Annotated in this window: 52 protein-coding genes (2 of these 52 only partly in view); 18 read left to right on the top strand and 34 right to left on the bottom strand. The window is 72.8% G+C overall.

The window, feature by feature from the left end:
- On the bottom strand, nt 1-185 hold the 5' portion of the coding sequence (locus P5P86_RS13665; protein ID WP_280607994.1) for a GNAT family N-acetyltransferase. 907 nt of this gene lie to the left of the window's left edge; only the first 185 of its 1,092 coding nucleotides appear in the window; the start codon lies at nt 183-185; its stop codon lies beyond the left edge, outside the window.
- 214 nt (nt 186-399) lie between these two features.
- On the opposite strand from P5P86_RS13665, the gene P5P86_RS13660 reads away from it, so the two are divergent.
- The 4 genes from P5P86_RS13660 to P5P86_RS13645 are packed head-to-tail and all read left to right on the top strand — an operon-like array spanning nt 400 to nt 4,539.
- The gene (locus P5P86_RS13660) at nt 400-1,035 is read left to right on the top strand and encodes an RNA polymerase sigma factor (protein WP_280607993.1); all 636 of its coding nucleotides are present in this window, start codon (nt 400-402) and stop codon (nt 1,033-1,035) included.
- Nucleotides 1,035-1,640 carry a hypothetical protein gene (locus tag P5P86_RS13655; protein WP_280607992.1) on the top strand — a complete coding sequence of 202 codons (606 nt, stop codon included), beginning with the start codon at nt 1,035-1,037 and terminating at the stop codon, nt 1,638-1,640. Before P5P86_RS13660 ends, P5P86_RS13655 begins: the two co-directional genes overlap by 1 nt.
- Nucleotides 1,641-1,687: 47 nt before the next feature.
- Nucleotides 1,688-4,321: a CHAT domain-containing protein gene (locus P5P86_RS13650; RefSeq protein WP_280607991.1), complete on the top strand. Its 2,634-nt coding sequence runs from the start codon at nt 1,688-1,690 to the stop codon at nt 4,319-4,321.
- Complete coding sequence (locus tag P5P86_RS13645; RefSeq protein ID WP_280607990.1) at nt 4,321-4,539, top strand: hypothetical protein; 219 nt, start codon at nt 4,321-4,323, stop codon at nt 4,537-4,539. The genes P5P86_RS13650 and P5P86_RS13645 overlap by 1 nt, the downstream gene beginning before the upstream one ends.
- Nucleotides 4,540-4,558: 19 nt before the next feature.
- On the opposite strand, the gene P5P86_RS13640 is transcribed toward P5P86_RS13645, so the two are convergent.
- From P5P86_RS13640 to P5P86_RS13595, 10 genes are read right to left on the bottom strand one after another with little or no spacing between them, the layout of a single operon-like run.
- The gene (locus tag P5P86_RS13640; protein WP_280607989.1) at nt 4,559-5,074 is read right to left on the bottom strand and encodes an ATP synthase subunit B family protein; all 516 of its coding nucleotides are present in this window, start codon (nt 5,072-5,074) and stop codon (nt 4,559-4,561) included.
- Nucleotides 5,074-6,393: a Wzz/FepE/Etk N-terminal domain-containing protein gene (locus P5P86_RS13635; RefSeq protein ID WP_280607988.1), complete on the bottom strand. Its 1,320-nt coding sequence runs from the start codon at nt 6,391-6,393 to the stop codon at nt 5,074-5,076. The genes P5P86_RS13640 and P5P86_RS13635 overlap by 1 nt, the downstream gene beginning before the upstream one ends.
- A 16-nt stretch (nt 6,394-6,409) precedes the next feature.
- Nucleotides 6,410-7,204, bottom strand: coding sequence for a hypothetical protein (locus P5P86_RS13630; protein WP_280607987.1), 795 nt, complete (start codon nt 7,202-7,204; stop codon nt 6,410-6,412).
- A complete protein-coding gene (locus tag P5P86_RS13625; protein ID WP_280607986.1) occupies nt 7,201-8,349 on the bottom strand; it encodes a glycosyltransferase in 1,149 nt (382 codons plus the stop codon). Before P5P86_RS13625 ends, P5P86_RS13630 begins: the two co-directional genes overlap by 4 nt.
- Nucleotides 8,346-9,533: a glycosyltransferase family 4 protein gene (locus P5P86_RS13620; protein ID WP_280607985.1), complete on the bottom strand. Its 1,188-nt coding sequence runs from the start codon at nt 9,531-9,533 to the stop codon at nt 8,346-8,348. Before P5P86_RS13620 ends, P5P86_RS13625 begins: the two co-directional genes overlap by 4 nt.
- A 1-nt stretch (nt 9,534) precedes the next feature.
- A complete protein-coding gene (locus tag P5P86_RS13615) occupies nt 9,535-10,947 on the bottom strand; it encodes an O-antigen ligase family protein (RefSeq protein ID WP_280607984.1) in 1,413 nt (470 codons plus the stop codon).
- On the bottom strand, nt 10,944-11,759 hold the full coding sequence (locus P5P86_RS13610; RefSeq protein ID WP_280607983.1) for a polysaccharide deacetylase family protein: 816 nt from the start codon (nt 11,757-11,759) through the stop codon (nt 10,944-10,946). Before P5P86_RS13610 ends, P5P86_RS13615 begins: the two co-directional genes overlap by 4 nt.
- Nucleotides 11,756-14,626 carry an oligosaccharide flippase family protein gene (locus P5P86_RS13605; protein WP_280607982.1) on the bottom strand — a complete coding sequence of 957 codons (2,871 nt, stop codon included), beginning with the start codon at nt 14,624-14,626 and terminating at the stop codon, nt 11,756-11,758. Before P5P86_RS13605 ends, P5P86_RS13610 begins: the two co-directional genes overlap by 4 nt.
- Nucleotides 14,623-15,774 (bottom strand): glycosyltransferase, encoded by a 1,152-nt coding sequence (locus P5P86_RS13600; protein ID WP_280607981.1) that lies wholly within the window; start codon nt 15,772-15,774, stop codon nt 14,623-14,625. Before P5P86_RS13600 ends, P5P86_RS13605 begins: the two co-directional genes overlap by 4 nt.
- On the bottom strand, nt 15,771-17,138 hold the full coding sequence (locus tag P5P86_RS13595; RefSeq protein WP_280607980.1) for a hypothetical protein: 1,368 nt from the start codon (nt 17,136-17,138) through the stop codon (nt 15,771-15,773). Before P5P86_RS13595 ends, P5P86_RS13600 begins: the two co-directional genes overlap by 4 nt.
- Before the next feature lie 112 nt (nt 17,139-17,250).
- Between P5P86_RS13595 and galE the strand changes: the two genes are divergently transcribed.
- Both galE and P5P86_RS13585 read left to right on the top strand, forming a co-directional pair.
- Nucleotides 17,251-18,279, top strand: a complete 1,029-nt coding sequence (gene galE, locus P5P86_RS13590; RefSeq protein WP_280607979.1) for a UDP-glucose 4-epimerase GalE — start codon at nt 17,251-17,253, stop codon at nt 18,277-18,279.
- A gap of 120 nt (nt 18,280-18,399) precedes the next feature.
- Nucleotides 18,400-19,284 (top strand): alpha/beta fold hydrolase, encoded by an 885-nt coding sequence (locus P5P86_RS13585; RefSeq protein ID WP_280607978.1) that lies wholly within the window; start codon nt 18,400-18,402, stop codon nt 19,282-19,284.
- A 34-nt stretch (nt 19,285-19,318) separates the two neighbouring features.
- Here the strand turns inward: P5P86_RS13585 and P5P86_RS13580 are convergent, their stop codons facing one another.
- Nucleotides 19,319-20,077 carry an SDR family oxidoreductase gene (locus tag P5P86_RS13580; RefSeq protein ID WP_280607977.1) on the bottom strand — a complete coding sequence of 253 codons (759 nt, stop codon included), beginning with the start codon at nt 20,075-20,077 and terminating at the stop codon, nt 19,319-19,321.
- Nucleotides 20,078-20,177: 100 nt separating this feature from the next.
- On the opposite strand from P5P86_RS13580, the gene P5P86_RS13575 reads away from it, so the two are divergent.
- On the top strand, nt 20,178-21,026 hold the full coding sequence (locus P5P86_RS13575) for an MmyB family transcriptional regulator (RefSeq protein WP_280607976.1): 849 nt from the start codon (nt 20,178-20,180) through the stop codon (nt 21,024-21,026).
- Nucleotides 21,027-21,111: 85 nt separating this feature from the next.
- On the opposite strand, the gene P5P86_RS13570 is transcribed toward P5P86_RS13575, so the two are convergent.
- On the bottom strand, nt 21,112-22,827 hold the full coding sequence (locus tag P5P86_RS13570) for a cation:proton antiporter (protein ID WP_280607975.1): 1,716 nt from the start codon (nt 22,825-22,827) through the stop codon (nt 21,112-21,114).
- Between the two features lie 31 nt (nt 22,828-22,858).
- Nucleotides 22,859-23,779, bottom strand: coding sequence for a LysR family transcriptional regulator (locus P5P86_RS13565; RefSeq protein WP_280607974.1), 921 nt, complete (start codon nt 23,777-23,779; stop codon nt 22,859-22,861).
- A 71-nt stretch (nt 23,780-23,850) separates the two neighbouring features.
- Here P5P86_RS13565 and P5P86_RS13560 point away from each other — a divergent pair, with 71 nt between their 5' ends.
- Nucleotides 23,851-25,059 (top strand): MFS transporter, encoded by a 1,209-nt coding sequence (locus tag P5P86_RS13560; protein WP_280607973.1) that lies wholly within the window; start codon nt 23,851-23,853, stop codon nt 25,057-25,059.
- A 55-nt stretch (nt 25,060-25,114) separates the two neighbouring features.
- Here the strand turns inward: P5P86_RS13560 and P5P86_RS13555 are convergent, their stop codons facing one another.
- From P5P86_RS13555 to P5P86_RS13530, 6 genes are all read right to left on the bottom strand, one after another.
- Nucleotides 25,115-25,591 carry a pyridoxamine 5'-phosphate oxidase family protein gene (locus tag P5P86_RS13555; protein ID WP_280607972.1) on the bottom strand — a complete coding sequence of 159 codons (477 nt, stop codon included), beginning with the start codon at nt 25,589-25,591 and terminating at the stop codon, nt 25,115-25,117.
- Nucleotides 25,592-25,651: 60 nt separating this feature from the next.
- Nucleotides 25,652-26,635, bottom strand: coding sequence for an L-histidine N(alpha)-methyltransferase (egtD, locus tag P5P86_RS13550; RefSeq protein WP_280607971.1), 984 nt, complete (start codon nt 26,633-26,635; stop codon nt 25,652-25,654).
- Nucleotides 26,632-27,162, bottom strand: a complete 531-nt coding sequence (locus P5P86_RS13545) for a hypothetical protein (RefSeq protein WP_280607970.1) — start codon at nt 27,160-27,162, stop codon at nt 26,632-26,634. Before P5P86_RS13545 ends, egtD begins: the two co-directional genes overlap by 4 nt.
- Nucleotides 27,159-28,478, bottom strand: coding sequence for an ergothioneine biosynthesis protein EgtB (gene egtB, locus P5P86_RS13540; RefSeq protein WP_280607969.1), 1,320 nt, complete (start codon nt 28,476-28,478; stop codon nt 27,159-27,161). Before egtB ends, P5P86_RS13545 begins: the two co-directional genes overlap by 4 nt.
- 52 nt (nt 28,479-28,530) lie before the next feature.
- Nucleotides 28,531-30,003: a lytic transglycosylase domain-containing protein gene (locus P5P86_RS13535; RefSeq protein WP_280607968.1), complete on the bottom strand. Its 1,473-nt coding sequence runs from the start codon at nt 30,001-30,003 to the stop codon at nt 28,531-28,533.
- Between the two features lie 219 nt (nt 30,004-30,222).
- A complete protein-coding gene (locus P5P86_RS13530; protein WP_280607967.1) occupies nt 30,223-33,255 on the bottom strand; it encodes an EAL domain-containing protein in 3,033 nt (1,010 codons plus the stop codon).
- 190 nt (nt 33,256-33,445) lie between these two features.
- On the opposite strand from P5P86_RS13530, the gene P5P86_RS13525 reads away from it, so the two are divergent.
- Nucleotides 33,446-34,054 carry a methyltransferase domain-containing protein gene (locus P5P86_RS13525; protein ID WP_280607966.1) on the top strand — a complete coding sequence of 203 codons (609 nt, stop codon included), beginning with the start codon at nt 33,446-33,448 and terminating at the stop codon, nt 34,052-34,054.
- A 68-nt stretch (nt 34,055-34,122) separates the two neighbouring features.
- On the opposite strand, the gene P5P86_RS13520 is transcribed toward P5P86_RS13525, so the two are convergent.
- Nucleotides 34,123-34,575, bottom strand: a complete 453-nt coding sequence (locus P5P86_RS13520; RefSeq protein ID WP_280607965.1) for a carboxymuconolactone decarboxylase family protein — start codon at nt 34,573-34,575, stop codon at nt 34,123-34,125.
- A gap of 137 nt (nt 34,576-34,712) precedes the next feature.
- On the opposite strand from P5P86_RS13520, the gene sigJ reads away from it, so the two are divergent.
- Both sigJ and P5P86_RS13510 read left to right on the top strand, forming a co-directional pair.
- Nucleotides 34,713-35,588, top strand: a complete 876-nt coding sequence (gene sigJ / locus P5P86_RS13515; protein ID WP_280607964.1) for an RNA polymerase sigma factor SigJ — start codon at nt 34,713-34,715, stop codon at nt 35,586-35,588.
- Nucleotides 35,589-35,652: 64 nt separating this feature from the next.
- A complete protein-coding gene (locus P5P86_RS13510; RefSeq protein ID WP_280607963.1) occupies nt 35,653-36,195 on the top strand; it encodes a sugar O-acetyltransferase in 543 nt (180 codons plus the stop codon).
- A 6-nt stretch (nt 36,196-36,201) separates the two neighbouring features.
- Here P5P86_RS13510 and P5P86_RS13505 read toward each other — a convergent pair whose 3' ends face one another.
- Both P5P86_RS13505 and P5P86_RS13500 read right to left on the bottom strand, forming a co-directional pair.
- Nucleotides 36,202-37,308 (bottom strand): sensor histidine kinase, encoded by a 1,107-nt coding sequence (locus P5P86_RS13505; protein ID WP_280607962.1) that lies wholly within the window; start codon nt 37,306-37,308, stop codon nt 36,202-36,204.
- Nucleotides 37,301-37,978, bottom strand: a complete 678-nt coding sequence (locus tag P5P86_RS13500; protein ID WP_280607961.1) for a response regulator transcription factor — start codon at nt 37,976-37,978, stop codon at nt 37,301-37,303. Before P5P86_RS13500 ends, P5P86_RS13505 begins: the two co-directional genes overlap by 8 nt.
- An 87-nt stretch (nt 37,979-38,065) precedes the next feature.
- Here P5P86_RS13500 and P5P86_RS13495 point away from each other — a divergent pair, with 87 nt between their 5' ends.
- Nucleotides 38,066-38,779, top strand: coding sequence for a M15 family metallopeptidase (locus tag P5P86_RS13495; protein ID WP_280607960.1), 714 nt, complete (start codon nt 38,066-38,068; stop codon nt 38,777-38,779).
- Entirely contained in the window at nt 38,776-39,432 is a 657-nt protein-coding gene (locus P5P86_RS13490) for a VanZ family protein (RefSeq protein ID WP_280607959.1), read from the top strand. The genes P5P86_RS13495 and P5P86_RS13490 overlap by 4 nt, the downstream gene beginning before the upstream one ends.
- Before the next feature lie 28 nt (nt 39,433-39,460).
- Here P5P86_RS13490 and icmF read toward each other — a convergent pair whose 3' ends face one another.
- The gene (icmF, locus tag P5P86_RS13485) at nt 39,461-42,736 is read right to left on the bottom strand and encodes a fused isobutyryl-CoA mutase/GTPase IcmF (protein ID WP_280607958.1); all 3,276 of its coding nucleotides are present in this window, start codon (nt 42,734-42,736) and stop codon (nt 39,461-39,463) included.
- Nucleotides 42,737-42,863: 127 nt separating this feature from the next.
- Here icmF and P5P86_RS13480 point away from each other — a divergent pair, with 127 nt between their 5' ends.
- Nucleotides 42,864-43,088 carry a hypothetical protein gene (locus tag P5P86_RS13480; RefSeq protein WP_280607957.1) on the top strand — a complete coding sequence of 75 codons (225 nt, stop codon included), beginning with the start codon at nt 42,864-42,866 and terminating at the stop codon, nt 43,086-43,088.
- 45 nt (nt 43,089-43,133) lie between these two features.
- Here P5P86_RS13480 and P5P86_RS13475 read toward each other — a convergent pair whose 3' ends face one another.
- The 3 genes from P5P86_RS13475 to P5P86_RS13465 all read right to left on the bottom strand — a co-directional run bounded on the left by P5P86_RS13475 (nt 43,134) and on the right by P5P86_RS13465 (nt 46,227).
- A complete protein-coding gene (locus P5P86_RS13475; protein WP_280607956.1) occupies nt 43,134-44,867 on the bottom strand; it encodes a DEAD/DEAH box helicase in 1,734 nt (577 codons plus the stop codon).
- A 334-nt stretch (nt 44,868-45,201) separates the two neighbouring features.
- Nucleotides 45,202-45,558, bottom strand: a complete 357-nt coding sequence (locus P5P86_RS13470; RefSeq protein WP_280607955.1) for a VOC family protein — start codon at nt 45,556-45,558, stop codon at nt 45,202-45,204.
- Nucleotides 45,559-45,600: 42 nt separating this feature from the next.
- A complete protein-coding gene (locus P5P86_RS13465) occupies nt 45,601-46,227 on the bottom strand; it encodes a TetR/AcrR family transcriptional regulator (RefSeq protein WP_280607954.1) in 627 nt (208 codons plus the stop codon).
- A 45-nt stretch (nt 46,228-46,272) separates the two neighbouring features.
- Between P5P86_RS13465 and P5P86_RS13460 the strand changes: the two genes are divergently transcribed.
- Nucleotides 46,273-46,764 (top strand): FBP domain-containing protein, encoded by a 492-nt coding sequence (locus P5P86_RS13460; RefSeq protein ID WP_280607953.1) that lies wholly within the window; start codon nt 46,273-46,275, stop codon nt 46,762-46,764.
- 55 nt (nt 46,765-46,819) lie between these two features.
- Here the strand turns inward: P5P86_RS13460 and P5P86_RS13455 are convergent, their stop codons facing one another.
- Nucleotides 46,820-47,371, bottom strand: coding sequence for a hypothetical protein (locus P5P86_RS13455; protein WP_280607952.1), 552 nt, complete (start codon nt 47,369-47,371; stop codon nt 46,820-46,822).
- A gap of 205 nt (nt 47,372-47,576) precedes the next feature.
- Entirely contained in the window at nt 47,577-48,998 is a 1,422-nt protein-coding gene (glnA, locus tag P5P86_RS13450) for a type I glutamate--ammonia ligase (RefSeq protein ID WP_280607951.1), read from the bottom strand.
- 188 nt (nt 48,999-49,186) lie between these two features.
- Between glnA and P5P86_RS13445 the strand changes: the two genes are divergently transcribed.
- Both P5P86_RS13445 and P5P86_RS13440 read left to right on the top strand, forming a co-directional pair.
- Complete coding sequence (locus tag P5P86_RS13445; protein WP_280607950.1) at nt 49,187-49,636, top strand: RDD family protein; 450 nt, start codon at nt 49,187-49,189, stop codon at nt 49,634-49,636.
- Nucleotides 49,637-49,728: 92 nt separating this feature from the next.
- Entirely contained in the window at nt 49,729-50,586 is an 858-nt protein-coding gene (locus tag P5P86_RS13440) for an SCO4651 family lipoprotein (protein WP_280607949.1), read from the top strand.
- 77 nt (nt 50,587-50,663) lie between these two features.
- Here P5P86_RS13440 and P5P86_RS13435 read toward each other — a convergent pair whose 3' ends face one another.
- On the bottom strand, nt 50,664-51,371 hold the full coding sequence (locus tag P5P86_RS13435) for a DUF4191 domain-containing protein (protein ID WP_280607948.1): 708 nt from the start codon (nt 51,369-51,371) through the stop codon (nt 50,664-50,666).
- 44 nt (nt 51,372-51,415) lie between these two features.
- Nucleotides 51,416-52,360, bottom strand: a complete 945-nt coding sequence (gene lipA / locus P5P86_RS13430; protein WP_280607947.1) for a lipoyl synthase — start codon at nt 52,358-52,360, stop codon at nt 51,416-51,418.
- Between the two features lie 60 nt (nt 52,361-52,420).
- Here lipA and P5P86_RS13425 point away from each other — a divergent pair, with 60 nt between their 5' ends.
- A complete protein-coding gene (locus P5P86_RS13425) occupies nt 52,421-53,020 on the top strand; it encodes a cytidine/deoxycytidylate deaminase family protein (protein ID WP_280607946.1) in 600 nt (199 codons plus the stop codon).
- A gap of 39 nt (nt 53,021-53,059) precedes the next feature.
- Here the strand turns inward: P5P86_RS13425 and lipB are convergent, their stop codons facing one another.
- The 3 genes from lipB to sucB form a co-directional block, all read right to left on the bottom strand.
- Complete coding sequence (gene lipB / locus P5P86_RS13420; RefSeq protein ID WP_280607945.1) at nt 53,060-53,815, bottom strand: lipoyl(octanoyl) transferase LipB; 756 nt, start codon at nt 53,813-53,815, stop codon at nt 53,060-53,062.
- Nucleotides 53,812-54,690: an alpha/beta hydrolase gene (locus P5P86_RS13415; RefSeq protein WP_280607944.1), complete on the bottom strand. Its 879-nt coding sequence runs from the start codon at nt 54,688-54,690 to the stop codon at nt 53,812-53,814. The genes lipB and P5P86_RS13415 overlap by 4 nt, the downstream gene beginning before the upstream one ends.
- Nucleotides 54,691-54,810: 120 nt before the next feature.
- Nucleotides 54,811-55,926, bottom strand: partial view of a 2-oxoglutarate dehydrogenase, E2 component, dihydrolipoamide succinyltransferase gene (gene sucB / locus P5P86_RS13410; RefSeq protein ID WP_280607943.1) — the 3' portion only. Its footprint extends 729 nt past the window's final position; the window shows 1,116 of its 1,845 coding nt (coding positions 730-1,845); its start codon lies beyond the right edge, outside the window; the stop codon is at nt 54,811-54,813.

Raw genomic sequence — 55,926 nt, 5'->3', positions numbered from 1 at the left:
CCGAGGAGGACCTCGCCGCGCAGGAGGAGGACGTACGCCGGGCGGGCGTCGGACGCGCGTGAGACCGCGTCGAGCCACCAGCTCCGCAGGAACGGCGAGCCCGTGGCAGCAGCGAGCGCATCCCACTGCGCACGGAGCCCACCGACGTCGGCGACCAGCCGGAGGTCGAGCCCGACGTCTCTCACGGCGCGCAGACTACACAGGGCGGCCAAATTGAGCAGGGCTTTACTCGGAATTGCAAGCATCTGCAGGGGTTTCGGCATAAATCTTCGTTTTTTGCGTAACCTGTTCGTCTTCCTCGCGTTGAGGTTTCCACCTGACACTCTCGGGTCGTGCTCGGGTCACATGCGTCACCCCTCCAGACACTGACACCCCGCCACCCATGGGAGCAGGACACACATGACCGCGGCATACGACCGTGCCGAGGCGGTCGAACCCGACCTCGGTTCGACCGTCGGCATACCCGACAACGTTCGTCCCCTGCGACCGATCCGACCGATCGTCGCTCCGCCCACGGACGCCGAGCTGCTGCGCCGCTGCCGCCACCAGGATCCGGAGGCGTGGCAGCTGCTCGTGGAGCGCTACGAGCGGCTGATCTTCTCGGTCGCCCTTCGCAACGGCCTCAGCCGCGAGGACGCTGCGGACATCACCCAGACGACCTTCGTCGCGCTGATCGACAGCCTCGACCGGGTCCGTGACGAGGAGCGGCTGGCGTCCTGGCTGATGACCGTCGCCCGCCGGCAGGCGTGGCGGCTGCGGAACACCTCCCGCCGTGCGATGCCGCTGGAGTCGGCTCCCGAGCTGGCCGAGGACCCGCTCTCGGACTGGGACACCCTGGTCACGCTGCACGACTCGCTGAGCACGCTCGGCGGCACCTGCCGCGAGCTGCTGCTGGCGCTCTACTTCGATCCCGAGGAGCCGAGCTACGTCGACATCGCCCAGCGTTTCGGCCGGGCGGTGGGTGGGATCGGCCCGCTGCGCGGGCGCTGCCTGGCACGGCTGCGCGAGCTCATGGCCGAGAGCGAGGCCATCTGATGGCCGCCCGGACACCGCGCTTCGCCGAGCTGGTGGACTGGGTCGAAGGCCGGCTGAGCGCCACCCGCGCCGCCGAGATCGAGGCCCAGGCCGCCCACGACCCGGAGACGGCCGAGGCGGCCGCCTGGATCGGTTCCTTCCACGACGCCGCCCGGGTGATGCCGCTGGAGACCCCGCCGGAGCCGGCCCGCGCCGCGCTGCGGGCACTCGTCGCCGAGCGCACGGCACCCTGGCGGCCGACGGCGTACTCGGTCGGCGCGCTGGCGTTGAACGGAGCGGCCGCCACCGCGCGGGGCACTCGCTCGACCGACCTCGACGCCGGGGTTGCCTCGATCCTGGACCTCGTCTTCGAGACCGAGCTGGGTGCCGTGCGGCTCACCGTCCTGCCGGGCCCGGACGGGAACCTCGTGCGGGTGACCACCGAGCGGCCGTTGCCGGCCGATCCCTCGACACGCCTGGTCCTGACCGACGGTGAGCGGGTCCGGGCGACCGGGACGCCGGTGGCGGCGACGGAGCTGGAGGCCCGCGACGTCAGGGGGGACGTCGATGCTGTCTGGCTGGTCCACGGGGAAGGCCGGATAAGGCTGGACCTGCCGCAGCGGTGAGGACGAGGGACGGGGCGGGAGCGATACCGGGGAGCAGGGCGACATCCGTGGGAGGAACCGAGAGGGAGACGGCTCGCAGAGCCATCTCCGATGCTGAGGCGCTGGTCGGGAGCGACCCGAAGCAGGCGCTGAGACTGCTGGACCGTGCCGTCGGGGCGCCGGTCCGGCGGCTCGATCCGACGTTGAGCGCGCGGGCGAGCTATCTGCGCGCGCAGCTTCTGTGCGAGCGCGGTCGCTTCGGGGCCGCCCTCGACGCGGTCCATGCGGCGCGCCGGGACTGGCTCTCCGCGGGGCGGCGCCTGGACGCGCTGAGCACGGACATCGGCAAAGCCACCGTGCTGCACGAGCTCGGCGACTACCGCCAGGCCGTCAACGTGAGCGTCGGGCTGCTCGAGCAGATCGCGTCGTTCAACGCCGAGCCGGGCCAGATGGCCACGATCGCCTCGATGACAGCGCGGACCCACAACAACCTGGGGAACTCGTGGAGCCGGATGGGCGACCACGATCGGGCCCTACGCCACTACGACGTCGCGGCGAACCTGTTCCAGGGTCTGGGTGAGCCGGTGCAGCAGGCCTCGGCCGACGCCAACCGCGGACTGGCCTACCTCCGCCTCGGGATGGGCCACCGTGCGCTCGACGAGCTGACCCGTGCGGAGCAGATGCTGGTCGCCGAGGGGAGGCGGCTGGCGGCGGCGAAGTGCCGCATCGACATCGCCGAGACCCACCTGCACCTCGACCAGGTGGAGGACGCGGTCGCGATCCTGATCGACCTGCGCGACACCCTCGAGGCCCTGGACGCGAAGCCCGAGCTCGGCCGACTCGGCCTGACCCTGGCCAACGCCTACCTGCGCGGGCACCTCCCGCACGACGCACGCCGCGAGGCGCAGGCCGCCGCGGACATCTTCGCCGACCTCCCGGCCACGGGGGAGTACGGCCGTGCCACCTACGTCTCCGCCCTGGCCTCGATGGTCCTCGAGGAGGATGACGCGGCCGACCGTGACCTCACCGTCGCCGCCCGCCTCTTCGCCGACTGTGGCGACACCGGCTTCCAGGCCCGAGTGGACCTGGCGCGGGCCCAGCTCGCGGAGCGGCGCGGCGACGCCGAGGGCGCCCGGACGCTGGCCGCGAGCGCCGTGGAGCAGCTCGAGGGCGGCCGCGACATGGTCCCGGCGACGCTCGCTCGGCTGCTCCTCGCCCAGGCCTGCCCGGTGGACGAGGCCGAGCAACACCTGAACGTGGCTGCCGAGAAGATCGCGATGCTCGGTCTGCTCGCGCTCGTACCCTCCCTCGAGTTGGCACGGGCCCGGCACGAGCGCCGTACCGGTGAGAGCGAGCGGGCCGTCGAGCGGCTCCGGCTCGCGCTGGCGCGGACCGCCGAGCCGGCGCCCGTGCTCGGCGAGGTCGACCTACGGATGGCGGTGCAGGGGGCCCGCACCGAGATCTACGACGAGCTCGTCGACCTGTTGCTGGCCGACGGGTCGCCGCGCCGGATCGCCGAGGCGTGGCAGTGGTCGGCCGTCGCCCGTGCCCGGACGCTGGCCCAGTTCATCGCCCAGGCCGTGCGTGCGGCAGGGCCCGGCGGCGACGTCGCCCTCGGTGCGGCCGCGCCGGACACGACCCCGGCCTGGACCCGCGACCTGCCGGCCGGGTGCGGCTCGCTGCCGGCGATCCCGGAGGGTCCGGTGCTGCACTACCACGTCCTCGGGACCGACGTCGTCGCCTTCGTGGTCCGTGAGGGCGAGGTCCACGCCCGCCGACTTCCCGGGGCCCGCGCGACCTCCCTCTCGCTGGTGGCCGAGTGGCAGGCCACCTGCGCCGAGATGAGCAGCGCCGCCCGCGACCGTGTGCCCTCGGGGTCCGCCGCCTTCGACCGGGCCCGGCTCGTCCTCGCGGACCTGCACCGCCTCCTCGTGGCCCCGGTCGACGACCTGCTGGACGACCTGTACGGCGAGCCGCTGCTCGTGGTGCCGCACCGCCACTTGTCCTCGGTGCCGTTCGAGGCGCTGCAGGACCGTGGCGAGCCGTTCTCCGCACGGCACTCCCTGGTGTTCGCGCCGGGACTGATGCCGGACCTGGATGAAGCGGTGCCGGATCCGGTGCCGGGAACCACCCTGGTGCTGGCGGTGCCGGACGCGAAGGCGCCGCAGATCGAGCGCGAGGCAGCGGTGGTCGGCGAGCATCGGCCGCACGCCGACCTGTACCTGGGGGAGAAGGCGGTCGCCGACGTGCTCCTGGGCCGCGCGCCCGGCAACGAGATCGTGCACCTCGCGTGCCACGGCCGGTACTGGTGCGCGAACCCCTTCTACTCCGCGCTCGAGCTGGCCGACCGCTCCGTGACAGCGGCCGAGATCATCCCGGCGAACCTCGCCGGCTCGCTGGTCGTGCTCAGCGCCTGTGCGGCCGGGCAGAGCTCGGACGGCGCCGAGTCGACCGGCCTCGGCTGGGCGTTCCTGGCCGCGGGGGCGCGTGGCGTGGTCGCCAGCTCGTGGGCCGTCGAGGACGACGTCGCCGTCGACCTCATGGCCGCCTTCTACCGCCACCTGGCCACCGGGGCGACACCGCGCGACGCGCTCGACGCCGGCCGCGCGGAGGTCCGCCGTACGCATCCTCACCCCTATTACTGGGGCTCGTTCCGCATCACCTGCTCGCCTGCAACAGCCCTTTCGGAAGGACTCTCCTGATGACCAACCGCATCTGTGTCGCGCTGGCCGCGGCCGCGATCGCCACTGCCGGGACCGTGGGTGTCACCCTCGGCGGTGTCGCCGCGACCGTCGCGGCCGCCGGCTCCGTCGACGACACCGTGACCCAGGTGGTCGCCTCGGAGGTCGCCGGCACGACGCTGGTCTCCTCGGAGACGGCGTCGGGGTCCACGGTGATGATGGAGCACGGCAGCTGGTGACCCCGGCCTGCTGACGCCGTCAGGGGTCGAGCCGGTCATCGGGCGGCTCGATCTGCGCGTCGTCGTCCGCGTAGCCGAACGGGTCGTCGTCGCGACAGCCGCTCGTGCGACCGGTGACGCCACGGCGCTCCACCCGGACCAGCTCGTGCAACGCCGCGTGCACCCGCTCGGACTCGTCCAGCCGGGTGTCGAGCACCTCCAGCGCGAGCGCTCGCAGCTCGTCGGCCCGCTGCTGCGCCTCGGCGACGATGGCGCGCGCCTCCTCGCGGGCCGAGGCCAGCCGGACCGCGGAGAGCCGGGCGACGGTGGTGCGCAGCCGCTGGGCCTCGCGTGCGACCAGCAGCAGCAGCTCGGCGGCAGCGGTGCTGTCGAGCTCGTCGGCGTGCTGCAGCCGCTGGAGCAGAGCGTCGATCGTCGCGTGCGGGAAGCTCGGCGGCCAGCTGCCGTCGGAGCCGGGGCGGTCGGGCTCCGACCGGCCGGGACCCTTGTCGTCGTCGTTCGTCGGACATGCGTCAGCCGTCGGGACCATGATCATCAGCGCGACCGCCGCGAGGTACGGCGGGCACCGTGCACGACGGTGCCGATCACCCGGGTGTCGACGTCGCGGAGCAGCTGCACAGCCGTCGCCAGCACGCGCGGCCGGACCCGACCCGCGGGGACTGTCAGCACGAGACCGCCGCCGATCGCCATGATGCGTGCGTCGTCGGACTCGGTGACGGGCGCGGCGTGGATGAGCACGACGTCGTACTTCTCGTCGATCTCGTCGAGGAACGCGCCGAAGCGCATCTCCAGCAGGCTCGGAGCGGCCAGGTCGACGTTGCCGAGCGGCACCACGGTGACGCCGTCGACCGGACCGGTCAGCCGGGCGCCGTCGAGGGAGACGGTGCCGGCGAGGATGTCGTAGAGACCGGGCAGGGAGGTGGTGTCGAAGACGGGGTGCCGGTGCTTGGCCGAGCGGTTGGCGTCGACGAGCAGGACGCGGTGGCCCACCTCGGCGAGGGTGACGGCGAGGTTGACCTCCAGCCAGCCGGCCCACGGGTCGGTGGCGGCGGGGGCGACCACCAGCGAGCGCGTCGGCCGGTGCACGGAGGCGAACTCCAGGGCGACCCGCAGGGCACGCAGCGAGGGGAACTCGCGGCTGCCCGGCTCCAGGGCGGGCACGCCCTTGGCGTCGGTGGGCCGGGCGATGACGCCGAGGACGCCCGCTCCGGTCTCCTCGGCGACCTCCTCGGCGGTGTCGACGGTGCGTGCGGCCCGGTCGTAGACGAAGGCAGCGCCGACGGCGAGGGCGAGCGCGAGCAGGGCGCCGGCCAGCACGACCACGGGCACGTCCGGCGAGGCGAAGGAGTCCGGCACCGTCGCGGGCTGGGTGGTCGTCAGGTCGAGGCCGCCCTGACCGGGGTCGTGGGCGGGGAGCGCGGCCGCGACGGCGTTGGCGATCTGGGCGGCCAGGCGCGCGTCCTGGTCGGTGACCGAGACCTGGATCAGCACGGTGCCGTAGACGACCGACCCGCGCACCTCCCGCTGCAGCTGGGCCAGTGAGCGTGAGGGCACCGCCCGCTGGACCTGCTCCAGCACGGGCCGGGAGTGGGCGACGTCGGCGAGGGTGCCGAGGAGGTCGTCGTACCCGGCCGGGGACTGGGTCAGGCTGGCCGGCGGGGTGGCGGCGACACGCGCCGCGGCGGTGTACTGCCGCGGTGTCAGCGCCAGCACGGCGGCGACGGCTGCAGCGACCACGACGAGCATGAGGCCGGCGACCAGGCGGCGTCGCCACAGCACGGCGAAGAAACCGCGGACGCCGTCACCGGCCGGCTGGTGCCGGTCGACGTCCTTGTCGGTGAGGATGGTCTGCATGGCGAGAACCCTTTCGTCAGGCCCCGTGACACACGGGAGGCGAGGCTACGGGGGAGTGGCGAGGAACGGCGTAGCCCAGGACCGCACTGATCCGGGTACCGCGGGGGACGGGGTGGAGCAGCTGCATCCGCAGCACTCGGGTGGCGCCGGGCGTGAAGCAGTAGAAGCGCCCGGAGATGACCGCGACGAGGTGACCCGTGCGGTCGGTGAGGAAGGCCTGGCCGGCGACGTACGGGCCGATCGAGGCCGGCGCGGTGAACCGGGCGGTGACGACCGCATCGGTGCTGGTCCGGCTCAGCGTGGCCGTGCCGACGCGGAGCTTCGGCGCCGGGGCGTCGGTGAGGCGGCGCCGCGCGGGCAGCACGTCCAGGTGGACCGAGCCGACCGCTGCAGCGTCGTGCGGCAGGTTGACGAACAGCCCGAAGCGCTTGCCGGGCGACAGGCCGACGACGGTGCAGCACGTCGAGCCGGTCGCGCCGGTGGTGCGGGTGATCACGTGTCCGCGCCGGTCCAGCACGGTGATCCGGACCCGCGCGTAGTCGACGGTGCGGGTGCCGGCGTTGCGCACGACCAGCGAGAGCAGGTCGCCGTCGACGCCCCAGGAGAGGGGGTGGAGGTCCACGGCCCCCGCGATGGGGGAGGCGGGGGCCGTGGACGTCGGGAGGGCGGCGCTGCTGGCCGCGGTCGACGTGGTGCCGGTGGCCACGTCGAGTGCCGGCGGAACGGCTGTCCCCCTGGTGGAGGCGCCGCAGCCGGTCAGGAGGAGCGCCACCGCGGCGGCGCCGGCGAGGGCTGACCCGAGACGTCTCATCGACGGCCTCCGGCCAGGGCGGCCGAGCCCGCGGAGGCGTGGCCGGCACCGGGGCGGGAGCCGCCGGAGACCGGCCCGGCCAGGCCCGTGTAGCCGGCGCGGTAGCCGGCCAGCATCCGCTCGGCACCGAAGCGCGCGGCGACGGTGGCCCGGCCGCTCGCGCTCAGCCGCATCCGGCGGGCCGGGTCGCGGATCAGGTCGCGCAGCGCCACGCCGAGGAGCTCGGCGGACCCCGGCTGCACCAGGTCGATCGCGTCGCCCAGAGCGCTGCGCAGGTCGCCGACATCGCTGGCGAGGACGGGTACCCCGAGCGCCATCGCCTCCAGGACGCTGATCGGCAGGCCCTCCCACGACGTCGGCAGCACGGCGAGGTCGGCGGCGGCCAGGATGGTGGGCACGTCGTCGCGCTCGCCCAGCAGGTGCACCCGATCCGACAGACCGGCAGCCCGGACGTCGGCCTCGACCGACGGCCTGGTCGGGCCGTCACCGACGAGCAGCAGCACCGTGTCCGCCGGCAGCGAGGGAAGAGCCCGGCGGAACGCCTCGAGGAGGAGGTCGTGTCGCTTCTGCAGGACCATCCGGGCCACGCACACCAGCACCGTCGCCGTCTCGGGCAGGCCGAGGAGTGCTCGGGCCGGCCCCCGGTCGGGGGCGTGTGGCGTCGCGATGCCGTTCTCGATGACCGAGAGCCGCTCTGCGGGTACGCCGCTGGCCAGCAGCCGGCGGGCGACGTCGGACGACACCGCGACGACCTCGTCCGCGGCCCGGCGCACGATCGCCGCGGCGGCCGCGTACGACCGGTCCGGGACGCCGTGGACCGTCACCATGATCGGCGCCGACCCGCCGATCGCGAGCCCGGCGACCAGCGCGGCCTTGACGTTGTGGGCGTGCACCAGGTCGGGGTGCTGATGCCTCGCCGCGGCGCGGAGACGGCGTACGGAGGCGAGCAGATCCGCCGGACGGCGCCCCTGCAGCCGCAGCGGCACCACCTCGGCTCCTGCCGCGGCCAGCGGCGCGAGGCGGAAGCCGCCCGCCGAGGCGATCGTGCTGTGGTCGCCGGCGCGCAGCTGGTCCAGCACCAGGGCCTCGGCCAGGGTCTCGGCCCCACCGGAGCCCATCACCGGGATGACGTTGAGGATCCTCATCGGGCTACCTCCCTGTAGACGTCGAGCAGTCGGTCCGCGCAACGCGCTGCCGTGAGGTCGCTCAGCGCTCGTGCGCGGGCGGCGTCGCCCAGCAGCGATCGCAGCGCCGGGTCCCGTGCCAGCCGGTCGAGGGCGGTGGTGAGCGCGCGGACGTCGTCGGTCTCCACGAGCAGCCCCTCGACGCCGTCGCGGACGACCTCGGGCAGGCCACCGGCGCGGGTGACGATCGCCGGCAGGCCGAGCGCCATCGCCTGCAGCAGCGCCAGCGGGCAGGCCTCCGCAGCCGACGGCAGGACGAACAGGTCGGCCTCGGCGAGCGCCGCCTCCGGCTCGGCGAGGAAGCCGGTCAGCTCGACCCGGTCGCGCAGGTGCAGGGCATCGATCGTCGCCTCGACCACCGCTCGCTCCGGTCCGTCGCCCACCAGGCGCAGGCGCAGGCCGGGCACCTGCGCGACGGCACGCACGAGCAGGTCGACGCGCTTGACCGGGGCCATCACGCCGAGCCAGACGGCCAGCGGTGCGGTGGTGTCGGGGGTGGGATCCGCGCCTCGGGCTGCGCGAACGGCGCGGTCGTGGCCCGTGTCGCCGCCCGTGTTTCCGCCCGTGTCTCCGGCTGCGTCGATGGCTGCGTCGACGGTCACGTCGACGGCCACGCCGTTGGGCACGACGACGACGCGGTCGGCGGGTACGCCGACGTGCCGGCGCGCGTAGGTGGCGACAGCCTCGCAGGGTGTCACGACGACCGATCCCGAGAGCCGGGCGAGCTGGCGCTCGGCGCGCAGGTAGGCCAGCCCGTCGCGTCGGCGGCGCGGCGCGACAGCGACGTTCCCGGGCACGAGGTCGGCCAGTGAGTCCGGAACACCGTGCAGCGTGTACACGCACGGTGTCGCACGGCGCGCCCACAGCCGACCGAGCAACCCGGCGCGGCGGTCCTGGGCGTGCAGCACGTCCGGCCGCAGGCGTGCGAGGTGGCGCACGACGGCGCGGCCCCCGCGCAGATCGAGGGCACCGCTCATGGCAGCGCCGTGCCAGTGCGCGGAGCTTCCCCGGAGCCGATCGGCGTAGTCGCCTGGTGGACCGATCAGGTGGCTGTCGTGCCCACGCTCGGCGAAGGCGAGCGCCATCTCGACGGCATGGTCGACCGGGCCCCCGCGGGCCTGGGTGATCAGCTGGACGATGCGCATCTCAGGCACCTCCCGCGACGGCCGCCGTCGCCCGGCGGCGACGCGTGACCCGGGAGCGGGGGTCGAGGACGGCGCCGAGGCCGGCGAGCAGCCAGACCGGCAGGTAGTACTGCTCGGAGAGGAAGCACGCTGCGACGGCGACGCCGACGAACGACAGGCACACGCCGGCCGCGAGGTCGGCCTCCACCCCGCGGGCCGCCGTACCCCGTCGAGCACCGCGGGCGGCGCCCGCGAACCCGGCCGCCATCATCGCGACGAACCCGCCGAGCCCGACGAGGCCGAGCTCGCTGCTGACATCGAGGTACATCTGGTGGGCGACGTCGAGGTGGGCCGGGTCGGTGACGCGCGGGCCGAGGTAGTCGTCGGAGTCCGCCGCGAAGCCGCCGGGGCCCTGCCCCAGCACGGGATCGGCGGCCGTCATCTCGGCCGCCACCGACCAGGTCACGAAGCGGTCGTCGACATTCTGCGCGGCGATGTGCTGCTTGGCCTCCAGGCTGCTGCGGACCAGCCCGGGGTCGACGGCGACCACGGCGGTGGCCCCCAGTGCGAAGGCGGCCAGCGTGACCAGCACCGTGCGCAGCCGCAGTCGCCCCGCGACGACGCCGTACACGACCATGGCGGCGATGCCCACGAACGCGCCCCGGGAGAAGGTGAGGGCGATGGTGAGCAGCAGCGCAAGCGCGGCGGCGTCGTACGCGAGCCTGGGCAGCAGCGGTCGGCGCCGCAGGGCGATCCCGAACGGCAGCGCGCAGACCAGGTAGAAGGCGAAGTCGTTGGGGTCGGCCATCGGACCGAAGGCCCGGCCCTCACCGGAGACGAGGAAGACGACCATCCCGACGATCGCAGCCGCGGTGCACGACCACCAGAAGACCTCCACGACGCGGCGCGGGGTGGTGCGGGCGCCGGTGGTGGGAGTGGCGGTCGTGGTGACGTCGGTGAGGATCACCAGGATGCCGAGGTAGGACAGGTAGCGGACCATCACGACCACGCCGGCCGAGCCGTGCGAGTGCAGCACGGCTGAGGCGAGCAGCGCCACGGTGAGCACCGCGGCACCGCCGATCACGCCGTGCCGCAGGGCCAGCGGGCGCCGGTCGAGCACCAGCCGGACGAGCCAGGCGACGAACAGCAGGGCGCCGACGCTCTTGACCGAGAGGCTGCCGAAGGACTTCAGCGCGTCGGCGAACGGCGCGAGCGCGACGTAGACGAGCACTGCCCAGCCGATCCGCAGCGTCATCAGCGCCACGGCGGTCAGGGCGGCGACGGCGACGATGGCCTCGATCGGGTGGCCGGCCAGAGCGAGACCGCCGGCCGCGGCGACCAGCGCGAGGGCGATCGTCAGCAGCAACGCGGTGGTGCGGGGCGTGAGGGTGCTGTGCGGGTGGTGGCGCGCGGGCAGACCCAGGACGGCGCTCATCGCGGCCCCCGGCGGTCGCGACGGCGCTCGATCGGCCGCATCCAGGTGTACGCCCCGTCGAGCTGGCGGATGACGTCGGCGGCGTCGTCGAAGGCGAACGCGCGACGCAGTGCGAGCGGGTCGTGGCCGGGCCGGTTGCGGCCGCGGTCGACGGTGATCGCGCGCTCGTACCCGGCGACACCCACCGCTGCGTGGATCTCCGGGTTCCAGCCGCCCATCGGGTAGGCGAAGGAGGAGACCTCGCGCTGGAGGAGGTCCTCCAGGTCGGCCTTGGAGGTCTTCAGCTCGACGGCGACGTCCTCGGGCGCGAGCCCGGGCAGCCACGGGTGGGTGGCGGTGTGCGAGCCGATGTCGAACCCCTCGTCCGCCGCCTCCCGGACCTGCCTGGACGAGGCGATCCGGACGCTGTCGTCGTGCGGGCAGTGGTGGCGATCCCAGGGGAGACGGCCGCCGGCCAGGTAGCTCGAGACGACGAAGACGGTGCCCGGCAGCCCGCGGCGCTGGAGCTCGGGCCAGGCCCGCTCGAAGACGCTGGCGTAGCCGTCGTCGAAGGTGAGGGCGACGGCACGCTCGGGCAGCGCGTCCTCGGCCAGCAGGGCCACGGCCACGGGCAGCGGCAAGACCCGGGCACCCCACGCCTCGAGGGCGTCGAGGTGGCGCCGGAAGTCGTCGAACGACGTCGAGAGCCCACCCGGCCCGGCGTCGATGCGGTGCCAGCCGAGCAGGGTCAGCGCACCGCGGTGGTCGAGCGCCGTTGCGACGCGGGCCAGCGGGTGCGCCACCCGGCCGACCATCCGGTTCGCGGACCTCACGCCGCACCTCCCAGGAACCGCGCCACCGGCCTGCCGCCGGTCAGCGCCCACAGGACGGCGGCGTACAGGGCGATGGCGACAGCGCCGATCAGCACCAGTCCCGGCGCCGATACCCGCGCCCAGGGCATCAGGGCGGTCGCGGTGAGGATCACGGCACCCATCACGGCGCCGCCCACGATCGCCGGTCGCAGGCCCGCGAGCAGGCCGGCCGGGCTGAAGCCGGTCACATGGCGTCGGGCCAGCACGAGGGACGCCGCCGCCGTCACCGCCACCGCGGCGAGCTGGGCGATCGCCACGGCGGTCACGCCGAGGTGGGCCAGCCCCAGCAGCAGCCCGGTGAGCAGCACCAGGTGCAGCAGGTTGAGCACGAAGGTGTCGCGGGTGCGGTCGACCGAGTTCAGCGGCACCTGGCACATCTGCACCAGTCCCAGCAGCAGGCCGTACGCCGCCAGCCACGGCACCGAGGGCACCGCCGGCGCCCACTGGTGGCCCAGCAGCTCCAGCTGGCGGGCGAGCGTCGCCATCCCGACGTAGAGCGGGATCAGCAGGGTCAGCGTCAGCACGCAGACCTGCTCCGCGGCGCGCCCGACCGCGCCCTCGCCGAGCCGGCACAGGTAGGGGAAGGCGGCGCCACCGATCACGACCGCACCGAGCAGGTAGGGCATGAAGGCGAGCCGGAAGGCCACGGAGTACTGTCCGAGCGCGCCGGAGCCCAGCACGCGCGCGACCACCAGATAGTCCACGTTGAGCATCAGCAGCTGGACCATGTTGGCGCCGGCGAGGTGGCGGCCGTAGGCGACCAGCCCGTCCACGTCGTCGCGTCGCCAACCCGGGCGCACCGGCCGGCGAGCCGTCCAACACAGCAGCATGACCAGCACCGACTGGGTCAGCTGGCTGACCACCAGGGCGTAGACGCCGTGGCCGCGCAGGGCCAGCACCAGCGCCACCGGCACGCTCACCAGCGAGGAGACGATGTCGGGCATGACCCGTCGGCCGAAGGCCATGTTGCGGCGCAGCAGCTCGCGGCTCACGCCTGCCACGGCGGTGAAGGGCAGCGCGAGCATCAGCCCGCGGATGACGCCGGTGCCGTCCTCGCCGGTGCGCAGGGCGTCGGAGAGCCACGGTGCGGCCGTCCAGCCGACGGTCACGATGAGGATGCTCATCCCGAGCGCGAGCGTCAGCGCGCTGCGACTCGCCTCCTCGGCGTCGCCACGCCAGTAGACGAGTGCTGTGCTGCTGCCGAGGTCGGTGAACGCGCTGGCAGCGTTGAGGATCAACGAGCCGACAGCGACCACCCCCATCGCCGACGGATCGAGCAGGGCCGCGAGGAGGAGCAGGATGGTCGTCTGCGAGGCCTTCACCACGAACGCGCCCAGGCCGAGCCAGACCGCGCCGCGCAGGGCCGAGAGCCGGCCGGGCGTGGCGTCCCGCGCCGAGCTCGCGGTGGGTGACGCGGTGGGTCCGGCGGTGGGGGAGGCGGTGGGTGACCCGATGGCGCCGGTCTCGGCGGTGTCGGCGAGGGTGCGCATCGCGTCCCAGTCGGGAGCCGGTTGCTCGGTCGCCCGGACGTGCACGAGGTAGCCCGCGAGCATCAGGGCGGCCCGGGTACGGCGGTCCCAGCCGCTCCAGCGACGGCCGCCGACGCGGTGGGGGACCAGGTGGGGCCTGTCGACCAGCTCGCCGCAGCGAGCGGCGAGGTCGCCGCCGCCGTGCACGCTCCGGCGCCGGGCGACGACCAGCAGCCAGTCCAGCCCGAGCGGCGCATCGGGGGTCGCCTGCTCCCAGCGTGAGAGCACCAGCCGGCCGCCGGCGTGGCCGAGCGCTCGCGGCGACAGTGCGCCGTGGCACCAACCGGTGGGGACGGCCTGCTCGAGGCGCTGCAGGGAACGCTCGAACGGCGCACGCAACCGTTCCGGTACGGCGGGGGTCGCCTCGACCCAGGCCCGTGCCCAGCCGGGGCGGGTGCTGCCGGTGACGGTGGTCTGCAGCGCCTGCGCGACCCGCTCCGCGTCGTGCCAGCCGCGTCGGGTGTGGCGCGCGGACACCGCGAGGCGGCGCGCCGCGCGGCCGCTGGGGACCGTCCGGTCGAGGTCGTCGGCGTGGTCGGTGTCGCTCGGCTCACCGGGCCACGGTGAGGCCGTCCAGGGGTGGTCGGCGCTGGTCCCGGTCGCGACGCTGCCGGCGACCAGGTCGGCCAGCGCGGGGACGCCGCGCAGCATCGCGTCGAGGACCGTCTCGCCGGCCGCGTCCGAGAGCGGCGCGCCGACCCGGACGGCGACATCGCGTTCGCCGCGGAAGCGCAGCACCAGCGGACCGTCGCTGTGTACGCCGACGAGCTCCATCCGCTCGCCGAGGGCGCTGCGCAGATCGGCTCCGACGTTGTCGGCGAGTGACTCGAACGGCTCGCCGTCCACGGCCACCCGCGGGAGCGGAGGGGAGCCGAGCACGGAGCGCTCGGCGCGGTGCCGCAGGCGGCGACGGACCCTGCGCTTCTCGGGCAGCGGCCAGTCGCGGCGCCACACGACGGCGGCCCGCTCCGCGTCGGGATAGAGCGTGTAGTCGCCGCGGGCGCCGATGGTCACCAGCGAGCCACGGGCGGACATGAGGTCGAGCAGCGGCTCGAGCCGGTGCAGCCGGGTGTCCACGACGAGCAGCCCCACGCTGCGCCGAGCGATGCCGGCGAGCTGCGGCGAGCGGTCGTCGTCTCCGCCGTCGGCGTCCAGCACCGTCGCCTGGGGGACGTGCGGGAGCAGGGCCGCAGCGAGGTGGGCGGAGACGGCCAGGACGACGTGGCGGTGCGGGCGTGCGGGCAGCAGGGCCACGAGCCCACTGAGCCGGCGGTCGAGGTCACCTGGGTCGACGCTCATGATGGCAGCCCCAGCACGACGCGTCGCTGTGGCAGGACCGCGCGGGCGGTCCACTCGGTCGGCAGCTCGGTCGGCAGCTCGGCCTCATCCGCCCGGCCGAGGACGCGTCCGTAGGCGTCCAGCAGCGACCGGCGCTGGTGCTCGCGGGAGTGCCGGGCGGCCAGGGTCAGGGACGCCCGTTGTGCGGCGTACCAGTGGTGGGGCGCCTCGAGGTCAGCGAGCCGGTGTGCGAGGGCCACCGCGGACCCGGCCAGGCCGGGCAGGTCCAGGCTGTCCAGCGGCGGGATCGAGCGCACCGCCAGGGGGAGTCCGGCGCTCGCCGCCTCCAGGATGCTGAGCGGCGCCGCCTCCCAGGCAGCGGTGTGCAGGTAGACCTGGGCATCGGCCAACCGGTCGAGGATCTCGTCCTGACCGAGCCAACCCGTGACCTCCACCCCGGCAGCCGCGAGCTGTCGCTCGTCAGCGGGCTCCCCGCCGCCGAGCCAGGTCCAGCGCGCACGCAGGCCGAGCTGGTTCTCGGCGTACCGCTTCACGTGCAGGAGGTAGTGCCAGTCCTTCTGCCGGCAGATCCGGCCGGCCGCGACGATGTGCAGCGGGCGGCTGAAGCCGGCGCGCCGCAGCGCCGGGTCGACCGGCCGGTTGGGGGCGTAGGCCACGGTGTCGTGACCCAGTCCCACGGCCAGGTCGAGCTCGCTGGGGGCGACGGCGAGCAGAAGGTCGGTGCGAGCGGCGAGCCCGCGCTCGATGCCGGTGAAGGCGCGCCGCTGGAGGGCGGAGAGATCACGGCGCTCGAAGGCGAAGCAGTGCGGGCTGTAGACGACACGGGCACCGCGAAGGCCGGCGATCCGTACGACGGCGCCGGCCACCGAGGAGTGCGCGTGGACGATGTCGGGGAACAGCTCGCGCACGCGGCGACGTACCGAGCCGACGGCCGCGACGGGGTTGCGCGGCAGCATGGTGACCGAGGTGAAGAGGCGGGCGAGGTCGGTACCGGTGTCGTGGGCCGTCCTGGGACGGGCCAGCAGGTGGTGGTCGAGCTCGGGCGTCGCCTCGACCATCGCCGAGATCGCCGAGGTGATGCCGCCGCCGAGTGCCTCGGAGACGTGCAGGATCCGCATCGTGGTCACGTCCGTCCTCCGCGTGCTCACCGCTCCTCCGCGGCGATGCCGCGGAAGAGGGAGCCCAGCGGCCAGGCAGCGGGCACGTCCCCGCCGGAAGCGCTCTGCGCCTGGCCGCTGGTCCGGTCCGCGGCCCCCGCCGCGGTCGGCTCGGTGTTCCCCTCGTCGGGGTGATCGGTGTCGTCGGTGCCTTCGGCGGCGAGCTGGGCCTCCAGCTCCGCCTCGAGCTCGGCCTCGGCGTCGATGTCCTCCGGGTTGATGTCCTCGGTGCCGGTGTCCTCGGTGCCGGTGTCCTCGGTGCCGGTGTCCTCGGTGCCGGTGTCCTCGGGGTCGGTCGCCGGCTCAGGAGCGACGTCCGCGTCCTGGTGGGTCGGGGAGGGCTTCTGGGCACCCGTCGCGACGGCCTCCGGGGTAGCGTTCCGGTCGGCGCTGCCGGCCGTGGGCTCGGACGGCGCCACGACGGCTACCCGCGCCGCCGCGTCCCGGCCGATCTCGGCCAGACGGTCGCCCTGGCGCTGGATCGAGACCAGGTAGGAGGCGATCGCGTCGGCGAACGACCGGGCCGAGTGGGCAGCCTCCTCGGCCGCCAGCTGGGCGCGGCTCAACACGTCGCGCGCCTCCGCACGGATCGCCTCGGCGTCCCGGTCGGCGGCGGCGCTGACGCGGGCGACGTACTGCCGACTGGTCTCCGCGGCCTCGGCGAGCGCGGCGCGCTCGGCCTCCGCACGGATCCGGTCCGCATCGGCGCTGGCCGCATCGAGCAGACCGGAGACGGCCTGCTCCACCTGCCGGCGCTGCACCGCCGCCCAGGCGCTCGTCTCCTCGCGGGCCTGGGCCGCCTCCCGCTCGGCCTCCTCGTTGAGCCGCAGCGCTGTCTCCTGGGCCTCCCGCATGATCTGCTCGGCCTGAGCGGACGCCTGGCCGCGGACCTTGGTCGCCAGCGCGAGCATCCGCTGGGCCTGCTTCTGCGCCTGCAGCGTGGCCTGGAGGGCCTGGGCGTGCTCGGATGCCTCACCGGCGACCCGCTTGAGCGGAGCCGGACCGGGCGTGCTGGCGATCGTGGTCACCTGCTCCAGGCGCCGCATCAGCTCCTCGAGATCGGTGGGTACGGCGCCCTCCGCGGCGACCACGCTCTCGACGAGCTCGGCCTCCGGGACCTCGGTGTCCGGGACCTCGGTGTCTACGACCTCGTTGTCAGTGGGCCGGACCCCGTCGGACTCACCGGTGTTCTCGATCGCATCGGTGTCCTCGGGCTTCTCGGCGCCCTCGTCGGTGACGGGATCTGTGACCACGGTGGCCTCCTCGACGGCCTCGACCTCGGCAGCGCTGTCGCGTGCCGCGCCGACGCCGTACTGCTGCCCCAGCTCACGCGCTGCCTTGGTTCGGTTGAACATGCCCCACTAGTGCCGGGTGGTGGCCCCGTGATCCGACGGGCTCGAAGAAAGCCGAGAAAAATTCCTGCGGGTCGGTCCGGACGGTTCCGGCCGCGGCGTGCACTAGAGGGGCATGCCACCTCACCTCAGCACCCGCGGGCTCAAGGTCCTGGTCACCGGCGGCGCCGGATTCATCGGCAGCACCGTCTGCTCCGCGCTGGTCGATGCCGGGCACGTCCCGGTCGTGCTGGACGACCTGAGCACCGGGCGGCGGGAGTTCGCCCGCGGCCGCGCGTTCTACGAGGGTGACATCGCCGACGGCACCGTCGTCGGCCGGATCCTCGCCGAGCACCCGGACATCGCCTGCACGATCCACTGCGCGGCCGCCATCGTCGTACCGGAGTCGGTGGCCGAGCCCTTGGACTACTACGACAACAACGTCGCCCGCAGCGTGCGACTGTTCGGTCTGCTGGCCGCGCACGGCAAGCGCCGGGTGCTGTTCAGCTCCTCGGCCTCGATCTATGCCGCCGACCACGCCGGTGGCGTCGACGAGGCGGCGCCGCTGGCACCCGGCAGCCCGTACGCGCGCACCAAGGCGATGATCGAGCGCGTGCTCGCCGACGCCGCCGCCGCCGGGGCGCTCGAAGCCGTGTCGTTGCGCTACTTCAACCCCATCGGGGCCGATCCGCTGCTGCGCACGGGCCTGGCCATGGACCGGCCCTCGCACGCGCTCGGCCGGCTCATCGAGGCATGGGAGAGCGGTACGCCGTTCGCCCTGACCGGGGTGGACTGGCCGACCCGCGACGGCACCGGCCTGCGCGACTACGTCCACGTGTGGGACCTCGCCCGTGCCCACGTCCGCGCGGTCGAGCGGTTCGACGACCTGATCGCCGCGGGGCGCGAGGGGCATCTCGCCCTCAACCTCGGCACCGGCCGCGGGACGACGGTCCGCGAGCTCGTCGAGGCCTTCGGCCGTGCGGTCGGCACCCCGGTCCCGGTCGTCGAGACCGCGCGACGCCCCGGCGACGTGGCCGGCGCCTATGCCCGCAGCCGTCACGACCCAGCGCTGCTCGGCTGGCGCCCCGAGCTCACCGTCGCCGACGGGATCCGGCACGCCCTGGCCTGGCGGGAGCGGTGGCTGGCGCTGAACCCGGCGGCGTGATCGCTGGTCTTTTGTTGGGGTAGTCCGGGGCGGAAATCAGCGGTTCGGGCCGCTGAGGGCTGATTTGCGCCCCGGACTACCCCGACGATCGCCCCCGCACCACCCAGGCATGATGTGCTCATGACCCGCATCGACGAGATCCCCGGACCAGACGGCCGCACCCTCGAGGTGCTCACCGGGGGAGATCCGGACGGCTTCCCGCTGCTCTTCCACATGGGCTCGCCGTCGGCGGTGGCGGCCAGCGCTGCCATCGACGCGGCGGCCCGGGCGGCCGGGCTGCGCTATGTCACCCTCTCCCGTCCTGGGTACGGTCGCTCCACGCCCCGGCCGGCGCCGGGCCGGTTCGCCGACGACGTGGCGGACAGCCTGGCGGTGCTCGACCACCTCGGCATCGACGCGTTCCTCACCGCCGGCTGGTCCGGGGGCGGGCCGCGGGCGCTGGCCTGCGCCGCCCTGCTGCCGGACCGCTGTCGTGCCGCTGCCACGATCGCGGGGGTGGCGCCGTACCGTGCCGAGGGCCTCGACTGGTTCGACGGCATGGCGGCGGAGAACCTGGAGGAGTACCACGCCGCCGAGCAGGGCCCCGAGGTCTACGGCGCGCTGGTCACCGAGCAGATCCTGCCGATGCTCGCCGCCACGCCCGACCAGATCGCCGACGCGATGGGCGGCCTGGTGACGCCGGTCGACAAGGCGATGGTCACCGACGACTTCGCGGACTGGATGAGCCGCACCTTCAACCACGCCGGCGCTCAGGGCGCCATCGGCGTGCGCGACGACGGGTTGGCCGCCGTCGCACCGTGGGGCTTCGAGCTGGCCGACATCCGGGTCCCGGTCGCGATCTGGCAGGGCCGGCAGGACGCGATGGTGCCCTACGCGCACGGCGCCTGGCTGGCCGAGCACGTCCCGGGCGCGCGGGCCCACCTGTTCGAGGACGAGGGCCACCTCTCGCTCGTGGGCCGGCTCGACGACATCTTCGCCGACCTCAAGGAGCTCGCCGGGAGATAGCTCGGCGGCGCCGGACACACCCGCCGTACGTCGCCTACTTCCCGTGCGGGTCGCTCCGGTTGAGCGTCGCGACGACCTGGTCGTAGTCGCCGCGCGCCTCGCCGTACCGGAGGAACTTCACGCGCTCGACCTGGATCTCCGTGGCGTCGGGCTGGTGCTCGATCAGCTCGACGACCTCGGCGATGAACTCCTCGAGCGGCATCGCGAACGCGCTCTCGCGCTGCCCGGGCAGCAGGTCGGTCTGCACCGCCGGCGGCTCGAGCTCGACGACGCTGACACCCGTGCCGGCGAGCTGGAGGCGGATCGACTCGCTGAGCAGGTGGATGGCGGCCTTGGTGGCGTTGTAGGTCGGGGTGACCTTCAGCGGCGCGAACGCCAGCCCCGAGGAGACGGTGACGATGGTCGCCTCCGGCCGGTCGCGCAGGTGGTCGAGGAACGCGTCGATGAGCCGGATCGGCCCGAGCAGGTTGGTGGTGACGATCTCGGCCGCCTGCTCGGCGAACCCGCCGCGCGTCCAGTCCTCGACCCGCATGATGCCGGCCATCGTGATCAGCACGTTCAGCTCGGGATGGTCGGCGAGGACCTGCCGCGCGGCAGCCTCGATGCTCGCCGGGTCGGCGGTGTCGATGGCGATGGTCGCCAGGCCGTGCTCGGCAGCGATCTGGTCGAGCAGGTTGCGACGGCGACCGCCGACGATGACGGTGTTGCCCTTGTCCCGCAGGGCGAGGGCCAGGGCGAGACCGATGCCGCTGGTGGCACCGGGGATGAAGATGGTGTTTCCACTGATTCGCATGTGCCTAGCCAACCGTGTCGGTGAAGCGGGCGGCAGAGAGCGCTCATCGGGGGATCGGCGGTCCCTGTCTCGGCGCTGTCGGGTGCGCCATCATCGAGCCATGGACCGAGCCGCACTCGCCGACTTCCTGGTACGCCGCCGGCAGGATCTCGTGCCGGCCGACGTCGGGCTGCCGACCGGTGCCCGGCGCCGTACTCCCGGCCTGCGCCGCGAGGAGGTCGCGGCCCTGGCCACCATGTCGACCGACTACTACACCCGGCTCGAGCAGCGCCGCGGCCCGCAGCCGAGCGTGCAGATGCTCGCCGCGCTCGCCCGGGCGCTCCGTCTCACGCCGGACGAGCGCGATTACCTCTACCGGGTCGCCGGCCACAGCGCGCCGGACCGGCTGGCGCCGGGCGAGTACGTCGCGCCGGCGCTGCTGCGGGTGCTCGACCGGCTCTCGGACACGCCGGCGATGGTGATCAGCGCTCTGGCCGAGACGCTGGTGCAGAACGACCCGGCCCGGGCGCTGTTCGGCGACCAGACGGCCTACGTCGGCCTCGAGCGCAGCGAGGTGTATCGCTGGTTCGTCCGTCCGGGGACCGAGCGGCTGCGCTACCCCGAGGTCGATCGGCCGCGGCACAGCCGAGCACTGGTCGCCTCGATGCGGGCGGCGTACGGCTCGATGGGTCCGCGCTCGCGGGCCGGTGAGCTGGTGCGCGAGCTGCAGCGGCTCAGCCCCGAGTTCGCAGAGCTGTGGGAGCGGCACGAGGTCGCGCGCCGCTTCGAGGATCACAAGGTGCTGGTCCACCCCGAGGTCGGGGCGATCGAGCTCGACTGCCAGGTGCTGTTCACCGAGGACCAGTCGCAGGCGCTGCTGGTGCTGACAGCTGCTCCGCGCACGGAGGACGACGACAAGCTGCGCCTGTTGGCGGTGCTCGGCACGCAGCAGTTCAGCGCGCGCAGCTGATCGCGGACGGAGGCCCGACTCGACCCGGACGGAGGCCCGACTCGACCCGGACGGAGGCCCGAGTCGACCCGGACGGAGGCCCGAGTCAGCGCGCGGGCTGCATCCGGTACTCCAAGGTGTCCAGCATGACCTCGACCTGCCGGTAGGTCTCGGAGCTGTCCGCCCCGATCGCGCGCTCGGCGCCGAGCGCGTCGCGCATCGCGTCGAGGTACCGCTGCTGCACCGTCAGCAGCTGGTCGCGCGGGACCGGCGGGCCCTCCCGGGTGTCCTTCGTCGCGGCGATCAGTCGCGGCAGGACGCTCTCCTCCATGGTGTGCACCAGCGCCGGGTCCAGCGGCTGGCCGTCGATGGTCTGCTCGCGCAGCGGACCGAGGCTGTCGATGGCCGTCTCGCCCACCCGCCGCAACAGCCCCTGGACGGCATCGTGCCGCTCCTCCTCGGTTGCCGGGGTGAACCGCATCCGCGCGATCAGCGCCGGCAGGGTCAGTCCGAAGAGCACCAGCGTGATCAGCGCGACGAAGAACGCCGCCAGGATCACGGTGGCACGGTGCGGGGTGCCGACCGGGATGGTCTGGGCGGCGGCGACCGTGACGACGCCGCGCATGCCGGCCCAGGCCAGCACCAGCATGCCGCGTGCGGTGATCGGCTCGCGCTCCTCGAACGCCGCGTCGGCCCGGCCCCGCGCGAGCCGGTGCCGCGCCCAGGCGAGCCGGCTCTCCTCGCGCTCGTCGGTCGGCGTCATGGCGTCGAGCCTCTCCTCGAAGGAGGTCAGCCGGGCCTCGACCTGATCGCCGCGCTCGCCGGGCCCGAAGCGGTCGGTCATCGCGGGCCAGGCCAGCCCGAGGAAGCGGATGGCGATCAGCAGGCCCACCACGATCAGGACCAGGCCGGTGATCTGACCGGTGTCGGTCTCCGAGCGGGCCGCGTCGACCAGCTCCGGCAGCTCGTAGCCCATCGCCAGGAAGACGGCGCTCTCCAGGATGAAGCTGATGGTGGTCCAGGTGGTCGACTGGGTCTGCCGGTCCCGCGCGCTGAACCGGCGGCTGCCCATCGTGCCGGTGAGCAGGCCGGCGACCACCACCGCGAGCACTCCCGAGGCGTGCGCCTCCTCGGCGGGGAAGTAGGCGAGGAAGGGCACCGCGAAGGAGATGGTGGTGTTGAGCACCGGGTCGTCGAGTCGCTGTCGCAGGAGGACCGTCACCACCCCGACGATCAGCCCGATCACGACACCGCCGAGGACGGCCCAGCCGAAGTCGAGCACCGTGTGACCCAGGCTGAAGCCGCTCGCTGTCAGCGCCGCGACCGCCGTGCGCAGCAACACCAGCGCGGACGCGTCGTTGACCAGGCTCTCGCCCTCCAGCACCGTCATCAGCCGCGGTGGCAGTCCGACCCGGTGGCCGATCGCGGAGGCGGCGACGGCGTCCGTGGGGCTGACCACGGCGCCCAGCGCGGTCGCCAGCGCGAAGGAGATCCCCGGGAAGACCGCGTGCACGACGGCGCCGATGACCAGCGCCGAGACGATCACCATCACCACCGACAACCAGGTGATCAGGGAGAGGTTGCGGCGGATGTCCAGCACCGGCAGCTGCACCGCCGAGGCGTAGAGCAGCGGCGGTAGCACCCCGGCCAGCACCAGCTCGGGCTCGACGTGGATCTCGGGCGTCGGCGGCAGGTAGCTGGCGCCGATCCCCAGTGCGACCAGGAGCAGCGGGGTGGCGATGCCGGTCCGGCGGGAGAACACCGAGGCGGCGATCATGATCGCCAGTGCCGCACCGGCGATGAGCACGAACTCGTGGTCCATGAGGCGGAGTCTAGGGATCCCGTGTCAGGCCTCAGCGCCGTCGCGGCAGCCAGTCGCCGTGCTGCACCACGTCGTACAGGGCCAGAGCAGCCGCGCCCGCACGCCTGTCGGTGCGCCACGACAACCCGATCCGTCGGATCGCGTGGGCCTCACCGATCGGGACCTCCACCACGTCGGTCGGGTGCGGGACGGCAGCCGGGAGTACGGCGACGCCCAGCCCGGCGGCGACCAACCCGCGCAGGGTCTGCACGTCCTCGCCCTCGAAGGCGATGGTCGGGGTGATGCCCGCCTCGGCGAGGAGGTCGTCGACCTGCAGGCGCAGGCCGAAGGCCGTCCGCATCACCAGCAGCGGCTCGGCGGCGATGTCCTGCAGCCGCACCCGTCGCCGCCGGGCCAGCCGGTGCTCCGGCGGGACGGCCAGCACCAGCGGCTCGTCGTAGAGGTGGACGGTGCGTACGTTCGCCGTCGCCGGCAGCGCGGGGGAGACGATGACGGCGTCGGCCGCGCCGGAGTCGAGGGCCTCCAGGCAGGCGTCCCGGGCGCCCTGGTGCAGGTCGAACCGCGCGGTGGGGTGCTCGGCCCGGAGCGCCCGGACGAGCGCCGGGACCACGATCCTTCCCTGGGTGTGCTGGAAGGCCAGCGAGACGGCGTCCGCCCGCTCGCCGGTGAGTCGCTCGACCGCAGCGAGACCGTCGTGGAGGGCGGCCAGCGCGCGCTCGGCGTACGGGAGCAGTGCGGTGGCCTCCGCGCTCAGCCGTACGCCGCGTCCGTCGCGGTCGAGCACCGGCACGCCCAGTCGCTCGGCCAGCCGGGCCAGACCCCTGCTGACCGTCGGCTGCGGGACGCCCAGCTCGTCCGCGGCAGCGGTCACCCCGCCGGTCGCGTCGACGGCCACGAGGTAGGGGAGGTCGGCCAACACCTCGCGTCGGGCCGACGTGGTCAGCTGAGACATGCGGACATGATATCGGTAGGTGCCGATCCATGCATTGGTGCGATCGGATGCGACGTCCTACCGTCGATCGCATGACGATGACCAGCGTCCCTGCGGTCCGATGGGAGGGGCACTCGCGCGAGTCGACCGAGTACCGCCGCATCCTGGTCGCGCTGGCGTGCGCCGGCGTGGCCACCTTCGCGCAGCTCTACTCGCCCCAGGGCATCCTGCCGCTGGTCTCCCGCTCGCTCGACGTGAGCGCCGACCGCTCGGCGCTGCTCATCTCCGCCGCGACCCTGGGCCTCGCCGCCGGGGTGCTGCCCTGGTCGTGGGTGGCGGACCGGATCGGACGGTTGGCCGCGATGCGACTCTCCCTGGTGGCGGCGACAGTCCTCGGGCTGGCGGTGGTGCTGTGCCCGGACTTCACCTGGATCCTGGCGCTGCGCATCGCCGAGGGAGCCGCGCTCGGCGGTCTCCCCGCGCTCGCCGTGACCTACCTGCAGGAGGAGATCCACCCGGCGCACACCGCCGTCGCGGCCGGTACCTACGTCTCGGGTACGACGATCGGCGGCCTGCTGGGCCGGGTCGTCGCCGCCCCGGTCGCGGCAGCTCTCGGCTGGCGCTGGGGTGTGGCCAGCGTGGTGGTGCTCTCGGCCGTCGCGGCGGCGGCCTTCATGCTGCTCGCACCGGCGCCGCGCGGCTTCCGGCGGAACACACGCGCGCCCGGTGCCGCGGTCCTACGGCTGGTCGCGACGCACCTGCGCGACCCGCGGATGCTGGTGCTCTACGGGCAGGGCTTCTTGCTGATGGGCGGCTTCGTCACGATCTACAACTACCTCGCGTTCCGGCTGCAGCGGGCGCCGTTCGACCTCAGCACGGGCGTCACCTCGCTGCTCTTCCTCGCCTACCTGGCGGGCACCTGGTCCTCGCGGCGGGCGGGTCTCGCGGCGACCCGGCTCGGACGCCGCCGGGTGCTGCTGGCGAGCATCGCGGTGATGATCGCCGGCGTGCTGTTGACCCTGGTGACCTGGCTCCCCGGTGTGCTGGTGGGTCTGGTGGTGCTGACCGTCGGCTTCTTCGGTGCCCACGCGATCGCATCGGGCTGGACGGGCGCCCGCGCGCGGGTCGGCCGGTCCCAGGCGACGTCGCTGTACAACCTCTTCTACTACCTCGGCTCGAGTGTCATGGGCTGGCTCGGCGGCGTGGTGTTCACCCACGCCGGCTGGAGCGCCACCGCGGTGGCGGTGGCGGTGATGGCGGCGCTCGCCGGCGCCTGGGCGCTGCTCACCGCCGACGCGTAGGGCCGCCCGGCCGGCGCCGGACGGCCCTGCACGGTCGCGTTGCGGGCGGTTGCGGTCAGGACGGCTCGACGGTGCCGTGCTCGGCGTCGTACGTGTTCCCGGTGAGCTTGGCCTTCGCGAAGCTGATCGCCGAGGCGATCCGGCCGCCCGGGGTGTCCCAGTACTCGGCGTGCTCGACCTCGACGCGCAGCAGCGCGGCGTTCGGGTCCTCCGGCCCGGCCGGCATCCAGGCCTCCGCGAAGCTGTTCCACAGCTCCTCGAGCTTGGCCTGGTCCTCGACCAGCTCGGCGCGTCCGGTCATCGCGACCCAGGCCGAGGAGGAGGAGAACGTGAGCGAGACGGCCGCCGACGTGGCCAGGTCCTCGACATGGCGGGTGTGCCGGGCGGTGATGAACCACATCTCCGCGCCCGGATCGACCTCCTGGCGCGCCATCGGGATGCTGTGTGGCCCGTCGGGGCCGTAGGTGGTCAGCATCGCGATCGGCATGTCCTTCATCAGACCGATCAGCTTCTGCTGGTCGTCGTCGCTCATGGGCGGTCCCTTCGGGGTGGGGGCGGTCGCAGTCCGGTACCCACCGCCCGGGGAGGACGATCAGCGCCGCGCCAGCACCAGGGCGAAGTCGGCCATCGGGTCGGTCCACCACTGCTCGACGTGCAGCCCCGCGGCCGTCAGCTCCTCGGCGAGACGCTCGCGGCGGAACTTCGCCGAGATCTCGGTGCGGATCTCCTCCTCGACGTCGAGCCGCACCGGAAGGTCCAGAGCGCCCAGGCGGGCCGAGATCGGTCGACGCGCCCGCAGCCGCATCTCGATCCACTCGTTCTCCGCGTCCCACAGGGCGACGTGCTCGAAGTCGTCGGGGTCGAGGTCGCCGTCCAGCTCGCGATCCAGGACGGAGATGACGTTGCGGTTGAAGGCGGCGGTGACGCCGGCGGCGTCGTCATAGGCCGCCACCAGCCGCTTCGGGTCCTTGACCAGGTCGATCCCCAGCAGGAACGCCTCGCCGGGTCGCATCGCCGCACTCAGCGCCGCCAGCAGCACCGCGCGTTCGGCCGGCGGGTAGTTCCCGATGGTGCCGCCCAGCAGCACCCACAGCCGGCGGCCGGGCGCCGGCAGCAGGGCCAGGTGAGCGTCGAAGTCCGCGACCGCGCCGTGCAGCGGCAGGTGCGGGTAGTCGGTGCGCAGGCTGCTCATCGCATCGCGCAGCGCGCCGACGCTGACGTCGACGGGCACGTACGCCGCGAGCGTGGCCTGACGCGCCATCGCGTTCAGGAGCAGCCGGGTCTTGTGACTCGACCCGGAGCCCAGCTCCAGCAGCACCTCCGCATCCGCTGCCGCCGCGATGTCCGTGGCGTACGCCGACAGGATCGCGTGCTCGGTGCGGGTGGGGTAGTACTCCGGCAGCCGGGTGATCTCCTCGAAGAGCCGGCTGCCGCGGTCGTCGTAGAAGTACTTCGGCGGCAGCCACTTCGGCGTGGCGCTCAGCCCGGCCCGGGCGTCGCGTTCCAGGGCAGCGCGCAGGTCGGCCGGGGTCAGCAGCACGTCGAGGCTGGCTCCCGGCGTCGAGAGGGTGGTCACCGAGGCGCCTCCGGGTCGAGGGGTGCGTGCAGGGGGAAGGTGGTCGGACCGCAGGGGTCCAGTGCCGCCACGGTGCCCGGTGCCAGCGGCACCCATGCGGAGTCGCCTGCCGGTGGGGTGGCGGCGACGGCGTACTCCCAACCGCCGAGCTCGACGACGCCCAGCGGCAGGCCCCAGGCGAGCGCGGCCAGCTGGTCCCCGTCGGCGAGCAGGATCGAGCACGCCGGTAGCCGGTGGCGGGTAGCGGCCCTGACGAGCAGGCTGGCGGCCGGCAGGTCCGCCCCGCCGGGCGCGTCACGCTCCGAGGCGACCGCCGCGTGCACCCGCTCGATCTCCTCCGCGGTGGCCGCATCGACGCCGATCCGCCACGCGCCGGTGCCTGTTCCGGCGCCTGTGCCTGTCACGTCGCAGCCGTCGTCGCTCGTCCACCCCGCGACGGTCTCAGCCCGGCCGAGGACTGCATGGTGGCCGCACAGGACGCGCGCGGTCCAGACCGGCTGGGTCGTCAGGGTGATCGCGTCGGTCACGCTCGGCCCGCCCGCGTCGCGCCGTCGTCGGCCAGCCGCACACCGGTGAGCGGCCAGCGCGCACCGGGCGGGAAGAAGTTGCGATAGGACGCCCGCGCATGCCCCGGCGGTGTCAGGGCGCAACCCCCGCGCAGCACCATCTGGCCGGACATGAACTTGCCGTTGTACTCGCCGATAGCGCCGTCGGCCGGGTGGAAGCCGGGATAGGGCAGGTACGCCGAGGCCGTCCACTCCCAGCACTCGCCGAAGAGCTGCCGCAGCGCGCCGGTCGGGGCACCGGCCGCGCGCGGGTGCCACGACCGCCGGCCCTCGGCGGAGCCCACGTCCACCGGGCCGGTCGAGGTGCCGCCCACCGAGCCCTCGTCCTCCAGCCGGGCGGCGTGCTCCCACTCCGCCTCGGTCGGAAGCCGCTTGCCCGCCCAGGTGGCGTAGGCGTCGGCCTCGTAGTGACTCAGGTGGCAGGCCGGCAGCTCGGGGTCGACGGGCCAGGTCCCGGTGAGGGTGTGCTCGAGCCAGACGCCGTCCTGCTCGATCCAGTAGAACGGCGCCCGCCAGCCCTCGGCGTTGATCCGCGCCCAGCCGTCGCTGAGCCACAGCTCGGGGCGGCGGTAGCCGCCGTCCGCCATGAAGGCCTGCCACTCGCCGTTGGTCACCAGCCGGTCGGCCAGCCGGAACGGCTGGAGGAACTGCTGGTGCACGGGCAGCTCGTTGTCGAAGCAGAAGCTCCCGTCGCGGCTGCCGTCGTGGCCGATCTCGACCAGGCCGCCGTCGTACTCCTGCCAGCCGAGCGGCCCGGAGACGCCGCCGGTCGTGGGGCGGCCGGCGTAGACGGGTCGCAGCGGGTTGAGCGAGAGCACGTGCTTGATGTCCATCAGCAGCAGCTCCTGGTGCTGCTGCTCGTGGTGGAAGCCGAGCTCGATGGTCGGGGCGAGCTTGGTCAGCGTGCCCTCGTCGAGGGTCTCGAGCAGCTCGCGCATCCGATCGTCGACGTTGCTGCGGTAGAGCCCGACGTCGTGTGCCCCGGGTCGGCTGATGACCCCGCGCAGCGGGCGGGCGTAGCGAGGCCCGATCGCCTCGTAGTAGGAGTTGAACAAGAACCAGTACTGGTCCTGGTACGGCGCGAAGCGTTGCTCGTTCTCAGCCAGGACGAACGTCTCGAAGAACCAGGTGACGTGGGCGCGGTGCCACTTCGTCGGCGACACGTCGGGCATCGACTGGACCGTCTGGTCCTCCGGTGACAGCGGCGCGGCGAGCTGTTCGGTGTAGGCCCGGACCTCGTCGTACCGGGTCTGGAGGGTGGTGACGTCGGCACTCATGCTCTCGACCATGACACGAGTGCCGACGCTTCGAAAGGGCCGCCGGGTGAACTCAGTTCGTCGCGGAGGCGGTCGGCGAGGCGCTGGCTGAGGGATCCGTCGAGCCGGTGTCGTCGGACGGGTCATCCGAGGAGCCTGTCGACGGGGCGTCGGATGCGGATCCGGACGGGTCCTCGGTCGGGGTGCCGGTCGGCTCCAGACCGGCGATCGGGCCGTCGGTGGTGTCGGGGTCCACGAACGCCTCGACCACGTCCTGCACCTGCGCCTTCGCCTGCGCCAGCGTGAGCCCGTCGAGCAGCGTCAGGCAGCGGGTGAGTGCCGCCTGGACCGCGTCGTCGGTGGCATCGGGGTAGGTGCTGGCGATCTGCAGCTGGCATACCTCGGTCAGCTGCGCGGTGGTGGCCGCGCCGGGGGCAGTGGTGGTGGGGCCGGTGCTCGCGCCGGTGGTCGGGGTGCCGGAGGTCTTACCCGGGGTCGTGCCGGGGGTGGCGCTCGTGCTCGACGTCGAGGCGCTGGTCGTGCTGGTGTGAGCGGCCTTGTGGTGGTGCTTCTTCGTGGTCTGGTGCTTCTTGGTCTTCTTCTGCTTCGCGGTCGCGTCCGTGGTGGCCGTGGCGCCGGCGCTCCCGGTGGGCACCAGGAACGTCGCCGGGACGACGCCGGTCAGGTCGTCGTCGGTGCTGTAGGACGTCGCCAGGGTCTGCACCCGGGTCGCGTAGGCGTCGCTGTGGTTGTAGCGCAGCAGCGCCGCGTGCTGGGCCGCCGGTGTGGAGAGATCCGCCCCGGTGGAGCACAGGTAGACCGCCGAGGCGAGGGCGGCATCGTTGATGTCCTGCGGGTCCCGGCGCCCGTCGCCGTCGCCGTCCACCGCGACCATCACCCAGGTCGAGGGCAGGAACTGCATCGGCCCCACGGCCCGGTCGGAGGTGGGATCGCCGTCGAGCTGGCCGCCGTCGGTGTCGGCGATCTGCTGGGTGTGGTGGGTGCCGTCGAGGTCGGGACCGTAGATGGCGGGCGTGGCGAGACCGGCCGGGCTGAGCTGGCTGCCGCCGGCCGTGCCGTTGCCGGACTCGACGGTGCCGATCGCCGCCAGCAGCTCCCAGCCGAGGTTGCAGCTGGTGTCGGCCTGGTCGATCACCGAGGCTGCGCGCTGGTAGGCCGACAGGGCGGTGCTGGAGATGGCCGAGGTGGCGCCGGCGCCGCTGACGGCGACGCTGCTCAGCCGGCCCAGCAGCGGACCGTTGCCGCCGCCGACGGTGAGGGCGCCGGAGAGCTGGCCCGGGCCGGTGACACTGGCCGGCGGCGCGTCGGTGGTGCTGGCGGCGTCGAGCTGCGGCGTCACGCTGGGTGTCGCCGAGGGTGTGATAGCGGCGGGCAGCACCGGAGCGACGCTCGCGGCGGTGCTGCGCGGACCGGCGGTGGCTGCCGTCCCATCGCTCTGCTGGGCCTCCACGGTGGCCACCACGGCGGTGAGGGCGGCGAGGGGGACCAGGACCACAGCCTTGGTACGGAGAAGGTTCCGCGACATCATCACTACTTCTGCAACTCGGGCAAGCCCAGCAAACGCCGGACCCGGGAACGGGCGTTTCATCCATCCTGCGCCGGAACCGTAGGTAAGTCAGGTGAACAGCGGATGTTTCTCAGGAGAATGTCCAGATCCACTCATCCGGGTGACAACTTCGGGCCTGGTCGCTGCCCTCAGTCTGGACCATGCCCGGAGAGGGGACCCGTGCGTCTCGCCGGCAGGTCAGTGCGGCCAGCCGCGCCGGAGGAGCTCGACGAGCTCGCCGGCCGGCCTGGGCCGGCTCAGGTGGTAGCCCTGTGCGTAGTCGACGCCGATCTCGCGGACGATCCGCAGCGTCTCCGCGTCCTCGATGCCCTCGGCCGTCACGAGCATCGAGTAGGCCTTCCCGACGTCGACGATCGCGCGCAGGACGGCCCGCGCCGTCGGGTCGCCGGCCAGTCGCTTGACCAGCAGCTTGTCGACCTTGATGCCGCCGACCGGGAGCTGGTCGAGGCGGGCCAGCGAGGAATGACCGGTGCCGAAGTCGTCGATGACGACGCGGAACTCGGCGTCGCGCAGTTGCTGGAGCGCCTCCTGGCTGGCCTCGAGGTTCTCCATCAACGCGGACTCGGTCACCTCGAAGGTGATCGGCCACGAGGTCAGGCCCGCGTCGGCGACCCTGGTCATGACGCCTGCGGCGAAGCCGGGCATCCCCAGCTGCACGGCGGACAGGTTGACCGGGATGCGCACGTGCGGCAGCGCCGCGCGCCAGGCCAGCGCCTGGTCGATCGCCAGGTCGAGGACGAGGTCGCCCAGCGGCACGATCAGACCGGTGGCCTCGGCCAGCGGGATGAACCGGTCCGGCCCGACGACCTCGCCGCCGGGCCGATACCAGCGCACCAGCGACTCGGCGCGGTTGAAGACGCCGGTGGCGAGCTCGAGGGCGGGCTGGAAGACCAGACCGAACTCGCGGTTCGTGATGGCGCGTCGCAGCGCGGCGTGCTCGGCGAGTCGGGCGGTGGCACGGGTGCGGAGCGAGCGTTCGTAGTGCCGGAACCCGTCCGGCGTCTCGGTGCGGGGTGCAGCGGCCGCGATCGACGCGTCCCGGAACAGCGTGTAGGCATCGCCGTCGCGGCCGCCGGTGGCGATGCCGATCGCCGGCAGCAGGGCGAACTCGCCACCCGCGACGGCGAACGGCTCCTCCAGGCAGCTGAGCAGCCGGCGGGCGAGTCGCTCGCGGTGCTCCAGCGTCCCGGCCGGCAGCAGGAGGCCGAGCTCGGCGTCGTCGAGCAGGCCGACCAGGGCGCCCGGGCCGTGCGCCTGCGCCAGCCGCGCCGCGACGGCCCCGACCAGGGCGTCGCGAGCCGTCCGCTCGGTGCTGTCGTCGAGCAGGTCGATCCCGCCGAGACGGACGGCGTACGCCGCCTGCAGGTCCGCGGAGCCGGTGAGGCGATGCTCGACCAGACCGAGGAAGTGGTGCCGGCCCGGGAGCCCGGTGGCGGTGTCCAGGGTCAGGTCGCGGAGCAGCTCGCGGCGTGCCGACGTCTGGGAGACGGCGAGGGCGGCCAGCCGCTCGAGCCGGTTCCCGGCGGCGGTCGTGAGGTCGATGACCGGATCCACGAGGTCGATCGGCTGCTCGCTCCAGTGCGCCCACTGCCTGCCGCCGTTGCTCTTGGCGGCGTACATGGCCTCGTCGGCCCGGCGCAGCACCAGCGCGGGCTCGGCGGCTCCGGCGAAGCCGGCGATGCCGATGCTCGCCGTGACCGGGTGGACCGGGTCGGGAGAGGCCGTCCGAGCGGCGTCGGCGACCACGGCGAGCAGGAGGTCGGCGATCTGGGCTGCGTGCTCGCTGCCGGCCTCGGGCAGGAAGACGACGAACTCGTCGCCGCCGATCCGGCCGAGCGCCGCCTGCGCCGGCAACCGGTTGCTCACGGCGCCGGCGATCCTGACCAGGATGGCGTCGCCGACCGCGTGTCCGTAGGTGTCGTTGTGGTGCTTGAAGCCGTCGAGGTCGATCATCAGCAGCGCGCTGGCCTGCTGCTCGTCGCAGTGCTGCCCCACCCGCTGGGCGAGCAGGGCCTCGAAGGCCCGCCGGTTGAGCGCACCGGTGAGGGGATCGTGGTGGGCCAGGAAGCGCATCTGCTCCTCCTGGGCGCGCTGCTCGGTCACGTCGCGCTCGATGCCGACGAAGTAGCCGGCGTGGTCGGGTCCGTCCCCGGGCAGCCACCGCCCGGAGATCTCCAGCAGCCGGGGGTCGGTGCCGTCCGGACCGCGGAAGCGGTAGTCGATCGTGGCAGGACCGCGGACGTCCTGCAGGGCGAGCAGCAGCTCACGGTCGTCCCGGTGCACCCCGCGCAGCAGGTCGTCGATCGAGAGCACGAGGTCGTCCGGGTCGCGGTAGTGCAACCGGGCGAGCTCGCGGGAGATGGCGATCTGCATCGTCGCCAGATCCACCTCGAAGGCGCCGACGTGCGCTGCCTCCTCGGCCACCTCCTGGCGCTTGAGGGTGCGCTCGAGCCGGTGCCGGGCGGCGACCGTCTCGCTGATGTCGTGCACGATCGTGCACGCACCGATGACGGCACCGTCGTCACCGGTCACCGGCAGGCACGTCAGCGAGATGTGCGCGACGGTGCCGTCGGGCAGCCGCCGCTCCGTCTCGTTGATCGCCGCGGGGACGCCGGAGAGGGCCCGGAGCAGTGCCGCACGCTGGGCGTCGCGCTCCTCGGGCGGCGCCAGCTCGTCGACGGACCGGCCCAGCATGTCGTCGGCCTCGACCTGGAAGAACCGCTCGGCGGTGGCGTTGGCCTGACGCACCACCAGGTCCTGGTCCACCGTGATGACCACGTCGGGGGAGTTGTCCAAGATGGTGCGCAGGTAGCGGGCCGGATTGCTGCGGTGCCGCGCCACCGAGGCCCGGGCGACCTTGCACAGCGCCCGCAGCACGGTGGCGTCGTCGCCTTCGAGGTAGTCCTCGGCGCCGAGCTGGATCGCGTCGAGGCCGCGTTGCTCCTCACCGGCCGGCACGAGCGCCACCACCGCCGTGTCACGTTGCGCGGAGCTGTGCAGCAGCTGGCGGAGCTCGGCGCCGGAGCACACCGTCACGTCGACCAGGAGCAGGTCGGGTCCCTGGCCGTGGTTCAGCGCGGCGAGCACCCCGGCCGGCGTCTGCGTGCGCCGGACCAGCAGGCTCGTCCCGTCGGCGCTCGCGGCTGCGGCGACGGTCGCCGCGAGGCGGCCGTCGGCCGTGAGCATGAGCGTGTCGATGCCAGCGTGCAAGCGGACCCTCCGTCCCAACCCATGAGGCCTATCGGAGATTTTGGCGCAGAGTTGACGGCGAATTCTCGGGTTCGCCGCGACTCGGGACCCCGGGACCCGGCCGGTCGCCTGCCCGGTCGCCCGCCCGGTCGCCTGCCGAAACCTCGATCGTTCCCGGAGTGACCTGGCCGCTGGTGGATAACGAGGTGCCGTGCCCTCACTGATGACCTTCGGCCCGCTGCGGATCGCGTACGCCGACGACACCCTGCGCCCGCGTCCCTGGACCGAGCAGCAGTCCGCATGGGCGCGCGAGCTGCTGGCCGCGGCGCCGGCGGGTCCGGTGCTGGAGCTGTGCTCGGGCGTCGGCCACATCGGACTGCTCGCCATCCTCGGCACCGGCCGCCGCCTGGTCTGCGTCGACTCCTCGCCCTCGGCGTGCGACTACGCCCGGCGCAATGCGAGCGCGGCCGGTCTCGGCGAGGTGGTGGAGGTGCGCACCGGTGCCATGGAGGAGGTGGTGGCCCCGCACGAGCGTTACGCGTTGGTGATCGCGGACCCGCCGTGGGTGCCCAGCGACCGCACCGACCACTACGCCGAGGACCCGGTCGACAGCATCGACGGTGGCGCCGACGGCCTCGACATCGCGCGTACCTGCGTGCGGCTGGCCGATCGGCACCTTCTCGAGGGTGGACAGGTCCTGCTCCAGCTCGGCGACAGCGGTCAGGTCGACGCGTTGGCCCAGGAGCTCGCCGACCTCGACGTACGGGAGGTGCGCGAGGGGGAGGGCGGCGTGCTCGCGCTGCTCGGCAGGCGGGCGTAGCGGCGACGCACCCGGGTGCACCCGGATCCACCCGGGCGCACCCGCTGCGCCACCCGGTCAGGTGCGGGTCAGGGCGCGACCGGGTAGCCGCTGGTGATCGCCAGCCGGTTCCAGCCGTTGATCGCGATGGCGACGGCGGTGACGGCGGCGATCTGCTTCTCGTCGAGCGCCGCCTCCACGTCGACGGCGGGTGCCGGCGAGGTGTGCTCGGCGCCGATCTGCGTGACCCGCTCGGCGAGGGTGAGGGCCGCCTGCTCCTGCGGGGTGAAGTACTGCGACTCCCACCAGGCGGCGACCACGGCGAGCCGGTCGGTGGTCTCGCCGTTCTCCAGCGCGTCGCGGGTGTGCATCCGCAGGCAGAACGCGCAGCCGTTGAGCTGCGAGGCGCGCAGCCGCACCAGGTCGACGAGCAGCGGGTCGAGGCCGGCGGTCTCGGCCGCCTCGCGGGCGGCGGACTCGACCTGGAGCTGCGCCTCGTAGAGGGCGGGGAAGAGCTTGCTGACGTTGACGTGCTGACCCATCGGGGGACTCCTTCGTGCGGGATCGGCCGGGTGCTCCCGGCGTACGTCCTCTTGACGAGGCGGCCCTCGCCGATGTGAGGTCCTCACAGATCACCCCGGTGGATCGTCATCACGTCGTGAGCACCCAAGGCAGGCCGATGGACAACCTCGATGCGGTGATGGCGGAGCGGCGTCGGCTGATCGCGCTCGGCTACCGCCTGCTCGGCACCCTGGAGGAGGCCGAGGACGCGGTGCAGGAGACCTACCTGCGCTGGTACCGCCTCTCCGAGGCCGAGCGCGCGGCGGTCGAGAACCCGCAGGGCTGGTTGACCCGGGTGGCCAGCCGGATCTGTCTCGACATCCTCAAGTCGGCGCGCGTACGCCGCGAGCAGTACGTCGGCCCCTGGCTCCCCGAGCCGGTGCCCTCCGAGCTGCTGGCGGCCCCGACCGACCCCGCCGACCGGATCACCCTCGACGACACCGTCAGCAGCGCCCTGCTCGTGGTGCTGGAGGCGATGACCCCGGCCGAGCGGGTGGCCTTCGTGCTGCACGACGTCTTCGAGCTGCCCTTCGCCGAGATCGCCGAGGTCGTGGGACGCACGCCGGCAGCGGTCCGCCAGCTGGCCACCTCCGCCCGTCGCAAGGTGGGCTCCCAGCGCCGCGAGCTCGCCCCCGCGCCCGAGCACGACGCACTTGTCAGGGCCTTCGGTGCGGCCGCCGCCGGCGGTGACCTCGGGGCCCTGACGGCCCTGCTGGATCCGGCGGTGGTGCTGCGCGCCGACGGTGGCGGCGTGGTCAGCGCTGCCCGCAACCCGGTGACCGGCCCCGACAAGGTCGCCCGCTTCCTGCTCGGCGTGCTGGCGAAGCGGCCGACGTGGCGGCTGGTGGAGCGGCGCACGGCCGACGGCCTGGCCCTGACCTACGCCGAGGAGACCGCAGTGCGCGGCGTGCTCAACCTGCGGGTCGCGGGCGGGCGGATCACCGACGTGTGGGTCGTGCTCAATCCCGGGAAGCTCGCCGCCTGGCGGCCGTGAGCCGGTCGTGTCGCGACGGCGTGGTGGGCCGGGCAGGGCAGGTCGCTCGTGCCAGCATCGAGCCGTGTTCGAGCAACGGTTCCTGGCCCGACGTACGACGGAGTCCCGGCAGTTCACCGAACGGGTCCAGACGGTGATGGAGCTGACCGCGAGGCTCAACGCGCTGCCGTTCGAGGACCTGGCCGGACGCGCCGCGCTGCTCGACCTGATCTTCGGGAGGCGGTGCCCCGAGACGGTGACGATCTACCCGCCGTTCTACTGCGACTACGGTCTGGGGACGGTGCTGGGGGAGGGGGTCTTCGTGAACCAGGGCTGCTCGTTCCTCGACCTCGGCGGCATCACCATCGGGGACCGGACCATGATCGGTCCGCACGTCACGCTGACCACCGCCGGTCATCCGATCCCCCTCGCGGACCGCTACAGCGGCATCACGCACGCCCCCATCGTGATCGAGGAGGACGTCTGGATCGGCGCCGCCGCGACCGTGGCGCCGGGTGTCAGGATCGGGCGCGGCTCGGTCGTCGGCGCCGGCACCGTGGTGGCCAAGGACGTGCCGCCGATGTCGGTGGTGACGAGCACCGGGCACGTGGAGCGCAGGAGCATCTGAGGGCGCCTACGTCGGCCGGGCCTGCCGGGGCGCCTCGGCACGCTCGGCCGACGACGAGGGCAGCCGGACGGTGACCAGCAGCCCGCCCTCGGGACGTGGCGCGAGCAGCAGGACGCCGTCGTGCGCCTCGGCGATGCGCTGGGCGATGGCGAGCCCGAGACCGACGCCGGCATGGTCGGCGTGGAGGCGCTCGGTGCCGCGACGGAACGGCTCGGTCAGCGTGGCGACCAGGTGCGGGCCGAGCCGGGCGCCGGTGTTCTCGACGGTGAGCACGGCGGTCCCTGCCTCGCAGGAGGTGGCGACCCGGACCGTCCCGCCCTCGGGCAGGTTGTGCACGATCGCGTTGTGGACCAGGTTCGCGGTCAGCTGCTGGAGGAGGGCGGGCGAGCCGCTGGTGGGTGCCACCTCGCCGGAGGTCTCGATCGTCACGCCCTGCCGCTCGGCGAGGGGCAGCAGCGTCTCGGCGGCCTCCTCCGCCGCCAGGGAGAGGTCGACCGGCTCGCGGGTGAACGCGCGCTGGTCGGCCCGGCTCAGCAGGAGCAGCGCCTCGGTGAGCTCGATCGCCCGGGTGTTGACGATCTGGAGCCGGTCCAGGAGCGTGTCGATGTCCCGGTCGGGGTCGCGGCGGGCGACGTCGAGCAGGGTGTGGGTGATCGCCAGCGGGGTGCGCAGCTCGTGGGAGGCGTTCGCCGCGAACCGACGCTGCTCGCCCACGTGCGCCTCGAGCCGCTCGAGCATCGCGTCGAAGCTGTCGGCCAGCTCGCGGAACTCGTCGCTGGGACCCTCCATCTCGATCCGGTGGGACAGGGAGCCGCGCGCCGCCATCCGGGTGGCGTCGCTGATCCGGGTGAGCGGAGCGAGCATGTGCCCGGCCAGGATCCAGCCGCCGAGCAGGCCGAAGGCGAGCAGGAAGCCGAGGACCACTGCCGCGATCGGGGCGAAGGAGTGCAGCAGGTCGGCATGGCTGCGCACCGTGAAGACGACGCCGGGATGGAAGCCACGCGAGAGCGAGAAGTAGCCGGCCACCAGCAGCACGGCACCGGCGAGCAGGAGGAATCCCGCATAGCTGAGCGTCAGCTTGAGCCGGACGCTGAGACCGGGTGGTCTATCCATGCCCGGATCCGTCGGTGTCGATCCGGTAGCCGACACCGGGGACGGTGGCGATGATCCACGGCTCGCCGAGCCGCTTGCGCAGGGCCGAGACGGTGATCCGGACCGCGTTGGTGAAGGGGTCGGCGTTCTCGTCCCAGGCCCGCTCCAGCAGCTCCTCCGCGCTGATCACCCCGCCCTCCGCCGCGACCAGCACCTCCAGGACGGCGAACTGCTTGCGGGTGAGCGCGACGTAGCGGCCCTCGCGGTAGACCTCCCGGCGGAACGGATCGAGGCGCAGCCCGGCGAGCTCGCGCACGGGCGGTCGGTGGTGGGCGCGGCGGCGGTCCAGGGCGCGGAGCCGCAGGACGAGCTCCTGCAGTGCGAAGGGCTTGGTGAGGTAGTCGTCGGCGCCGAGCTCGAAACCCGATGTCTTGTCGTCGAGCCGGTCGGCGGCGGTGAGCATGAGGATGGGCATCCCGGACCCCGAGGCGACGATGCGCCGGGCGACCTCGTCACCCGAGGGTCCGGGGATGTCGCGGTCGAGCACCGCGATGTCGTAGGTGTTGACCCCGAGCATCGCCAGGGCGCTGTCCCCGTCGCCGGCGACGTCGGCGGCGATCGCCTCCAGGCGCAAGCCGTCGCGCACCGCCTCGGCCAGGAGCGGCTCGTCCTCGACCACCAACACGCGCATGCCCCGATGCTAGAGAGCGGATGCATATCGCCGGCATATCGAAAACCGCATACGCGCCGGCAACGCGGCACTGCGTGGAATGGCTGCATGAGATTCCACAGCTCGGCGCGACCTGCGGTGCGGCGTACGCGCCCCGTCGTGATGACAGCCGTCGTCGTCACGCTCGCCACGGCCGGCATCGTGGCCGTCCTGGGCCGCGAGTCGCTCATCGGGTTCTCCTCCACGACGTCCACGCGAGCGAAGCCCGGGGCGCTGGACCCGGCCGCGCCCCTGACCACGACGGTGCTGCACGAGCGCTCGGACGAGCACCTGCCGGTGCGGGTGCCGGGCAGCCGCGGGGACGTCGTGGACAGCGCCGACGGGAAGCTGCCGGACGGGGTCACCGTCTTCGACGAGCGCTATCCGGGGGTGACGCGGCTCGATCCCGCGCTGCTGGGCGCCCTGCGCGACGCCGCGACCGACGCGAGGAGCGACGGGGTCACGTTCTACGTCAACAGCGGCTGGCGCTCGCGCGGCTACCAGGAGCAGCTGTTCGCCGAGGCGGTGGCGAAGTACGGCTCGGCCCGGGTGGCGGCGCGCTGGGTCGCCCGACCCGGTACGTCGGTGCACGAGGCCGGCGAGGCGGTCGATGTCGGGGGAGCCCCGGCCGACGGCTGGCTGGCCGAGCACGGCGCGGCCTACGGGCTGTGCCGGACCTACCGCAACGAGTCCTGGCACTTCGAGCTGCGGCTGAGCGCTATCGACCACGGCTGCCCGGCGCCGTACGCCGATCCGACCCACGACCCGCGGATGCAGCAGTGAGCAGCCGCCATCTTGCGCCCTTGACCCCCGGCCACGGCGTCGTCATCGTCGGCACGCGCAGCGACTGGGTCGCCCGGTACGACGTGGTGGTGCTGTCGACGCTGGCGGCGCTGCCGATCGCGGTGCTCGTCGGCTGGTTGCTGGCGCGCCGTCGGCGGCGCGGCAGGGCCTCCGCACGCTGGGCGTGGTGCAGCGCGCTGTGCGAGGTCGGGATCGCCTACGGGACGCTGCCGTGGGTGTGGCTGACGATGCTGCCGGGCAGCGGGGCGGGCCGGGTCCACGGTCAGCTGAGCCTGGTGCCGCTGCGCGACCTGCAGACGATGCCGACCTACCAGGTGGTCGGCAACCTGCTGGTCTTCGCCGCGCTCGGCGCGCTCGGGCCGGTGCGCTTCCGCGCGCTGGCGTCGCTGCCCCGGATCGTGGTGCTGGGCGCCGCGTGCTCGGCCCTGATCGAGACGGCGCAGTACGTGCTGCCGCTGGGCCGGGTGGCCTCGGTCGACGATGTCCTCCTCAACACGGCGGGTGCCGGGCTGGCGGCCGTGCTGACCTGGCCGTGGTGGCGGCGGGACCGGTCGACCGCGGCGGCACCCGTCGGCGATACGCGTGCGACCGCCACGGCGGGGCCGGGCCCCGTCGTCGGCGCCGGCCGGTGATCCGGTTCCTCCCCGGCCACGGCCGCCGTCAGACGTTGCGGCGGTACTGCCCACCCACCTCGAAGAACGCCTCGGTGACCTGGCCGAGCGTGCAGACGCGGGCGGCGTCCATCAGCACGGCGAAGATGTTCTCACCCGACATCGCCGCCTCCTTGAGCCGGGTGAGGGCGGCGGCCGCCTCGTCGCTGTGGGCCTGCTGGAAGGCCCGGGTGCGTTCGAGCTGGGACCGCTTCTCGGCATCGGTGGCACGGGCCAGCTCGACCGTCTGCGGGGTGCCGTCCGCATCGGGCCGGCGGAAGGTGTTGACGCCGATGATCGGCAGCGAGCCGTCGTGCTTGCGGTGCTCGTAGAGCATCGACTCGTCCTGGATCCGACCCCGCTGGTAGCCCGTCTCCATCGCCCCGAGCACGCCGCCGCGCTCGCTGATCGCGTCGAACTCGGCCAGCACGGCCGCCTCGACCAGGTCGGTGAGCTCGTCGATGATGAACGAGCCCTGCAGCGGGTTCTCGTTCATCGCCAGCCCCCACTCCCGGTTGATGATCAGCTGGATCGCCAACGCTCGTCGGACCGACTCCTCGGAGGGCGTGGTGACGGCCTCGTCGTAGGCGTTGGTGTGCAGCGAGTTGGCGTTGTCGTAGATCGCCGTCAGCGCCTGCAGGGTGGTGCGGATGTCGTTGAAGTCCATCTCCTGGGCGTGCAGCGAGCGGCCCGAGGTCTGGACGTGGTACTTGAGCTTCTGGCTGCGCTCGCCCGCGCCGTACCGCTCCTTCATCGCCACCGCCCAGATCCGGCGCGCGACCCTGCCGATCACCGAGTACTCCGGGTCCATCCCGTTGGAGAAGAAGAAGGAGAGGTTGGGGGCGAAGTCGTCGATGTCCATCCCGCGGGCCAGGTAGGACTCGACGTAGGTGAACCCGTTGGCGAGGGTGAAGGCGAGCTGGCTGATCGGGTTCGCGCCGGCCTCGGCGATGTGGTAGCCGGAGATCGAGACCGAGTAGAAGTTGCGCACCTGGTTCGCGATGAACCACTCCTGGATGTCGGCCATGCACCGCAGGCTGAACTCGGTGGAGAACAGGCAGGTGTTCTGACCCTGGTCCTCCTTGAGGATGTCGGCCTGGACCGTCCCGCGGACGTTGGCGACGGCGTACGCCGCGAGCATGGCGCGCTCCTCCTCCGAGGGATCGCGACCCTCCTTGCTGCGGAACGCGTCGACCTGCTGGTCGATGACGGTGTTGAGGAAGAACGCCAGCACCGTGGGAGCGGGTCCGTTGATCGTCATCGACACCGAGGTCGAGGGCGCCACCAGGTCGAAGCCGTCGTAGAGGAGCCGCATGTCCGCCACCGTGGCGACCGAGACGCCCGAGGTGCCGACCTTGCCGTAGATGTCGGGACGCTCGTCGGGATCGCGGCCGTAGAGGGTGACCGAGTCGAACGCGGTGGACAGGCGCTTGGCCTCGCTGTCGGCGGAGAGCACCTTGAACCGTCGGTTCGTCCGGGCCGGGTCGCCCTCGCCGGCGAACATCCGGGCCGGGTCCTCGCCGTCGCGCTTGAACGGGAACACCCCGGCGGTGAAGGGGAAGTGTCCCGGCAGGTTCTCCCGGCGCCAGAACCGGACCAGCTCGCCGTGGTCGGTGAAGCGCGGCAGGGCGACGCGCGGGATCTTGCTGCCGCTGAGGGACTCCCGCGTCAGCCGGGTGGTGAGCTCGCGGTCCCGGATCCGGACGACCTGCTCGTCGCCGGAGTACGACGCCACCACGGCCGGCCAGGTCTCGATCTGCTGCTGGATGTCACCGGGCAGACCGGCGCGCGCCCTCTCCAGCAGCGTGGCCAGGCCGCCGTTCGCGCCCGTGTCCCCGCTGCCGTCCGCGCTGCCGTCCGCGCTGCCGTCGCCGCTGCCGTCCCCGCTCAGCTCGGCCGCGACCTGCGTCACGCGCTGCAGCCGGCTGGCAGCCTCGGCGAGCCGCTCGGTCTCGGCGTGGTAGCCACGCACCGTCTCGGCGATCTCGGCGAGGTAGCGGACCCGGTCGCCGGGCACCACCTGGTGGACCCCGGAGGAGTGCCGCACCTCGACGCGCGGCAGGGTGCCCTGGTCGAAGGTGGCGCCCTTGTCGGCGAGGACGTCGCGCAGGTGCTGGTAGAGCGCCGTGACGCCATCGTCGTTGAAGGTGGCCGCCGACGTACCGAAGACGGGCATGTCGGCGGGCTGCTTGCCGAAGGCCTCGCGATTGCGGACGAGCTGCCGTCCCACGTCGCGCAGGGCGTCCTTGGCGCCGCGGCGCTCGAACTTGTTGATGGCGACGACGTCGGCGAAGTCGAGCATGTCGATCTTCTCCAGCTGCGAGGCGGCGCCGAACTCCGGCGTCATCACGTACAGCGAGGCGTCGACGAACGGCACGATCGCCGCATCCCCCTGGCCGATGCCGGGGGTCTCCACCACGATCAGGTCGAAGCCGGCTGCCCGCGCGACGGCGATCACGGCGTCGAGGTGGTCGGGCAGCTCGTGCGCGCCGCGGGTGGCCAGGCTGCGGAAGAAGACCCGGTCCCCGTCCAGGGAGTTCATCCGGATCCGGTCGCCGAGCAGCGCGCCACCGCCCCGGCGGCGGGTCGGGTCGACGGCGATCACGGCGATCCGCAGCTTGTCCTGCTGGTCGATCCGGAAGCGCCGGATCAGCTCGTCGGTGAGGGAGGACTTCCCCGAGCCGCCGGTGCCGGTGATCCCGAGCACCGGGGCGTGGTGCCGGGCCGCGGCTGCCCTGATGCCGGCGAGGACGTCGGGCGGGAGCACCCCCGCCTCGGCGCCGGTGATCGCCCGGGCGACGGCGAAGCGATCGCCGCTGATGACCTGGTCCGCGCTGACCTCGCGCGAGCTCCACAGGTCGAAGTCGCACTCGGCCACGACCGTGTTGATCATCCCCGCGAGCCCGAGCCGCTGACCGTCCTCGGGGGAGAAGATCGTGACCCCGGAGCGCCGCAGCCGCTCGATCTCGGCCGGCACGATGACGCCACCGCCTCCACCGACCACCTTGACGTGGCCTGCGCCCTGGCTGCGCAGCGACTCCACGAGGTACTCGAAGTACTCGATGTGACCACCCTGGTAGGAGGAGACGGCCACGCCCTGGACGTCCTCCTCCAGGGCGGCGTCGACGACCTCCCGGACGGACCGGTTGTGGCCGAGGTGGATGACCTCGCAGCCCTGCGCCTGGAAGATGCGCCGCATGATGTTGATCGACGCGTCGTGGCCGTCGAAGAGGCTCGAGGCGGTGACGAGTCGGATCGGGTGGGTGGGCGTGTGCAGGCCGGACATGGCTACCTCGCGGAACTCGTTGGACGTCCTACCACCGAAGATACTAGGACATCCAACTATTTCGGGCCACGACGCCCGCCCACCTACCGCTCGTCTGCGTCCCGGATCGCTGGGTACCGCCGGTCCCATGGACTCTGAGACCTGGGACGACGCGGTCGATCAGCGCCTGCGCGAGGCCTTCGAACAGGCCGACCGCGCGTCGAAGGCGCTGCGCGAGGGCCGCGACGAGTACGGCAACCCGCTCGAGCCCGGCCCGGAGGGCGACACCGCCCAGCGGCAGCGGGCTGTCGCAGCGGAGGCGTGGAACGACTACCGCGCCCAGCACGGCCGACCAGTCGCCGTGAAGGAGTGAGCGGAGCCGGTGTCGCGGCTCCGGGCGTGACGACCGCGGCGACGATCAGGAGCCGTCCTCGGTGAGGCTCGCGGTCGGCAACCAGTCGGCGCCGAGGAGCCGGGCGAGCTCGGCGAGGCCGGTGGTGTCGCTGCCGACGGTGTCGGAGGCGGCGGCGATCCGCTCGACCATCACCTTGCCGACCTGCTCCTCCACGGTGCCCTCGGCGTAGGCGATGTGCCACGGCGAGACCTGGTGGTCGCGGTGGGTGCGGCCGGTGACCTGCCGCCCGGCGATGCCGGAGAAGCGGGCCTGGTGGAAGACGCCGACCCGCGGCTCGGTGCTCGCCTGGCGGCCGTCGGGCAGTGTCTCGCCGGCGTGCAGGCTGATCGAGGCGACGGTGGTGAAGACGCACACCTTCGCCTGCCCGGTCTGGAACCGGAGCCGCTCGGCCTCGGCGTCGAAGCGGTCGCGCCCGTAGATCGTGGCGACCTCGATCCCGGCGTCGCGCAACCTGTCGGCGATCGGGTCCGCGGCGGTCGCGACGAACTCGACCGAGCACGCCACCTGCCGCGTCGACTGGACCTGCTGGGCGATCCAGTCGACAGTCGAGTCGACCCGGATCAGCCCGGCCTTCTGCCGGAAGCGCAGCAGCGCGGCCCGACCCAACGCGTTGTTGCGGCCGCGGCGGGCGATGTCCATCTCGCGGCCGAACTCGCCCCACTCGGCCTCGTACGCCGTCCGCTCGGCCGGCGTGAGCGCCACCGGCATGCCGGAGATCGGCACCGGGCCCCACGGGGCTGCCCGGTGCAGCATCGCCGGCGGCCGGTCGTCGGCGAGCCACCCGCGCACCAGCTTGAGGTCGGCGGCCCGGCGGCCCGGGTCGGTGGTCCAGGCGGCGCCGTACCGGCTCTGCTCGATGCCGACGCCGTGCCGCTCGAGCGCGGTGGCGAACGCCGCCCCGGGCTGCGTCGCGGAGGTCCACTCCCTGATCGGCTCGCCGAGCACCTGCGCGTAGGCGGGGGCGAGGTAGGGGAGTTCCAGCGGTGTATGGCCGGGTGTCGCTGTCGTCGCGATCACGAACGGCGCCTTGTCGTGCGGCAGGGTGTGGCCCGAGATCCGCGACCACAGCTTCCAGCGCTTGGTCGTCGTACGCCGCAGCGCGTGCGCCTCGTCGGCGATGATCACCTCCCAGCTGTGATCCTTGACCTTCTCCAGCCGGTCCCAGGTGATCACCACCCATTCCAGACCCCCGTCGCCGAGGGCCGCGATCGTCCGGCACCAGTGCCCGATGGTGATGGCGGCCGGCCGGTCGGCCACCACGAGCACCCGCCGGGCGCCGCGCAGATCGCCGACCGCCGTCGCCGCGAGGACCGCCGAGATCGTCTTGCCCACGCCCGGCTCGTCGGCCAGCAGGAACAGCCGCCCACCCGCCGCCGCCCGCGCCGCGATCGCATCGGCGGCCTCGAACTGGATCCTGCGGGGCTCGAGCGCGTCGGTCGGCTCGGGGTTCGGTGCCGGGTGGTCGGGGTTGAGGCTGTTCTCGAGGAAGCGACCGAGCGTGTAGGGCCCCGGAGCGTATGGCGCGAGGTGTGCCGGCAGCGCGTGCCCGACGTACAGGTGGGTCTTGACCGCCGGATGCCACGTCGCACCGTCGACCTGGGTGCCGTAGGGCACGTCGAGCACCCACACCCGCTCACCGGGGCCGGCGATCGGCAGCGCCCGCTGCGTCCGCGGGGCTCCGCCCCGCCGCACGGGCGCCTTGCGGCGGCGCGTACCGGATCGACGAGAGCTGGCCACCCCCGCACGCTATCGGGGCGCGCTCGGATGCCGGGGGAGGCGCCTCCGTGCTGCCGCGGTTCTGTCGGGCCACCGACCCGTGCCGCGGTGGGTGGGGCAGCGCTGCGACAGCATCCTCGATGGTCTCTTGGGGGCTACGCCCTGGGGACGCGCCGTTGACGAGGCGATCGGTTGGCTCTGCCTGCCCCTGGGCGGAGCCGGTTGTCTACGCGCCCGGTCACACTCGTCCGCGTCTCTTCGGGCGACGCTGAGCCACTGCCTGAGTCCGGTCGTCCCCGCGAGGAGACAGTGACAGCCAGCGCATGATCGCAGCGACGCCAGCTTCGAAGGCTCGCTACGGACGCGAGGGTCGCCGTTCGACGAGCTCGTACAGCTGCCCGTCCGGCGCGGTGAAGTGGAGGTAGCGCTCGCGCTCGTTCTCACCTGGCTCGCCGACGGCGATGCCGGCGGCGGTCAGCTCGGCTGAGGCCGCTTCGAGATCGGCGACGAGGAACCCGAGCGACCTGGTGGTCTCGCCCATCCCGCCGGGCCACGATACGGCGAACGAGCTGCCGTCAGGCAACTCGAAGAGGTCCACCTCGACGCCCTCGACCTCTTGCTTCGGCAGCCCGAGCACGTCGGCGACGAACGGGGTCATCCGATCGCGGGCAGCGGTCGAGGTGCCGGCGAAGCAGAGGCCCAGGATGTGCATCCGAGCAGCCTAACGATCCGGTCTGCGCCCGGCGCAGGCTTCTCAGGCGGGAGCGGTCGGCGCGGCAGGGTCACTCGGCGTGGTCGACGTCGATGTACGCAGCATCGCGTCCACCGCGTCCGCGATGTAGGCGCGTGACTCCTCGCTGGGCGGAGCGCTGAGGTCGAAGCCGCCCACCGACTCCAGACTGGCGAACCCGCCGACGACGCTGCCGAGGAGGCGGACGGCGTGGATCTGGGCATCACCCGACAGGTCGTAGGCACGCAGGACCGCTCGCAGGAGGGCCGCGTGACGACGGCCCGCGGCCACCGCGAGAGCGACGCCCTCCTCGCCCGACGGGGGAGTCGCCGGCAGGCGCATCCGCATGGCGGCGTACCGGCCAGGGTGGCTGCGCGCGTAGGCGCCGTACGCCTCCAGCAGCGCCAGGACCGCCGACCGCCCCGAGCAGCCCGCGATCGCGTCGGCGACGAGATCGGCCAGCTCGTCCAGCGCCAGCGCACAGATGCGCGCGGAGAGATCGGTCGAGCTGTGGACGTGGGAGTAGAGGCTCGGCGGGCGCACGTCCAGGCGGCGGGCGAGCGCAGAGATGCCCACGCCGTCGAATCCGACCTCATCGGCCAGGTCGGCCCCGGCGCGTACGACGATCTCAGCGGTGAGCCCCTGTCGCAAGCTAACTCCTCAAGGTTTTTGCCTTATGATCGTAGGAAACCTAGCATGCTCGGCGTGAGCCCGTTGACCGACCAGCAGATCCGCACCGCCTTCGTGAACCTGAGCAAGGGTGCGGCGGGACGGGTCAATCTCCCCGCGGACCTGGATGAACGGCCGTGGGCCGACCTGGACTACCTGGGGTGGCAGGATCCGAAGGCTCCGGCGCGGAAGTACCTCGTCGTCGAACGTGGTGGTCGGGTCCGCGCGGTCGCCCTCCGCGCCTCGGAGAGCGCCGTGGGGAGGGCGCGCAAGACGATGTGCGACCTGTGCACGACCGTCGGATCCGTGGCCCTGATGGTCGCACCCCGGTCGGGAGCAGCAGGCCAGCGCGGCGATTCGGTCGGCATCTACCTCTGCGCGGCGCTCGACTGCTCGCTCCTGGTGCGCAACCTCCGCAGCAACGGCACCGTCGTCATGGAGGAGCGGCTCACCTCCGAGCAGAAGGTCGAACGGCTGCTGGCGAACCTGGACACCTTCATCTCCCGGGTGCTCCGGTGACGTACCTCGGCGCGCCGGCGGGGGGAACAGGCCCCCATGGGCTGAGCCTGGCCGATCAGTCGGTGAGGTGCCACCGCAGGTGTCCGTGGCGCCAGTTGAGGGTCGCCCGATGGTGGTGGAGGTCGAACCCGGCTCCGTCGTACCCCACGAACCTGACGAGGAGGGTGCGGTGGCTCAGGCGCAGGCTCCTGACGTCTTCGTGCTCCTGGGCGTGCGGGATGTGGCGCAGGTCGACGGTTCCCAACAGCTGAGGCCCGGACCCGTAGACGGCGATCAGCATCGGCCAGAGCACTCCGCCGGCGTCACACTCCAGCGGCGCGATGCCGACCGATCGGTGCGAGCTGCCCAGCCGCCCGAAGACGGCGTGCCGCTTCAGCAACCGGACCGACCCCTCGGATCCGAAGTCGCGGTGGTAGCCCACGAGCCGGGTGGCCGGATGTCGGCAGGACGCGGGGGCGGTGGCGTTGCGGAGCGCGCCGACGCCATGGACGCCATGGACGCCATCGGCCGAGGCGGAGGGCGCTCCCGCCAAGGCCAGGCCGGCCGCGCCGAGCAGCGCCGCGGCCGCCGCGGCCGATCTGGCCACCGTCGACGTGGCCGGTCCCATGCGCTTCCTCCGCATCGCGTCGGCGCGCTCATGCTCGCCCTGATCAGCGCAAGCGACGTGCCAGCCTCGGTCGCTACGGTGAGTATCGCGCTCCGCGTCGGGGCTGTCATCACCCCGCACGACAACGGCCCCCGACCGTGCGATCGTCAGACGTCGCAGATCGGGGGCCGCTTCGGGCAGAGCCGGTGGCTCTCAGGTCACAGGATCAGATGTCGTAGTAGAGCTCGAACTCGTGCGGGTGCGGCCGCAGCTGCACCGGCAGGATCTCGTTGTTGGTCTTCCAGTCGATCCACATCTCGATCAGGTCCTCGGTGAACACGTCACCGACGGTGAGGAACTCGTGGTCGTCCTTGAGCGCCTGCAGCACGTCGCCGAGCGAGGTCGGGACCTGGTTGATCTCGGCCATCTCGTCCGGCGGGAGCTCGTAGATGTCCTTGTCGATCGGTGCGGGCGGCTCGATCTTGTTCTTGATGCCGTCGATGCCCGCGAGCAGCAGCGCCGAGAAGGCGAGGTAGGGGTTCGAGGACGGGTCGGGGAAGCGGGTCTCGATGCGCTTCGCCTTCGGGTTCGAGCCCGTGATCGGGATACGTACGGCGGCGGAGCGGTTACGCGAGGAGTAGACCAGCGAGATCGGCGCCTCGAAGCCCGGGACCAGGCGGTGGTAGGAGTTCACCGTCGGGTTGGTGAAGGCGAGCACCGCGGCGGCGTGCTTCAGGATGCCGCCGATGTACCAGCGGGCGACGTCGGACAGGCCGCCGTAGCCGTTCTCGTCGTAGAACAGCGGCTCGCCGTCGGCCCAGATCGACTGGTGCACGTGCATGCCCGAGCCGTTGTCGCCGAAGAGCGGCTTCGGCATGAAGGTGACGGTCTTGCCGGCGGCCCAGGCGGTGTTGCGGACGACGTACTTGAACTTCATGATGTCGTCCGCCGCCTTGAGCAGCGTGTCGAACTTGTAGTTGATCTCCGCCTGCGCGGCGGTGCCGACCTCGTGGTGGGCGCGCTCGACGAGCAGGCCGACCTCCTCGAGGTGCTTGACCATGTCGTCACGCAGGTCCTGGGTGCCGTCGGTCGGCGTGACGGGGAAGTAGCCGCCCTTGGTGCGGACCTTGTAGCCGCGGTTGGGGGAGCCGTCGGGGTCGGTGGCGGCACCGGTGTTCCAGGATCCCTCGAACGACTCGACCTCGTAGAACGACTTGTTCATGCCGGTGGCGAACCGGACCGAGTCGAAGATGAAGAACTCCGCCTCGGGAGCGAAGAAGGCGGTGTCGCCGATACCGGTGGTGGCCAGGTACGCGAGCGCCTTGCGAGCGATGTTGCGCGGGTCGCGGGAGTAGGCCTCACCCGTGATCGGGTCGTGGACGAAGTACATCATCGCCAGCGTCTTGTTCTTGCGGAACGGGTCGATGTAGGCGGTGCTGACGTCGGGGTAGAGCGCCATGTCGGACTCGTGGATGCTCTGGAAGCCACGGATCGACGACCCGTCGAACGCCATCGGGTCCAGGTTGAACGACGACACCGGGACGGTGAGGTGCTGCTGGATGCCGGGAAGGTCGACGAAACGGACGTCGACGAACTCGACTCCCTCGTCCTTGATGAACTTGAGCAGCTCATCGCCAGTGCTGAACATTCGTCCTCCTTGGCCGCACGTTCGCGCGGCCGAGATCGCTCGCGGGTGGAACTCGGCTGAGGCGGCACTGCCTCGGCTGTGGCTCGCAAACTACGTCCGGGCAGTTGCGCAGCCGTGACGTGATTGTTTCAGCCGTGTAACAGGTTGGCCGAGTCGGGGTCCGGGGGGTGGGCATCTAGGCTGGGCGGGTGAGCTCCGCAGCACCCACCTCGACCGACCCGCGCGCGCTGCCCTTCGAGACCGCCTCGTGGGCCCGCCGGGTGCTGGCACTGATCGTGGACTGGGCGCTCTCGATCCTGGTGGTCGTGTTCTTCATCGGCTGGGACGCCTACACCTCGCCCGGCGGAGCCAAGCAGGTGCTGGTCCCGGTCGTGTACGTCGTGGAGTCGGCGCTGCTGACCACGCTCGTCGGCGGCTCGTTCGGCAAGCTCGCGACGCGGTTGCGCACGGTGCGCGTCGACGGCGATCCCCGGCCCCTGGACCCGCTGCGCGCCGTGGCGCGCCAGCTCATGGTCGCGGTGGTGATCCCGCCGCTGATCTTCCGGCCCGACGGCCGGGGCGTGCACGACCTGTCGTGCGGCAGCGCCACCGTCACCCTGCAGACCTACCGCACCTACTTCCGCCGGCTCGCCGGCTGAGCGCGACGCGTTTGGTCGGGGGTGGGGCGGGCAAGATGGATGACGACAGACGGGCCGGTGACACCAGGTCCGCACGAGACTTCGGAGGCACCGTGCACCGCACCATCCGCCGTACCCGCCTAGCCGGTGTGGCCGGCCTGGCCAGCGTGGCCCTGATCTCGCTCGGCGCGCTGAGCGCGTGCGGCAGCAGCGGCTCGGACAAGGCCAGCGACCCCCAGCACAGCGACACCGCGAGTGCCGCCCAGACCGTTGCCCCGGGCAGCACCGTGGAGGCCGTGGACGCCAAGAGCCTGATGACAGCGGCAGCGGCGTCCATGACGTCGATGAAGGTCTCGGCCGACATGGCGCTGGGCTCGTCGGGGGCGATCCACATGTCGGGCGTGGAGCAGACCAGGCCCTCGCTGCTGGGCGAGTTCAGCGTGAATGCGGCCGGCCAGAAGCTGAGCATGCGGATGATCGGGACCCGCTACTACATCCAGGTGCCGCCGAGCGCGGGCCTGCCCGGAGGCAAGAAGTGGGTGACCATGGACGTGAAGGAGCTCGGCTCCCTGACCGGGATGGACACCTCGTCGCTCACCGGCGCGCTCCAGGACCCGGCCTCGAGCCTGGACAAGTACTCCAAGTACATCTCCGGTGGCACCTACGTCGGCGAAGAGAAGGTCGACGGTGTCAGCACCAAGCACTACGACTTCACGATCGACGCGAAGAGCGCGATGGCGCAGATGATGCCCAGCGGCACGCCCTCGGGGGTGACCCTGCCCGACGCGATGAAGGAGAGCGTCTGGATCGACGCCGAGAACCGCCCGGTCCAGATGAAGACCGACATGGGCTCGCTGGGCACCGTCGAGATGCACCTGAGCGACTTCGGCACCAAGGTCTCGGTTGCCGCGCCGCCCGCCGACCAGGTGCAGGACATGGCCAAGCTGCTGAGCGGTGCCGGCACCTCCTGACCGCCGTACGACGGGGAACGGGGCCGGTCCGCATGGACCGGCCCCGTTCTGCGTCGAGCTGGGGGAGAGGTAGCCGCTCAGCGACCGCGCAGGTTGCCGCGCTGGCCCTTCATGCTGGTCGGGACCGGGCCCTTCGGAAGCGGCAGCGTGCCGCGCTGGGCGTCGAGCGCCTTGAGCCGGTAGAGGATGTCGGTGATCTCGGCCGGCTTGACCTGCCGCTTGAGCCGGGTCACATGCGAGACCAGCTTGGGCAGCGGGACCTCGCCCTCACCGTTGCCGGCGACGATCTCGGTGAGCGGGGTCTCCGGGAGCACCCGCTGGTGCTTGGTCCGCTCGGTGGCAAGCAGCGCGCGGACGCGGGCCGGGCTGGTGCCCTCGGCGACCAGGACGATTCCCGGCGGGCCGACGACGCGGTGCACGACGTCCTGGTTCTTGTTGAACCCGACCGCGGGCGACACCGTCCACCCGCGCCGCAGCATGTTGAGCGCCGCGGCAGCGGCACCGGGCTGTCCCTCGATCCGGTTGTAGGCGGCGCGCTGGGCGCGACGGGAGAAGATCAGGAGCGCGGCGACGATGCCGAACAGCACGGCACCGACGACGGTGAAGATGATGCCGAGCAGGCCGCTGGCGGGCAGCAGCCAGAACAGGACGCCGCCGACGACGGCGCCCAGCACGAAGGTGCCACCCACCCACAGGCCGACCGTCGGGTCGGCCTGCCGGGTCATCCGGTAGGTCTCGACGATCTGCTGCCGGCGACTCATCGAGCTCGGGTCGAGCTGGGACATCAGCGGGAGGGCCTCTCTAGCACGGGAATGCGGCAACCGACGCGTCAGGCGGGCGTCTGCGCCTCGCGACGGTCGATGGCCTGACGGTACAGCCGCCCGGCTCGGTACGACGAACGCACGAGCGGCCCTGACAGCGCGCCGGCGAAGCCGATCTCCTCGGCCTCGGCCTGCAGCTCGACGAACTCCTCCGGCTTGACCCACCGCTCCACCGGGTGGTGCCGCAGGCTGGGCCGCAGGTACTGCGTGATCGTGATCAGCTCGCAGCCGGCCTCGTGCAGGTCGCGCAGCGCCTGGGACACCTCGGCGCGGGTCTCGCCCATGCCGAGAATGAGGTTCGACTTGGTCACCAGCCCGAATGCGCGTGCCTGGGTCAGCACGTCCAGCGAGCGCTCGTAGCGGAACGCGGGCCGGATCCGCTTGAAGATCCGCGGCACCGTCTCCAGGTTGTGCGCGAGCACCTCCGGGCGGGACTCGAAGACCTCGGCCAGCAGGTCCGGCTTGCCGTTGAAGTCGGGCACCAGGTTCTCCACCCCGGTGTCGGGGTTGAGCTCGTGGATGGCGCGCACGGTCTCGGCGTAGAGCCACGCCCCGCCGTCCTCGAGGTCGTCGCGGGCGACGCCGGTGATGGTGGCGTACTTCAGCCCCATCGTCTGCACCGACTCGGCCACCCGGCGCGGCTCGTCGCGGTCCAGGGGCTGCGGCTTGCCGGTGTCGATCTGGCAGAAGTCGCAGCGCCGGGTGCACTGGTCGCCGCCGATGAGGAAGGTGGCCTCGCGGTCCTCCCAGCACTCGAAGATGTTGGGACAGCCGGCCTCCTGGCACACGGTGTGCAGGCCCTCGGACTTCACCAGCTGCTGGAGCTGGGTGTACTCCGGGCCCATCTTCGCCCGGGTCTTGATCCACTCCGGCTTGCGCTCGATCGGGGTCTCGGCGTTGCGGACCTCGAGGCGGAGGAGCTTGCGGCCTTCAGCAGCTGGCGCAGTCGTCACGCGACAAGCCTACGCCGGGCACCCCGCTCGGACGCAGCCGGGACTGGCAGGATGACGGGCATGATCGACGCCGCCTCCGCCGCCGTGCCGGGACCCGCCTTCGATGCGCGGCTCGCTGCGCGCTTCCTGGACGTCATCGAGCACGACATCGTGCCGCTGACCCGCCGCGGGGTGGCCACCGGCGACAAGATCTTCGGCGCGGCGCTGCTGCGCAAGGACGACCTGTCCCTGGTGCTGGCGGAGACGAACCACGAGACGGCCAATCCGCTGTGGCACGGCGAGGTGCACTGTCTCAAGAGCTTCTACGAGCTGCCCGAAAGGCCGGCGACCGGCGAGCTGCTCTTCCTCTCCACCCACGAGCCGTGCTCGCTGTGCCTCTCGGCGATCACCTGGACCGGCTTCGACAACATCACCTACCTGTTCAGCCACGAGGACTCCCGCGACGCGTTCGCGATCCCGCACGACCTCCGGATCCTGCGAGAGGTCTTCGGTGGCGGCTACCGCCGGGAGAACGCCTTCTGGACCTCGCGGCCGATCAGCGCCCTGGCCGCCGGCTCGCCCGAGCTGACGGCGCGGATCGAGGACCTGACCGAGACCTACGACGAGCTGTCCTCGATCTACCAGGCAGGCAAGGGCGCGGCCGGGATCCCGCTGGCCTGACGCCCGCAACGCCCGCCGACCTGCTGCCACGCGGAGAGCTCAGGACGACGGCGTCAGCAGCGCGATGCGCGGGCCGTGCTTCGGCTCGGGGCGCGGCTCGTAGTCGGGCGTCGCGTCGTACGGCTCCCAGGCCAGGTAGTGCCGCAGGTGCGCCTCCAGGACCGGAGCCGTCATCGCGACCGACACCTCGTGCCCCGTCTCCAGGGTGAGGCTGGTGACGCCGGCGTCGCTGATGCCGCACGGGATGAACCGGTCGTACCAGTCCATCTCCACGTCGCAGTTGATGGCGACGCCGTGCATGGTCACGCCCTGGCTCACCCGCAGCCCGATGGCGGCGATCTTCCGTTCCGGACGACCGGCTCCCGACCGGGCAGGGCTCGCCGCATCGGTCGGGACGTCCGCCTGCAGCCAGACGCCGCTGCGACCCGGCACCCGCGCGGTGGTGACACCGAGGTCGGCGCAGGTGCGGATCATCGCCTCCTCCAGACGGCGGACGAAGTCGACGACCTTGACGTGGTCGGGCAGTCGCACGATCGGGTAGGCGACCAGTTGGCCGGGACCGTGGAAGGTGATCTTGCCGCCACGGTCGACGTCGATCACCGGCGCACCGCCGGCGTCGACCGGCCGCTCGTGCGGGTCGGTGCGCTTGCCGGCGGTGTAGGTCGGCGGGTGCTCCAGCAGCAGCACCGTGTCGGGCCGGGTGCCCGCGACGACGTCCGCGTGCACCTGCTTCTGCAGCTCCCAGGCGTCGAGGTAGTCGATGGTTCCCAGGGCCTCGAAGCGCAACGCTGTCACCCCGCGAGCGTACTCCCCAGGAAGGCGAGCTCGGCGGGGAGCATCCGCCGCCAGTAGCCGGCCTCGTGGGCACCCTCCTCGAAGGTGCTGCGCACGTGGGCCGAGGCGGGGAAGCCCGCGACGTAGCGTCGGACCGCGACGTAGAACGGGTCCTCGCGGCCGATGTCGACCCGCACCGGGATGCCGGCGAGGTCCGACTGACGGTCGAAGACGGAGTAGCGGTCATACTCGGCAGCGCTGGAGAAACCGGCCGGGGAGACCCCGGAGGCGTCGACCCACAGGGCCGGACTCGCCACCGCCACGCCGCGCACCCGGCGGCTACCCAGGAGACCGGCCAGGCGCAGGGCGCCGTACCCGCCCATCGACCAGCCGTGGAACCCGAGCGTGCGCGTCTCGACGTCGTGCTCGGCCAGCAGCGGGAGCAGCTCCTCGGTCACCATCGCGCCGGCGTCCTGGCCGTGGTGCGGGTGCCAGTAGCTCTCCCCGCCGTCGACGGAGGCGATCGCGTACGGCGCCACGCCGCGCGACACCGCCTGCGCCAGGAACTGCGGGCCGCCGAGCTCGTGCACGAAGGTCCTGTGGTCACCGCCCCGGCCGTGCAGCGTGACGACCAACGGCAGCTTCCCGGCGACGCGCGGTGGCCTGATCAGCGACCAACCCGTGCGGACGCCGCCGCGGGCGGCCGAGACGAACGATCCGCTGATGATGGGGCCCGGGGCGACGTCGGGGATCGTGCCGTCGGCGCCGGTCCAGCCCAGGGCCCGGTGCATCCGGGCGCGGCCGGGCAGGACGCCCTCCTGCACGCCCGCGAACACGGCGGCGCCCCCGACGCCGACGGCGAGGGGAGCGGTGAGCAGCGTACGACGCGACAGCATGGGCGCATCGTTGCAGCAACGGGGGCTGAACGTGCCGCTCCCCGGACGAGACGGTGGGTCCGACGGCGTGTCGGCCCCCGTGTCGCCCGGGGAGCGGAGGGTGCTGGTGGAGCGGGTGGATCAGAGGTCGAAGACGCCGGCCTCGAGACGCTTCTTGACGTCCTGCAGGAACCGGCCGGCGTCGGCACCGTCGACCAGGCGGTGGTCGTAGGTCAGCGCCAGGTAGACCATGTGCCGGATCGCGATGGTCTCGCCGAGCTCCGGGTCGTCGATGACGACCGGGCGCTTCACCACGGCCCCGGGGCCGAGGATGGCGACCTGCGGCTGGTTGATGATCGGCGTGTCGAACAGCGCGCCGAACGAGCCGAGGTTGGTGATGGTGAACGTGCCGCCGGAGAGCTCGTCGGGGGTGATCTTGTTGGTGCGGGTGCGCTCGGCCACGTCGGCGATCTTCTTCGCCAGACCGGCGATGGAGAGGTCGCCGGCGTCCTTGACGACCGGGGTGAGCAGGCCGCGCTCGGTGTCCACCGCGAACGCGACGTTCTCGCGGTCGTAGTAGGTCACCTCGCCCGCCTCGGTGTTGAGGTTGGCGTTGAGCTTGGGGTGGGCCTTGAGCGTGTCGATCGCGGCCTTGGCGAAGAACGGCAGGTAGGTCAGCTTGACGCCCTCGCGGGCCTGGAACGCCGCCTTGTTGGCCTCGCGCAGGCGGGCGATGTTGGTGACGTCGACCTCCATCACCTGGGTGAGCTGCGCCGAGACGTGCAGCGACTCGGTCATCCGCTCGGCGATCACCTTGCGCAGGCGGGAGACCTTCTCGGTGGTGCCACGCAGCGGCGAGGCGGCGGCCGGAGCGGCGGCGGACCTGGCCGGAGCCGCCTGCGGCGAGGCGGCGGGGGCCTCGGGAGCGGCCGGGGTCTTGGCGGCCTCGGCAGCGGCGAGGACGTCCTCCTTGCGGATGCGACCGCCGACGCCCGATCCCTGGACGCTGGAGAGGTCGACGCCGTGCTCGGCGGCGAGCTTGCGCACCAGCGGCGTGACATAGCCGCCGGCCTCGATGCTGCTGCTGGGCGCGAGCGGGGCCGAGGTGGCCGGGCTGGTCGGCGCCGGGGAGCCGGCCGGTGCGGTGGCGGCGGGCGTCGTCGCACCGGTCGAGGACTCGGCGGCCGCCGGCGGGGCGTACTCGGCCGAGGCGGGGGTCTGCTCGCTCTGGGCCGGAGCGGCGGCCGGGGTCGGCTG

The sequence above is a fragment of the Nocardioides sp. BP30 genome, from assembly GCF_029873215.1.
Taxonomy (GTDB): Bacteria; Actinomycetota; Actinomycetes; order Propionibacteriales; family Nocardioidaceae; genus Nocardioides.
The sequence above is the reverse complement of the archived record's forward strand: the minus strand, read 5'-3'. Positions and strand labels throughout refer to the sequence as shown.

What these genes read in the sequence shown, in the direction of transcription:
- P5P86_RS13660 (WP_280607993.1), top strand. Translation starts at nt 400, where the DNA reads ATGACCGCGGCATACGACCGTGCCGAGGCGGTCGAACCCGACCTCGGT.
- P5P86_RS13655 (WP_280607992.1), top strand. Translation starts at nt 1,035, where the DNA reads ATGGCCGCCCGGACACCGCGCTTCGCCGAGCTGGTGGACTGGGTCGAA.
- P5P86_RS13645 (WP_280607990.1), top strand. Translation starts at nt 4,321, where the DNA reads ATGACCAACCGCATCTGTGTCGCGCTGGCCGCGGCCGCGATCGCCACT.
- P5P86_RS13640 (WP_280607989.1), bottom strand. Translation starts at nt 5,074, where the DNA reads ATGATCATGGTCCCGACGGCTGACGCATGTCCGACGAACGACGACGAC.
- P5P86_RS13635 (WP_280607988.1), bottom strand. Translation starts at nt 6,393, where the DNA reads ATGCAGACCATCCTCACCGACAAGGACGTCGACCGGCACCAGCCGGCC.
- P5P86_RS13630 (WP_280607987.1), bottom strand. Translation starts at nt 7,204, where the DNA reads ATGAGACGTCTCGGGTCAGCCCTCGCCGGCGCCGCCGCGGTGGCGCTC.
- P5P86_RS13625 (WP_280607986.1), bottom strand. Translation starts at nt 8,349, where the DNA reads ATGAGGATCCTCAACGTCATCCCGGTGATGGGCTCCGGTGGGGCCGAG.
- P5P86_RS13620 (WP_280607985.1), bottom strand. Translation starts at nt 9,533, where the DNA reads ATGCGCATCGTCCAGCTGATCACCCAGGCCCGCGGGGGCCCGGTCGAC.
- P5P86_RS13615 (WP_280607984.1), bottom strand. Translation starts at nt 10,947, where the DNA reads ATGAGCGCCGTCCTGGGTCTGCCCGCGCGCCACCACCCGCACAGCACC.
- P5P86_RS13605 (WP_280607982.1), bottom strand. Translation starts at nt 14,626, where the DNA reads ATGAGCGTCGACCCAGGTGACCTCGACCGCCGGCTCAGTGGGCTCGTG.
- P5P86_RS13595 (WP_280607980.1), bottom strand. Translation starts at nt 17,138, where the DNA reads ATGTTCAACCGAACCAAGGCAGCGCGTGAGCTGGGGCAGCAGTACGGC.
- galE (WP_280607979.1), top strand. Translation starts at nt 17,251, where the DNA reads ATGCCACCTCACCTCAGCACCCGCGGGCTCAAGGTCCTGGTCACCGGC.
- P5P86_RS13585 (WP_280607978.1), top strand. Translation starts at nt 18,400, where the DNA reads ATGACCCGCATCGACGAGATCCCCGGACCAGACGGCCGCACCCTCGAG.
- P5P86_RS13580 (WP_280607977.1), bottom strand. Translation starts at nt 20,077, where the DNA reads ATGCGAATCAGTGGAAACACCATCTTCATCCCCGGTGCCACCAGCGGC.
- P5P86_RS13575 (WP_280607976.1), top strand. Translation starts at nt 20,178, where the DNA reads ATGGACCGAGCCGCACTCGCCGACTTCCTGGTACGCCGCCGGCAGGAT.
- P5P86_RS13570 (WP_280607975.1), bottom strand. Translation starts at nt 22,827, where the DNA reads ATGGACCACGAGTTCGTGCTCATCGCCGGTGCGGCACTGGCGATCATG.
- P5P86_RS13565 (WP_280607974.1), bottom strand. Translation starts at nt 23,779, where the DNA reads ATGTCTCAGCTGACCACGTCGGCCCGACGCGAGGTGTTGGCCGACCTC.
- P5P86_RS13560 (WP_280607973.1), top strand. Translation starts at nt 23,851, where the DNA reads ATGACGATGACCAGCGTCCCTGCGGTCCGATGGGAGGGGCACTCGCGC.
- P5P86_RS13555 (WP_280607972.1), bottom strand. Translation starts at nt 25,591, where the DNA reads ATGAGCGACGACGACCAGCAGAAGCTGATCGGTCTGATGAAGGACATG.
- egtB (WP_280607969.1), bottom strand. Translation starts at nt 28,478, where the DNA reads ATGAGTGCCGACGTCACCACCCTCCAGACCCGGTACGACGAGGTCCGG.
- P5P86_RS13535 (WP_280607968.1), bottom strand. Translation starts at nt 30,003, where the DNA reads ATGTCGCGGAACCTTCTCCGTACCAAGGCTGTGGTCCTGGTCCCCCTC.
- P5P86_RS13520 (WP_280607965.1), bottom strand. Translation starts at nt 34,575, where the DNA reads ATGGGTCAGCACGTCAACGTCAGCAAGCTCTTCCCCGCCCTCTACGAG.
- sigJ (WP_280607964.1), top strand. Translation starts at nt 34,713, where the DNA reads ATGGACAACCTCGATGCGGTGATGGCGGAGCGGCGTCGGCTGATCGCG.
- P5P86_RS13505 (WP_280607962.1), bottom strand. Translation starts at nt 37,308, where the DNA reads ATGGATAGACCACCCGGTCTCAGCGTCCGGCTCAAGCTGACGCTCAGC.
- P5P86_RS13500 (WP_280607961.1), bottom strand. Translation starts at nt 37,978, where the DNA reads ATGCGCGTGTTGGTGGTCGAGGACGAGCCGCTCCTGGCCGAGGCGGTG.
- P5P86_RS13495 (WP_280607960.1), top strand. Translation starts at nt 38,066, where the DNA reads ATGAGATTCCACAGCTCGGCGCGACCTGCGGTGCGGCGTACGCGCCCC.
- icmF (WP_280607958.1), bottom strand. Translation starts at nt 42,736, where the DNA reads ATGTCCGGCCTGCACACGCCCACCCACCCGATCCGACTCGTCACCGCC.
- P5P86_RS13480 (WP_280607957.1), top strand. Translation starts at nt 42,864, where the DNA reads ATGGACTCTGAGACCTGGGACGACGCGGTCGATCAGCGCCTGCGCGAG.
- P5P86_RS13470 (WP_280607955.1), bottom strand. Translation starts at nt 45,558, where the DNA reads ATGCACATCCTGGGCCTCTGCTTCGCCGGCACCTCGACCGCTGCCCGC.
- P5P86_RS13460 (WP_280607953.1), top strand. Translation starts at nt 46,273, where the DNA reads ATGCTCGGCGTGAGCCCGTTGACCGACCAGCAGATCCGCACCGCCTTC.
- P5P86_RS13455 (WP_280607952.1), bottom strand. Translation starts at nt 47,371, where the DNA reads ATGGGACCGGCCACGTCGACGGTGGCCAGATCGGCCGCGGCGGCCGCG.
- glnA (WP_280607951.1), bottom strand. Translation starts at nt 48,998, where the DNA reads ATGTTCAGCACTGGCGATGAGCTGCTCAAGTTCATCAAGGACGAGGGA.
- P5P86_RS13435 (WP_280607948.1), bottom strand. Translation starts at nt 51,371, where the DNA reads ATGTCCCAGCTCGACCCGAGCTCGATGAGTCGCCGGCAGCAGATCGTC.
- P5P86_RS13425 (WP_280607946.1), top strand. Translation starts at nt 52,421, where the DNA reads ATGATCGACGCCGCCTCCGCCGCCGTGCCGGGACCCGCCTTCGATGCG.
- P5P86_RS13415 (WP_280607944.1), bottom strand. Translation starts at nt 54,690, where the DNA reads ATGCTGTCGCGTCGTACGCTGCTCACCGCTCCCCTCGCCGTCGGCGTC.